The 56,075-nt window shown below is 65.3% G+C and carries 57 protein-coding genes (1 of these 57 only partly in view); 22 read left to right on the forward strand and 35 right to left on the reverse strand.

The window, feature by feature from the left end:
- Together LJ760_RS01250 and LJ760_RS01255 are read left to right on the forward strand one after the other, a co-directional pair.
- Window positions 1-200 carry the 3' portion of a DUF3107 domain-containing protein gene (locus LJ760_RS01250; RefSeq protein WP_227918419.1) on the forward strand. It extends 25 nt beyond the left edge of the window, so the window shows 200 of its 225 coding nt (coding positions 26-225); its start codon lies beyond the left edge, outside the window; it ends in the stop codon at window positions 198-200.
- Window positions 201-212: 12 nt separating this feature from the next.
- Window positions 213-512: a hypothetical protein gene (locus LJ760_RS01255; RefSeq protein WP_227918420.1), complete on the forward strand. Its 300-nt coding sequence runs from the start codon at window positions 213-215 to the stop codon at window positions 510-512.
- 114 nt (window positions 513-626) lie between these two features.
- On the opposite strand, the gene LJ760_RS01260 is transcribed toward LJ760_RS01255, so the two are convergent.
- Complete coding sequence (locus LJ760_RS01260) at window positions 627-1,340, reverse strand: ferritin-like fold-containing protein (RefSeq protein ID WP_227918421.1); 714 nt, start codon at window positions 1,338-1,340, stop codon at window positions 627-629.
- Window positions 1,341-1,751: 411 nt separating this feature from the next.
- On the opposite strand from LJ760_RS01260, the gene LJ760_RS01265 reads away from it, so the two are divergent.
- Both LJ760_RS01265 and LJ760_RS01270 read left to right on the forward strand, forming a co-directional pair.
- Complete coding sequence (locus tag LJ760_RS01265) at window positions 1,752-3,434, forward strand: DEAD/DEAH box helicase (RefSeq protein WP_442860625.1); 1,683 nt, start codon at window positions 1,752-1,754, stop codon at window positions 3,432-3,434.
- A gap of 17 nt (window positions 3,435-3,451) precedes the next feature.
- Window positions 3,452-4,348 carry a DNA-methyltransferase gene (locus LJ760_RS01270; RefSeq protein ID WP_227918422.1) on the forward strand — a complete coding sequence of 299 codons (897 nt, stop codon included), beginning with the start codon at window positions 3,452-3,454 and terminating at the stop codon, window positions 4,346-4,348.
- 101 nt (window positions 4,349-4,449) lie between these two features.
- Here LJ760_RS01270 and LJ760_RS01275 read toward each other — a convergent pair whose 3' ends face one another.
- Window positions 4,450-5,307, reverse strand: a complete 858-nt coding sequence (locus LJ760_RS01275; protein ID WP_227918423.1) for a PHP domain-containing protein — start codon at window positions 5,305-5,307, stop codon at window positions 4,450-4,452.
- Between the two features lie 113 nt (window positions 5,308-5,420).
- On the opposite strand from LJ760_RS01275, the gene LJ760_RS01280 reads away from it, so the two are divergent.
- Window positions 5,421-7,004, forward strand: a complete 1,584-nt coding sequence (locus tag LJ760_RS01280) for an aminopeptidase P family protein (protein ID WP_227918424.1) — start codon at window positions 5,421-5,423, stop codon at window positions 7,002-7,004.
- Between the two features lie 352 nt (window positions 7,005-7,356).
- On the opposite strand, the gene LJ760_RS01285 is transcribed toward LJ760_RS01280, so the two are convergent.
- Window positions 7,357-8,286 (reverse strand): general stress protein, encoded by a 930-nt coding sequence (locus LJ760_RS01285; RefSeq protein ID WP_227918425.1) that lies wholly within the window; start codon window positions 8,284-8,286, stop codon window positions 7,357-7,359.
- Between the two features lie 119 nt (window positions 8,287-8,405).
- Between LJ760_RS01285 and LJ760_RS01290 the strand changes: the two genes are divergently transcribed.
- From LJ760_RS01290 to LJ760_RS01300, 3 genes are read left to right on the forward strand one after another with little or no spacing between them, the layout of a single operon-like run.
- The gene (locus LJ760_RS01290) at window positions 8,406-9,692 is read left to right on the forward strand and encodes a magnesium transporter (RefSeq protein WP_227918426.1); all 1,287 of its coding nucleotides are present in this window, start codon (window positions 8,406-8,408) and stop codon (window positions 9,690-9,692) included.
- On the forward strand, window positions 9,685-10,275 hold the full coding sequence (locus LJ760_RS01295) for a DUF1003 domain-containing protein (RefSeq protein ID WP_227918428.1): 591 nt from the start codon (window positions 9,685-9,687) through the stop codon (window positions 10,273-10,275). The genes LJ760_RS01290 and LJ760_RS01295 overlap by 8 nt, the downstream gene beginning before the upstream one ends.
- A gap of 4 nt (window positions 10,276-10,279) precedes the next feature.
- Window positions 10,280-11,497, forward strand: a complete 1,218-nt coding sequence (locus LJ760_RS01300) for an Mrp/NBP35 family ATP-binding protein (protein WP_227918431.1) — start codon at window positions 10,280-10,282, stop codon at window positions 11,495-11,497.
- 28 nt (window positions 11,498-11,525) lie between these two features.
- Here the strand turns inward: LJ760_RS01300 and LJ760_RS01305 are convergent, their stop codons facing one another.
- Genes LJ760_RS01305 through sigE form a run of 3 tightly spaced genes read right to left on the reverse strand, consistent with a single transcriptional unit; the run spans window position 11,526 to window position 13,574 of the window.
- Window positions 11,526-11,984: a Sec-independent protein translocase TatB gene (locus tag LJ760_RS01305; RefSeq protein ID WP_227918433.1), complete on the reverse strand. Its 459-nt coding sequence runs from the start codon at window positions 11,982-11,984 to the stop codon at window positions 11,526-11,528.
- A 48-nt stretch (window positions 11,985-12,032) separates the two neighbouring features.
- Window positions 12,033-12,962 (reverse strand): anti-sigma factor family protein, encoded by a 930-nt coding sequence (locus tag LJ760_RS01310; RefSeq protein WP_227918435.1) that lies wholly within the window; start codon window positions 12,960-12,962, stop codon window positions 12,033-12,035.
- Between the two features lie 3 nt (window positions 12,963-12,965).
- The gene (gene sigE, locus LJ760_RS01315; RefSeq protein WP_227918437.1) at window positions 12,966-13,574 is read right to left on the reverse strand and encodes an RNA polymerase sigma factor SigE; all 609 of its coding nucleotides are present in this window, start codon (window positions 13,572-13,574) and stop codon (window positions 12,966-12,968) included.
- 288 nt (window positions 13,575-13,862) lie between these two features.
- Here sigE and LJ760_RS01320 point away from each other — a divergent pair, with 288 nt between their 5' ends.
- On the forward strand, window positions 13,863-14,498 hold the full coding sequence (locus LJ760_RS01320) for an O-methyltransferase (protein ID WP_227918438.1): 636 nt from the start codon (window positions 13,863-13,865) through the stop codon (window positions 14,496-14,498).
- Window positions 14,499-14,548: 50 nt separating this feature from the next.
- The gene (map, locus tag LJ760_RS01325; RefSeq protein ID WP_227918439.1) at window positions 14,549-15,319 is read left to right on the forward strand and encodes a type I methionyl aminopeptidase; all 771 of its coding nucleotides are present in this window, start codon (window positions 14,549-14,551) and stop codon (window positions 15,317-15,319) included.
- 65 nt (window positions 15,320-15,384) lie between these two features.
- Here the strand turns inward: map and LJ760_RS01330 are convergent, their stop codons facing one another.
- From LJ760_RS01330 to LJ760_RS01355, 6 genes are all read right to left on the reverse strand, one after another.
- The gene (locus LJ760_RS01330; RefSeq protein ID WP_227918440.1) at window positions 15,385-17,022 is read right to left on the reverse strand and encodes a leucyl aminopeptidase family protein; all 1,638 of its coding nucleotides are present in this window, start codon (window positions 17,020-17,022) and stop codon (window positions 15,385-15,387) included.
- A gap of 10 nt (window positions 17,023-17,032) precedes the next feature.
- A complete protein-coding gene (locus tag LJ760_RS01335; RefSeq protein WP_146361313.1) occupies window positions 17,033-17,200 on the reverse strand; it encodes a DUF3117 domain-containing protein in 168 nt (55 codons plus the stop codon).
- A 146-nt stretch (window positions 17,201-17,346) separates the two neighbouring features.
- A complete protein-coding gene (locus LJ760_RS01340) occupies window positions 17,347-18,549 on the reverse strand; it encodes a hypothetical protein (protein WP_227918442.1) in 1,203 nt (400 codons plus the stop codon).
- A 19-nt stretch (window positions 18,550-18,568) separates the two neighbouring features.
- On the reverse strand, window positions 18,569-19,138 hold the full coding sequence (locus LJ760_RS01345) for a DNA-3-methyladenine glycosylase I (RefSeq protein WP_227918557.1): 570 nt from the start codon (window positions 19,136-19,138) through the stop codon (window positions 18,569-18,571).
- Window positions 19,139-19,143: 5 nt separating this feature from the next.
- Window positions 19,144-19,482: a DivIVA domain-containing protein gene (locus LJ760_RS01350; protein WP_227918444.1), complete on the reverse strand. Its 339-nt coding sequence runs from the start codon at window positions 19,480-19,482 to the stop codon at window positions 19,144-19,146.
- Between the two features lie 48 nt (window positions 19,483-19,530).
- Complete coding sequence (locus LJ760_RS01355; RefSeq protein ID WP_227918447.1) at window positions 19,531-20,298, reverse strand: TIGR00730 family Rossman fold protein; 768 nt, start codon at window positions 20,296-20,298, stop codon at window positions 19,531-19,533.
- 209 nt (window positions 20,299-20,507) lie between these two features.
- On the opposite strand from LJ760_RS01355, the gene LJ760_RS01360 reads away from it, so the two are divergent.
- The 4 genes from LJ760_RS01360 (at window position 20,508) to LJ760_RS01375 (ending at window position 23,873) form a co-directional block, all read left to right on the forward strand.
- Window positions 20,508-21,227 (forward strand): amino acid ABC transporter ATP-binding protein, encoded by a 720-nt coding sequence (locus tag LJ760_RS01360; RefSeq protein WP_231711751.1) that lies wholly within the window; start codon window positions 20,508-20,510, stop codon window positions 21,225-21,227.
- Between the two features lie 120 nt (window positions 21,228-21,347).
- On the forward strand, window positions 21,348-22,205 hold the full coding sequence (locus LJ760_RS01365) for a glutamate ABC transporter substrate-binding protein (RefSeq protein WP_227918452.1): 858 nt from the start codon (window positions 21,348-21,350) through the stop codon (window positions 22,203-22,205).
- Between the two features lie 88 nt (window positions 22,206-22,293).
- A complete protein-coding gene (locus tag LJ760_RS01370) occupies window positions 22,294-22,971 on the forward strand; it encodes an amino acid ABC transporter permease (RefSeq protein WP_227918455.1) in 678 nt (225 codons plus the stop codon).
- Window positions 22,968-23,873, forward strand: a complete 906-nt coding sequence (locus tag LJ760_RS01375; protein WP_227918457.1) for an amino acid ABC transporter permease — start codon at window positions 22,968-22,970, stop codon at window positions 23,871-23,873. The genes LJ760_RS01370 and LJ760_RS01375 overlap by 4 nt, the downstream gene beginning before the upstream one ends.
- Before the next feature lie 115 nt (window positions 23,874-23,988).
- Here LJ760_RS01375 and dapE read toward each other — a convergent pair whose 3' ends face one another.
- Entirely contained in the window at window positions 23,989-25,080 is a 1,092-nt protein-coding gene (gene dapE / locus LJ760_RS01380; protein WP_227918459.1) for a succinyl-diaminopimelate desuccinylase, read from the reverse strand.
- Between the two features lie 33 nt (window positions 25,081-25,113).
- Between dapE and dapD the strand changes: the two genes are divergently transcribed.
- From dapD to galE, 3 genes are all read left to right on the forward strand, one after another.
- On the forward strand, window positions 25,114-26,091 hold the full coding sequence (gene dapD, locus LJ760_RS01385; RefSeq protein WP_227918462.1) for a 2,3,4,5-tetrahydropyridine-2,6-dicarboxylate N-succinyltransferase: 978 nt from the start codon (window positions 25,114-25,116) through the stop codon (window positions 26,089-26,091).
- Between the two features lie 12 nt (window positions 26,092-26,103).
- Window positions 26,104-26,973 carry a hypothetical protein gene (locus tag LJ760_RS01390; protein WP_227918465.1) on the forward strand — a complete coding sequence of 290 codons (870 nt, stop codon included), beginning with the start codon at window positions 26,104-26,106 and terminating at the stop codon, window positions 26,971-26,973.
- A 61-nt stretch (window positions 26,974-27,034) separates the two neighbouring features.
- The gene (gene galE / locus LJ760_RS01395; protein ID WP_227918467.1) at window positions 27,035-28,051 is read left to right on the forward strand and encodes a UDP-glucose 4-epimerase GalE; all 1,017 of its coding nucleotides are present in this window, start codon (window positions 27,035-27,037) and stop codon (window positions 28,049-28,051) included.
- A gap of 138 nt (window positions 28,052-28,189) precedes the next feature.
- Here galE and LJ760_RS01400 read toward each other — a convergent pair whose 3' ends face one another.
- From LJ760_RS01400 to fdxA, 3 genes are all read right to left on the reverse strand, one after another.
- Window positions 28,190-29,482 carry a citrate synthase gene (locus LJ760_RS01400; RefSeq protein ID WP_227918469.1) on the reverse strand — a complete coding sequence of 431 codons (1,293 nt, stop codon included), beginning with the start codon at window positions 29,480-29,482 and terminating at the stop codon, window positions 28,190-28,192.
- 235 nt (window positions 29,483-29,717) lie between these two features.
- On the reverse strand, window positions 29,718-30,893 hold the full coding sequence (dapC, locus tag LJ760_RS01405; protein WP_227918472.1) for a succinyldiaminopimelate transaminase: 1,176 nt from the start codon (window positions 30,891-30,893) through the stop codon (window positions 29,718-29,720).
- Entirely contained in the window at window positions 30,890-31,213 is a 324-nt protein-coding gene (gene fdxA / locus LJ760_RS01410) for a ferredoxin (RefSeq protein WP_227918473.1), read from the reverse strand. The genes dapC and fdxA overlap by 4 nt, the downstream gene beginning before the upstream one ends.
- A gap of 139 nt (window positions 31,214-31,352) precedes the next feature.
- Here fdxA and LJ760_RS01415 point away from each other — a divergent pair, with 139 nt between their 5' ends.
- On the forward strand, window positions 31,353-31,595 hold the full coding sequence (locus LJ760_RS01415; RefSeq protein ID WP_227918474.1) for a putative acetyltransferase: 243 nt from the start codon (window positions 31,353-31,355) through the stop codon (window positions 31,593-31,595).
- Window positions 31,596-31,675: 80 nt separating this feature from the next.
- On the opposite strand, the gene LJ760_RS01420 is transcribed toward LJ760_RS01415, so the two are convergent.
- The 7 genes from LJ760_RS01420 to LJ760_RS01450 form a co-directional block, all read right to left on the reverse strand.
- Window positions 31,676-32,065: a hypothetical protein gene (locus LJ760_RS01420; protein WP_227918475.1), complete on the reverse strand. Its 390-nt coding sequence runs from the start codon at window positions 32,063-32,065 to the stop codon at window positions 31,676-31,678.
- Between the two features lie 56 nt (window positions 32,066-32,121).
- Complete coding sequence (gene typA / locus LJ760_RS01425) at window positions 32,122-34,044, reverse strand: translational GTPase TypA (RefSeq protein WP_227918483.1); 1,923 nt, start codon at window positions 34,042-34,044, stop codon at window positions 32,122-32,124.
- Window positions 34,045-34,381: 337 nt separating this feature from the next.
- Window positions 34,382-36,076, reverse strand: a complete 1,695-nt coding sequence (locus LJ760_RS01430; RefSeq protein WP_227918486.1) for an ABC transporter ATP-binding protein — start codon at window positions 36,074-36,076, stop codon at window positions 34,382-34,384.
- Window positions 36,073-37,026 (reverse strand): ABC transporter permease, encoded by a 954-nt coding sequence (locus LJ760_RS01435; protein ID WP_227918488.1) that lies wholly within the window; start codon window positions 37,024-37,026, stop codon window positions 36,073-36,075. Before LJ760_RS01435 ends, LJ760_RS01430 begins: the two co-directional genes overlap by 4 nt.
- Window positions 37,019-37,945 carry an ABC transporter permease gene (locus LJ760_RS01440; RefSeq protein ID WP_227918490.1) on the reverse strand — a complete coding sequence of 309 codons (927 nt, stop codon included), beginning with the start codon at window positions 37,943-37,945 and terminating at the stop codon, window positions 37,019-37,021. Before LJ760_RS01440 ends, LJ760_RS01435 begins: the two co-directional genes overlap by 8 nt.
- A gap of 132 nt (window positions 37,946-38,077) precedes the next feature.
- Complete coding sequence (locus LJ760_RS01445; protein WP_227918493.1) at window positions 38,078-39,730, reverse strand: peptide ABC transporter substrate-binding protein; 1,653 nt, start codon at window positions 39,728-39,730, stop codon at window positions 38,078-38,080.
- A gap of 326 nt (window positions 39,731-40,056) precedes the next feature.
- A complete protein-coding gene (locus tag LJ760_RS01450; protein ID WP_227918495.1) occupies window positions 40,057-40,659 on the reverse strand; it encodes a hypothetical protein in 603 nt (200 codons plus the stop codon).
- A 112-nt stretch (window positions 40,660-40,771) separates the two neighbouring features.
- On the opposite strand from LJ760_RS01450, the gene LJ760_RS01455 reads away from it, so the two are divergent.
- Window positions 40,772-41,383 (forward strand): NAD(P)-dependent oxidoreductase, encoded by a 612-nt coding sequence (locus LJ760_RS01455; protein ID WP_227918497.1) that lies wholly within the window; start codon window positions 40,772-40,774, stop codon window positions 41,381-41,383.
- 83 nt (window positions 41,384-41,466) lie between these two features.
- On the opposite strand, the gene LJ760_RS01460 is transcribed toward LJ760_RS01455, so the two are convergent.
- The 4 genes from LJ760_RS01460 to LJ760_RS01475 form a co-directional block, all read right to left on the reverse strand.
- Window positions 41,467-42,474 carry an HNH endonuclease gene (locus tag LJ760_RS01460; protein ID WP_227918498.1) on the reverse strand — a complete coding sequence of 336 codons (1,008 nt, stop codon included), beginning with the start codon at window positions 42,472-42,474 and terminating at the stop codon, window positions 41,467-41,469.
- A gap of 93 nt (window positions 42,475-42,567) precedes the next feature.
- Window positions 42,568-43,098 carry a GNAT family N-acetyltransferase gene (locus tag LJ760_RS01465; protein WP_227918499.1) on the reverse strand — a complete coding sequence of 177 codons (531 nt, stop codon included), beginning with the start codon at window positions 43,096-43,098 and terminating at the stop codon, window positions 42,568-42,570.
- Window positions 43,091-43,621 (reverse strand): putative immunity protein, encoded by a 531-nt coding sequence (locus LJ760_RS01470; RefSeq protein WP_227918500.1) that lies wholly within the window; start codon window positions 43,619-43,621, stop codon window positions 43,091-43,093. Before LJ760_RS01470 ends, LJ760_RS01465 begins: the two co-directional genes overlap by 8 nt.
- Before the next feature lie 35 nt (window positions 43,622-43,656).
- The gene (locus tag LJ760_RS01475) at window positions 43,657-44,670 is read right to left on the reverse strand and encodes a hypothetical protein (protein ID WP_227918501.1); all 1,014 of its coding nucleotides are present in this window, start codon (window positions 44,668-44,670) and stop codon (window positions 43,657-43,659) included.
- An 88-nt stretch (window positions 44,671-44,758) separates the two neighbouring features.
- Here LJ760_RS01475 and LJ760_RS01480 point away from each other — a divergent pair, with 88 nt between their 5' ends.
- Window positions 44,759-45,325: a TetR/AcrR family transcriptional regulator gene (locus tag LJ760_RS01480; RefSeq protein WP_227918506.1), complete on the forward strand. Its 567-nt coding sequence runs from the start codon at window positions 44,759-44,761 to the stop codon at window positions 45,323-45,325.
- Between the two features lie 206 nt (window positions 45,326-45,531).
- On the opposite strand, the gene LJ760_RS01485 is transcribed toward LJ760_RS01480, so the two are convergent.
- The 7 genes from LJ760_RS01485 to LJ760_RS01515 all read right to left on the reverse strand — a co-directional run bounded on the left by LJ760_RS01485 (window position 45,532) and on the right by LJ760_RS01515 (window position 52,972).
- A complete protein-coding gene (locus LJ760_RS01485; RefSeq protein WP_227918508.1) occupies window positions 45,532-46,326 on the reverse strand; it encodes a hypothetical protein in 795 nt (264 codons plus the stop codon).
- 203 nt (window positions 46,327-46,529) lie between these two features.
- Window positions 46,530-47,081: a hypothetical protein gene (locus LJ760_RS01490; RefSeq protein ID WP_227918510.1), complete on the reverse strand. Its 552-nt coding sequence runs from the start codon at window positions 47,079-47,081 to the stop codon at window positions 46,530-46,532.
- Window positions 47,082-47,740: 659 nt separating this feature from the next.
- Complete coding sequence (locus tag LJ760_RS01495; RefSeq protein WP_227918512.1) at window positions 47,741-48,865, reverse strand: SPFH domain-containing protein; 1,125 nt, start codon at window positions 48,863-48,865, stop codon at window positions 47,741-47,743.
- 18 nt (window positions 48,866-48,883) lie between these two features.
- A complete protein-coding gene (locus LJ760_RS01500; protein WP_227918514.1) occupies window positions 48,884-49,360 on the reverse strand; it encodes a hypothetical protein in 477 nt (158 codons plus the stop codon).
- Between the two features lie 524 nt (window positions 49,361-49,884).
- Window positions 49,885-50,970, reverse strand: coding sequence for a redox-regulated ATPase YchF (gene ychF / locus LJ760_RS01505; RefSeq protein WP_227918517.1), 1,086 nt, complete (start codon window positions 50,968-50,970; stop codon window positions 49,885-49,887).
- A gap of 21 nt (window positions 50,971-50,991) precedes the next feature.
- The gene (locus LJ760_RS01510; RefSeq protein ID WP_227918520.1) at window positions 50,992-52,077 is read right to left on the reverse strand and encodes a 4-hydroxy-3-methylbut-2-enyl diphosphate reductase; all 1,086 of its coding nucleotides are present in this window, start codon (window positions 52,075-52,077) and stop codon (window positions 50,992-50,994) included.
- A gap of 67 nt (window positions 52,078-52,144) precedes the next feature.
- The gene (locus LJ760_RS01515; protein WP_227918523.1) at window positions 52,145-52,972 is read right to left on the reverse strand and encodes a hypothetical protein; all 828 of its coding nucleotides are present in this window, start codon (window positions 52,970-52,972) and stop codon (window positions 52,145-52,147) included.
- A 146-nt stretch (window positions 52,973-53,118) separates the two neighbouring features.
- On the opposite strand from LJ760_RS01515, the gene xseA reads away from it, so the two are divergent.
- A complete protein-coding gene (gene xseA / locus LJ760_RS01520) occupies window positions 53,119-54,387 on the forward strand; it encodes an exodeoxyribonuclease VII large subunit (RefSeq protein ID WP_227918524.1) in 1,269 nt (422 codons plus the stop codon).
- Between the two features lie 55 nt (window positions 54,388-54,442).
- Entirely contained in the window at window positions 54,443-54,679 is a 237-nt protein-coding gene (locus LJ760_RS01525; RefSeq protein ID WP_227918525.1) for an exodeoxyribonuclease VII small subunit, read from the forward strand.
- 101 nt (window positions 54,680-54,780) lie between these two features.
- Here LJ760_RS01525 and LJ760_RS01530 read toward each other — a convergent pair whose 3' ends face one another.
- Window positions 54,781-55,998, reverse strand: coding sequence for a pyridoxal phosphate-dependent aminotransferase (locus LJ760_RS01530; RefSeq protein ID WP_227918526.1), 1,218 nt, complete (start codon window positions 55,996-55,998; stop codon window positions 54,781-54,783).
- Between the last annotated feature and the right edge of the window lie 77 nt (window positions 55,999-56,075).

Below are 56,075 nucleotides of genomic sequence, written 5' to 3' on the forward strand. Positions count from 1 at the left end.
ATGTAGCCCGCGAAATTGTCTTCGAATCCAGCCAGAGCGCTGATGAGGTTGCCGACGCAGTGGAGCAGTCCCTCGCCAACGGCGCCCTGCTCCGGCTCAAGGACATCAAGGGCCGCCTGATCGTGGTTCCCGGTGCATCCATCGGCTACGTCGAGATCGGTGCCGAGGAAGTCCGCCGCGTCGGTTTCGGCGCCCTCTAACCCGCCGCTTCCATGCTTAGCCTGATCCTGGTCACGCTGACCGCAGTTGCCGCGGGGTTCGCAGTCTGGGCTGCGGACCGCCACCGTGCCCTCTACGGCGCGCTGCTGCTCCCGGGCATCTCCGTGAGTGCTGCGCTCATCACGTGGCTGGTGCTGCGCGCGGCCGGAGTTACTGCCTTCGAAGCGGACTGGATCGGCTGGGCCATCCCGGTGGCAGTGTCCATCCTGGCGCCGCTCGTGGCGGCCGTTCCGATCGGACGCAGCCGCGCCAAGGCGGACACAGCGGAGACGGAGCGCATCCTGCGCCTGTAGGTCCCGTTGGAAACCGTCGCCCGGCAGCGGGTGCTGGACATGGAAAAGGGGCGGTGCTTCGGCACCGCCCCTTTTCTCTGCCCGCACTGCCCCGGAGAAAGCCCCGGTGTACGGCTAAGCCGTCAGGCCGAGGAGACTCATGCGTTTTGAGTGGTTTCGGGTCAGCTGCGCCGTGAGCTTCTTGATTTCGGCGTCGACGGCGTCCTGGCCGCCGTCGTCGAACAGTCCGCCCAGGAAGGCCCGTTCAATCAGGACCCGCTGGGCCTGGGTCAGGGCTTCGCCGACCAGCCGCCGGCCCCAGAGTGCCAGCCTCGAGGCCAGCCGCGGGTCATCCGCGAGGGCCTCCCGCAACCTGCCGAGCAGGATTTCCCCGGGCTGCTCCGTGGCCTTGAGGCCCTGGAACAGGCTGTTCGTTTCGGCGTCCAGGCGGGACGCCACCGCGGAGTAGAAGTCGTCGGAAATGGCGTCCGTGACGTAGAACTTCATCAGCGACTCGTACCAGTCCGCCGGCCGGGTGCGGTCGTGGAACGCGTCCACGGAGGGCTGGAAGGGCCGCATGGCTTCTTCGGGGTCCGCGCCCATGGCACTGAGCCGGGCACAGATCAACTCGAAATGCGCGTATTCATGCACCGCCAGGCGTCCGAGCGTGGCACGGTCATGCAGGGTGGGGGAAAACCGGGCATCGGAAGACATCCGTTCAAACGCCGACAGCTCGCCGTAGGCGATAGCCCCGAAAAGATCCGTGAGGAACCGCTGATAGGTCTCGCCGATGTGCTGCGGGGCCGCCCCGGGAGCGGCCGGATGATCCGAATGGTGCCCGTTAGTCATACCCGCCAGCGTACCTGCAGGCGCGGCCCGGGACCGCGCCGGGACCGCGCCGGGACCGCGCCGGGACCGCGCCGGGACCGCGCCGGGCCACCGGATGCGCGGCGATCAGCGGCTGGCAGGTAGACTGGGAACGTAGAAACTGGATGCCCGGTCGTCTGTCGTATGAATTGTCACCTGAAGTGGCATGAGAAGTGTCATTTTGCTGCTGTATTGACCAGACCCGCAAACCCTACGCGATCTTGAATTTTCGGCCGCCGCCGTGGCCAATGGAGCACAGGCGGCCCGCAGTTGTTAGCCCGCGATCGGCTTCCGCTGGACGCACCGCGTGCGTGCCATCCGCTCCGTAATGGGCTGTAACAGCCACTCGTCGAGCCTGGCGCCCCCGCGCTGCCTAAACTGAACGGTATTTAATTGAACACTGAACTTTCCCAGGTTGATGACGATCGTCACCTCACTGCCGATGACAGCACCGAAGAACTGACAGTTGCGGATACCCTGGCCGTCAAGGCCGAGGCCGCGGAAATCCCCGAACTGACGTTCGCCGATTTCGGTGTCCGGTCGGACATCGTCGAGTCCCTCGCCGACGCCGGCATCACGCACCCCTTCCCCATCCAGTCGATGACCCTGCCCGTTGCCCTCAGCGGCCACGACATCATCGGCCAGGCCAAGACCGGCACCGGCAAGACGCTCGGCTTCGGCATCCCGGCACTGCAGCGGGTGGTGGGCCCGGAAGACAAGGGCTACGCCGAACTCGCCGTCCCCGGCGCACCGCAGGCCCTGATCGTGGTGCCCACCCGTGAACTGGCCGTCCAGGTGGCGGGCGACCTCACCACCGCCGCCCGCCGACGCGGCGCCCGCATCGTCACCATCTACGGCGGCCGTGCCTACGAGCCGCAGACGGAGGCCCTGGCCGCCGGCGTCGAGATCGTGGTCGGCACCCCGGGCCGCCTGATCGACCTCTACAACAAGAAGCACCTCTCGCTGAAGAACGTGCGGCTGGTGGTCCTTGACGAGGCCGACGAGATGCTGGACCTCGGCTTCCTGCCCGACGTCGAAACGCTGATGGCTGCCACGCCCGCCGTGCGCCAGACCCTGCTGTTCTCGGCCACCATGCCCGGCGCCGTCGTGTCCATGGCCCGCCGCTACATGACCAAGCCCACCCACATCCGGGCTGCGGATCCCGACGATGAAGGCCTGACCAAGAAGGACATCCGCCAGGTGGTCTACCGGGCCCACAACCTCGATAAGAGCGAAGTGGTTTCCCGCATCCTGCAGGCACGCGGGCGCGGCCGCACCATCATCTTCACCAAGACCAAGCGCACGGCCGCCAAGCTGTCCGAAGAACTCGTGGACCGCGGCTTCGCCGTCGCCGCCATGCACGGCGACCTGGGCCAGGGCGCCCGCGAGCAGGCCATGCGTGCTTTCCGCAATGAAAAGGTGGACGTGCTGGTAGCGACCGACGTCGCCGCGCGCGGCATCGACGTCGACGACGTCACCCACGTGATCAACTACCAGTGCCCCGAAGACGAGAAGACCTACCTGCACCGCGTTGGCCGTACCGGCCGCGCCGGCAACAAGGGCACTGCGGTGACGTTCGTGGACTGGGACGATGTCCCCCGCTGGGGCCTGATCAACAAGGCCCTGGGCATGGACCAGGCGGAGCCGGTGGAAACCTATTCCTCCTCCCCGCACCTGTACACCGATCTGGATATCCCCGAAGGCACCAAGGGACGCCTGCCGCGTAACAAGCGCACCCATGCGGGCATCGATGCCGAAAAGATCGAGGACCTCGGCGAGACCGGCAAATCCGGCGGCCGCAGCAACTCCTCGAGCCGCGAAGGCAGCCGTTCCGGTTCCGGCCGGGATGCCGGATCCCGCAGCGGCAACTCCCGCGGCGGAGCACGGGACGGATCGCGGCGCAGCAGCGCCCGCTCCGGCGAGGCCCGGACCGCGGAATCCCGCCCGGCTGAAACCCGGACCGCTGAAGCCCGGACCGCGGCACCCGCAGCGGACGGAGCAGACCGTCCGCGCCGGAGCCGGACCCGCCGCCGCAACGGCGAGGTTGTTCCCAAGACCAGCCCGGCCGCCGAATAGCGCCGACGTAGGCCTGCATGAGCACCCCTTTGTGGACGTCTGACGGCGGGTCGCTGGTGGTACACGCGGATAACGCGGAGTTCCTCCCGACCCTGCCGGACGGCTCCTTCACCATGATTTACGTGGACCCGCCCTTCAACACCGGGCGGTCCCAGCGACGGCAGCAGACCACCATGGTCCGCAGCGCCGACGGCAGCGGCGACCGGATCGGCTTCAAGGGCCGCAGCTACAGCACGGTCAAGGGCCTGCTCTCCAGCTACGACGACGCCTTCGAGGATTACTGGGCGTTCCTGGAACCCCGGCTCGCGCAGGCCTGGCGCCTGCTGGCCGACGACGGCACCCTGTACGTGCACCTGGATTACCGCGAGGTGCACTACGCGAAGGTTATGCTGGACGCCCTGTTCGGCCGGGACTGCTTCCTGAACGAAATCATCTGGGCCTACGACTACGGCGGCCGGGCAAAGAACCGGTGGCCGGCCAAGCATGACAACATCCTGGTCTACGTAAAGAACCCGGATGCGTACCATTTCGACAACGCGGAAGTGGACCGGGAACCGTACATGGCTCCCGGCCTGGTGACGCCCGAAAAGGTGGCCCTGGGCAAGCTGCCCACCGACGTCTGGTGGCACACGATCGTTTCCCCCACCGGCCGGGAAAAGACCGGCTATCCCACCCAGAAACCCGAGGGCCTGCTTCGGCGTGCCGTCGCGGCCAGCAGCCGCGAGGGCGACTGGGTCCTGGATTTCTTTGCCGGGTCCGGAACGCTGGGCGCCGTTGCGGCCAAGCTGGGCCGGAAATTTGTCTGCGTGGATGCCAATCCGCAGGCGATCGAGGTTATGGCCCGGCGGCTGGGTTCCGCGGCCACCGTGGTCTCCGCCGAAACGGGTTCACCGCTTCCCGCTGCCGGCACCTAGGCCCCGCTCTCTGAGCGGGCCGTCCCCGTGCCGCCTGCGGGTCGGCGCGCGGTGCGGGTCAGCGGCCGTGCGGGTCCGCCGCCTCGCGCGGCGGACCGCCCCTACCGCGGCAGGGGCCCGACGACGGCGGCACCGGTCCCGAGCTCGGCGATGCGTTCCAGCACTGCCGGCTCCGTGGTGAACTCGCCCAGGAGGTTCGGTTTCCCGGTCCCGTGGTAGTCGCTGGAGCCGGTGACCAGCAGGTCATTGTCCTTCGCCAGCCTGCGCAGCCATTCCCTGCCCTGCTCGGGATTGTCCCGGTGGTTGACTTCCACGCCCAGCAGCCCGGCGTCGATCATTTCGGTGAAGGTCTCCTCCCCCACCACCCGGCCGCGGGAGGACGCCACCGGGTGCGCGAAGACGGGGACTCCGCCGGCCTGCCGGACCAGTTCCACTGCCCGTGCCGGGTCCGGCGCGTAATGCGCCACGAAGTACGGCGACCGCGCGGTCAGGATGCCGCTGAAGGCCGCCGACCGGTTCGGGACCACACCGGCAGCTACCAGTGCATCGGCAATGTGCGGCCGTCCGATGGTTGCTCCCGGGGCCACCTGCTCCTGCACCGAGTCCCAGTCGATGGGGAAATCCTCCGCCAACCGCTGGACCATCAGTTCTGCCCGCGTAACCCGGGCTGCGCGGGACCGGGCGATCTCCTCGAGCAGTCCCGGATGGGCCGGATCGTGCAGATAGGACAGCACGTGGACGCTGATCCCCTCGCTGCTGCGGCAGGACACCTCCATGCCCGGAACGAAGGTGATGCCGCGCTCCTGCGCGGCAGCGGCGGCGTCGGCCCAGCCCGCCGTCGTATCGTGATCGGTCAGTGCAATGGCGTCCAGCCCGGCCCTCGCAGCGGAGGCGATAACATCTGCCGGCTGCTCGGTGCCGTCGGAGACGCAGGAGTGGGTGTGCAGGTCAATTCTCACGCTTTCAATCTACGCCCCCGGGCGGCGTATGCCCGTCCGGTGGGGCCGGAGGGGAAAGGCCAAGTATCGGCGGGGTGTTTTGCCCCTTCCGGCCGCAGTGAGACGATGGAGTGGTGACTACTGAAGCGAATTCGACGACATCCCTGCCCGAGCCCTCCGAAGGCCAGCCGCTCGAAGACCGGGTCAACAACCGGTCCCAGCGGCCCTCCTCGGAAGCCTTCAAGAAGTTCATGACCTCCGGCTGGGCCGCGGAATCCAGCGAACTGCCCGAACCCGACGCCGTGGCACCGTTCGCCGCGCGCCGCCGCCGAGCCCTCTCCGAGCGCTTCCCCGGGGAACGGCTGGTTATCCCGGCCGGCCCGCTGAAGGTCCGCTCGAACGACACCGATTACCGTTTCCGTCCGCACTCCGGCTTTGCGCACCTGACCGGCCTCGGCGTGGACCGCGAACCGGATGCCGTGCTCGTGATGGAGCCCACCGAACCCGGTGCGGGAGACGACGGCGGCAACCACACCGCCGTACTGTATTTCCGCCCGCTCGCCGGCACGGACAGCGACGAGTTCTACTCCAACGCACGCTACGGCTCCTTCTGGATCGGTGACCGCCTCGGCCTGGCGGAAATCAGCGCGCTGATCGGCCTGCCCACCCGGCACCTCGACGAGGCGGAAACCGCCATCACCAACAACGTCGGAGACCCGCAGTTCGGCGGCATCTCGGTGCGGCTGCTGCGCAGTGTCGACGAAATGGTCGATGCGCTGGTGGATACCGTCCGCTACAACACCGCCCTGGACCCGGAAAACGCCGACCTCAGCGCGCTCGACGCACTCGACGGCGAACTGACCGAAGCCCTGTCCGAACTCCGCCTGGTCAAGGATGAGTGGGAGATCGAGCAGATGAAGGCAGCCGTCGCCGCCACGGTCAACGGTTTCACCGAAGTGGTTAAGGAACTGCCCCGCGCCATCTCCCACCCCCGCGGCGAACGCGTCGTCGAAGGCGCTTTCTTTGCCCGGGCACGGGAAGAGGGCAATGACCTGGGTTACGACACCATTGCCGCCTCCGGCAACAACGCCACGGTCCTGCACTGGATCCGCAACAACGGCGCCGTCCATGCCGGGGACCTGCTGCTGCTGGACGGCGGCGTGGAAGCCGAAAGCCTGTACACCGCCGATATCACCCGCACCCTGCCCGTCAACGGAACCTACACCGAGGTCCAGCGCCGGGTGTACCAGGCAGTGCTCGACGCCGCCGACGCCGGATTCGAAGCCGCCAAGCCGGGCGCCAAGTTCCGCGACGTCCACGCTGCGGCCGTAAAGGTCCTGGCCGAACGCCTGGACAGCTGGGGCCTGCTGCCCGTGCCGCTCGAGGAAGCGCTGTCCCCCGAGGGCCAGCAGCACCGCCGGTGGATGCCGCACGGCGTCAGCCACCACCTCGGAATGGACGTGCACGACTGCGCCCAGGCCCGCGCCGAGCTGTACCTGGACGGCACCATCACCGAGGGCATGGTCTTCACCATCGAACCGGGCCTCTACTTCAAGGACACCGACCTCTCGGTGCCCGAGGAATACCGCGGCATCGGCGTACGGCTTGAGGACGACGTCCTCATCACCGCCGACGGACCCGTGAACCTCAGCGACGCCCTGCCGCGTAACCCGGACGACGTCGAGGACTGGATGGCCGGTATCTACGCTGCTGAGTAACCTCCGGTTTCCGGTTTAGGTCAAAAGGTCCGCATCCTCGAAAAGGATGCGGACCTTTTTGCGTACCGGGAGGACGCCCCGCAGGTTCCCCGGATCCCTGCGGTTTGTCCGGATCCCTGCGGTTTGTCCGGAGATCCCTGCGGTTTGTCCGGACCCCTGCGGTTTGTCCGGACCCCTGCGGTTTGTCCGGATCCCTGCGGTTTGTCCGGAGATCCCTGCGGTTTGTCGGGATTCCTGCGCCGCGGCACCGACGGTACCCGACAAAACGAGGGGCTCTAACGCTAGCCGAGAGCATGCACGAAAAAGGCCCGCACCCCTGGGGGTGCGGGCCTCATGCGATGGGCCGGGAGACCTACTGGCGGGGCTGCTCCTGCTGGTCTGAACCCTGCCGAGAACCCGGATCCTGTTCGGGTGCGGCGGGCTGCGGTGCGGCCGGCTGCTGGGAGGCCTGTTCCGGTGCGGCCGGTGCGGCCGGCTGCGGGGAAGCCTGTTGCGGTGCGGCAGGCTCTACGGCAGGCTGCGCCGGACGGCGGACACCGTACTGCGGGCGGCCGTCCGGAAGGTCGGGGAACTGGCCGCGCGGCGTTGCGGGTTTGGCTGCGGGGTCTGCCCCTGCGGGTGCCTGCCTGCCGGCATCGGCCGGGGCCTGCCCTGCGGGATCGGAGTCCGGAGCGGGCTGGCCGTACGGGTTGGCCCAGCCGGAAGGCCGTTCCGGTGCCTGCGGTCCGCCTGCGGGCGGACGCATCGGCTCATGGCGCTGGGCAGCGGGTGCCTGCGGGTGCCCTGCCTGGCCGACCATCGGCAGCCGGTGCAGCAATTGCCGGGCGTCGTTGGCCGCCTCGGGGGCAACAATAACGTCGTAGCTGGTGGCAATCACCTGGCTGGTGGAGGTGAAGTCCCTGCGCCCGCGCTGCAGTGCATAGGCGAGAACCCCGAAGAGGACCCAGAAGACGGCGCCCAGGGCCATGGACGGAACCAGCGAAATGGCTGCTGCGCTGCCTCCGAAGAGCATCAGGGCAAGCCCGACGAAGAGGCCGAACCAGGCACCGGTGGCTGCACTGGAGAGCGCCACCCGCGGGTAGGTCAGGCGTCCGGTCACGCGTTCAACGGACTTGAGCTCGTTGCCGACAATCGAGACCAGCTGGACCGGGAACTTGCTGTCGGCAAGGTAGTCCACGGCTTTCTGGGCGTCGAGGTAGGCCGTGTACCGGCCTACCGTTTCACCCTTGGGCAGGCTGCGGCCCGCATCACGCGGAGGGGTGGCACCAAATAGGTTCGACATTGCTCCATTCTCGCGCATACCTGCCCCGGACGGTGAACGTATCGCTCGCAGTGAACGGACTCACCTCCCTCATGCCCCGTGATACCGCGTTACCGGCGGGCACAAAGTAGCCTTATAAGGTGAGTACAAATCCAACCCGAGTCTTTATTGCGCGCCTGCTCGGCCTTGACGTCTTCGACCCGCTGGGTGACCGTCTCGGCCGGCTGCGCGATGCGGTCGTGCTGGACCGCGGGCCGGGCCTCCCGCCCCAGGCCGTGGGCATCGTGGTGGAGGTTCCCGGCAAGAAGCGGGTGTTCGTCCCCCTCACCCGCATCACGTCCATGGACCCCGGGCAGATAATCTGCACCGGCCTGGTCAACCTGCGCCGCTTCGAACAGCGCGGAGCAGAGATGCTGGTGGTCGCCGAACTCTTCGATCGCCGGGTACAGATGCGCGACGGCAGCGGCGAAGCCACCATCGAAGACATCGCCATTGAGCAGAACCGCGCCGGCGACTGGTACGTCTCCAACCTCTTCGTCCGCCGCGGCGGTTCGGCCTCCCGGCTGCGGTCCCTGCGCCGGCGCGGAGAACAGATAATCCTGGACTGGAAGGACATTGCCCACTGGGACGCCACCGGCCCGCAGGCCGCCACGTCCTTCGTCGCCCAGAACGACGACCTCAAGGCAGCCGACTTTGCCGACGCCCTGCATGAGATGAGCGGCAAACGCCGGATTGAAGTGGCCAGCGAACTGCAGGACGAACGGCTCGCAGACGTCCTGCAGGAACTTCCCGACGACGACCAGGTCCAGATCCTGCAGTCCCTGGACGTGGAGCGCGCCGCAGACGTGCTGGAGGAAATGGACCCCGACGACGCCGCGGACCTCCTTAACGAACTGCCCGAAGAGCAGAAGGAAGAACTCCTCGCCCTGATGGAGCCCGAGGACGCCCGCGACGTCCGACGCCTGCTGAACTACGAGGAAGACACCGCCGGGTCGCTGATGACTCCCGTGCCGGTCATCCTTCCGCCCGAGGCCACCGTGGCGGAGGCGCTGGCACATGTGCGCCGCGAAGAGCTCACCCCCGCCCTTGCCTCTTCCATCTACGTCTGCCGGCCGCCGCTGGAAACACCCACCGGAAAGTACCTCGGTGTTGTGCACATCCAGCAGCTGCTGCGCTCGGCACCGCCCGAGGCTCTGGGCAACATCCTGGATACGGACCTGGAACCGGTCCGCGACTACGCCACCATCAGCGAAGTATCGCGGATGCTGGCCACCTATAACTTGAACTCACTGCCGGTAATCAATGACGCCGGACGCCTGGTGGGTGCGGTCACGGTGGACGATGTGTTGGACCACCTGCTGCCGGACGACTGGCGCATCTCCGACGAAACCGGCCCCATAACGCAGCAGGGAAGGACAAATGGCTGAAAAGATCAAGTCAACAACCACCGGCCTCGACACTCCCCGCTCCGCACGGACCCGATGGCTGCCGCGGCTCTCCCCGAACCCCGACGCCTTCGGCCATGCCACGGAGAATTTCGCCCGGTTCATGGGCACCCCGCAGTTCCTGGTCTATATGACGGTCTTTTGCCTCGTCTGGCTGGCCTGGAACACCTGGGGACCGGAATCGGCCCGCTTTGACAGTGCCGCCCTGGGCTTCACCGTCCTGACGCTTATGCTCTCGCTGCAGGCCTCCTACGCCGCTCCCCTGCTGCTGCTGGCACAGAACCGGCAGGATGACCGGGACCGCGTCTCCGTCCGCCAGGACCGCGAACGCGCCGAGCGCAACCTGATGGATACCGAATACCTCACCCGGGAAATCGCCGAACTGCGGATTGCCCTGCGTGAGGTTGCCACCCGTGACTATGTCCGCTCCGAAATCCGCGGACTGCTGGAGGAACTCCTCGAGGCCAACGACGACCGTGAGGACGGCGGGACGCGCCGCCGCCGCCGCAGTGCGGACGGCACCGACAGCATGCCGAAATTGAATCCCGGCGGGAGGGAACGCTAAGGCCGTGCCAGTATCCGAACCAGCTTCCGCATTGGAAGCGCAGATACTCCGCGCCCTGGACACCGTCCAGGACCCGGAACTGCGTCGGCCCATCACAGAACTCGGGATGCTCAAGGACGTGCGGCTCGGTGCCGAGGGCGCAGTGGCAGTCGACGTGCTGCTGACGATTGCCGGCTGCCCGCTGCGGGACACCATCACTGCCGACGTCGAACGCGCGCTTGCCGCGGTCCCCGGAGTGAACACTGTGGACGTGTTCCTGGACGTTATGACTCCGGAGCAGCGCAACGCACTCAAGGACCGGCTGCGCGGCGGCGACCCGGTGCGGACCATCCCCTTCAACCGCCCCGATTCACTGACCCGCGTGTATGCCGTGGCCAGCGGCAAGGGCGGCGTGGGCAAGTCCAGCGTCACCGTCAACCTCGCGGCGGCCATGGCCTCGCTCGGCTTGCGGGTAGGCATTGTCGACGCCGATGTCCATGGGTTCTCCGTACCCGGCCTCCTCGGAATCACCCGGCCGCCCACCCGGGTGGACGAGATGATCCTGCCCCCGGTGGCCTACGGCATCAAGACCATCTCGATCGGCATGTTCGTGGACGGCAACCAGCCGGTGGCCTGGCGCGGACCCATGCTGCACCGTGCCCTGGAGCAGTTCCTGACCGACGTGTACTTCGGGGACCTGGATGTCCTCTTCCTGGACCTGCCTCCCGGAACCGGGGACATCGCCATTTCCGTGGGGCAGCTCCTGCCGGGGTCGGAGATCCTGCTGGTCACCACACCGCAGAGCGCCGCGGCTGACGTCGCCGAACGCGCCGGCAGCGTTGCGCGGCAGACCGGGCAGAAGGTCACCGGCGTGATCGAGAATATGTCCTGGCTTGCACTGCCCGGCGGCGAACGCCTGGAGGTCTTCGGCTCCGGCGGAGGTGCGGCGGTTTCCGGGCGGCTGGGCGACACCCTGGGCTATCCGGTTCCGCTGCTGGGCAGCATCCCGCTCGACGTTGCCCTCCGCGAGGGCGGCGACGGCGGCCTCCCGGTGGTGCTGGCCGACGCTGCCGCCACGGTGGCGGATACAGGTGCGGCAACTGCTGACGGCGCTGTCGACGCTGAGGGAAATCCCCTGGAGGGCGGAGAGACGGCCGCGGCCGAACTGCGGCGGATTGCCCGGGAGCTGGCACACCGGCCGCGCGGTCTGGCCGGCCGCAGCCTCGGGGTCAGCCCGGTCTAGGCAGCGGGGAACGGTCCGGCGGCAGCGCTTACGTTGCTTCGATGTCGAACGGCGCGGGCTGGTCCGCGGCAAGGCGTTCCAGCGGTTTCACCGCAGGCGGCCGGCTCGCTGCTGCGGGCGCGGCAGCAGCTGCCGGGGAAGCTGAGGCGGAAGCGGCCGCAGGTTGGGCGGCGGAAACCGGAGGGGCGGGCGCTGCGGACGGCCGTCCGCTCACCGCTTTGGCGGCGTCGTCGAAATCATCCAGCAACGCTTCCTTGATGATGCGCCGCGGGTCGTACTGCCGTGGATCCAGCTTCCGCCAGTCCACTTCGTCAATCTCGGGGCCCACTTCTTCGCGCAGTTGTTCACGGGCACCGGATGCCATCCGCCGCACTTCCCGCACCAGCCGGGCCAACTGCGAGGCGTATTCGGGCAGGCGTTCAGGACCCAGTATCACCACGGCGATTATTGCCAGAAGGATGAACTCGTAACCGTTGATTCCTACCACTCTTGAAGACTACCTTTTCCCGGGAGCGCGGAGCTACTCGCCGCTCCCCTAGAGGCTCCAGCCCGTACGCGTGAACATGGCAAGGCCCCGCACAATGCGCTCCATCGGCTCGGAATCGTCGCCGGTGCGGGCGAGGCGGGCGGATTCGAGCAGGGACAGCTCCTCCACCGCCCGGGGCAGCGATTTCTCCGGCTGGCTGGACTCGAAGGTGTAGGTGACGCTGCCGGCGGCCACGACCTTCTGGCCGGGATGCTCCGCCGAACCGAAGACTGCCGGGCCGGTCTGCGAACCCGCAACCGAGAACCCGTCTTCGGACACGGTCCGGCCGGTCATGGCGTTGATTACGGGTTGGCGATCCTCCCCCGGCAGCGGATGCTGTTCCACGAGCCTGAGTTGCTCTCCGTCAGCTGCGAAGGTCATTTCAACGGCGGGACGCCCCTGGACCCGGAGGGAGCGGGCGGACTCGAGTTTCAATCCCAGATCCGCCAGTTCCGGGCAGGTCCAGCCATGTGCACGGAGCAGCTGCAGCTGCTCGGCTTCGAGGTTCCCGCTTTGGGCCACTTCCTCCCAGCCGGCGGCCATGGCGGCCCGCGCACCGGTCTGCGCCGGAACCTCGAGGATGCTGCCCGCAAAATACGCGCCGCCAAGCAGCACCGCCCCGGCAGCTGCTACCGCCCCGGCTGCGGCCACGGCGTGGCTGCGCCGGTCAAGCGCCTTGGCCGGCGCCCCGGACTGACCCGCTTCGGATTCCGGACAGCCGGACTGCAATGCCGTCACGCGTCCTGCGATCCGGGCGGAAAGTTCCGGACCGGCCTCGGGTACTCGGAAGGAGCGCAGGCGGCTGCGCAGCCGGCGCTCCTCAGCGACGGCGGCACGGCACGAGGCACAGCGGGACAGGTGTGCGTCAATGGCCTGCTCGCGCTGCGGGGTTGTTTCGCCGTCGATGTAGTTCCGTAAATGCCGTTTGGGGTGTCGCACTATTCAGCTGGCTCCCGCGACTCGGGGCAGGTTGAGCAGTGGCCGGGTAACCGGCGGTACCTGCGGGTTCCGGTGTGCAAGCTTTTCCTTCAGCATCGCCCGGCCGCGGTGGATCCTGGACCGGACGGTGCCCAGTTTGACGTCCAATACGCGGGCAACTTCGTCGTAGGAAAGCCCCTCCAGATCACACAGGACAACCGCGGCGCGGAAGTCGGGCGGCAGCTCCTCCAGGGCGCGGGCAATGTCCACGTCAAGGTTATTGAATTCGAAGCTTCGCTCCGGGCCAGGGCCGTTGCTGGGCAGCCTGCTGGAGGTTTCCTCCGTCATGCCGTCAAAACGGATCCGGCTGCGCCGCCGGGCCTGGTCAAGGAAGAGGTTGGTGGTAATGCGGTGCAGCCAGCCATCGAGGGTGCCGGGCTGGAAGTTGGCCAGCGAGCGGAAAACCCGGACGAAGACTTCCTGGGTCAGGTCCTCGGCATCATGCTTGTTTCCGGTCAGCCGATAGGCCAGCCGGTATACCTTCGCCGAGTGCGCCTGGACCACTTCCTCCCAAGTGGGACGTACCCACTCCGCAGCCATGTCCGCGGCTGCTGTGTCCGGCGTCGTTGCCATAGTCTTCCTCCTTCCTTCCAACCTGCGTGCCGCCAGTTCAGTCCAGGGGTGCCGTCCCGGCGTGCCCGGGCAGTTCCCGTCGGGTCCAAGGAATCCGGGTGGGCCCAGGGTCGGCTGGAGGGCCGTTTATCACTGGTTAACAATGTTTACGCATCAATCTGGGAGTTGGCTGTTAGCACGCCTTTAGTACCGGGACAAGGCGGGCGCGGCAGTGCGTACCCGGTTCTGCCTCCGTTGGCCTTAAGCTTGTCTGAGCAGGAATTCCTCCGGACCGAAAGTGAAAAACCCATGCGCGCCGACAAGCAGACCAGTTGGTCCTACACGGAGGCCCTGCCTACCGAGGATGAGGTCCTGATCCGTGCGCGCGAACGGTCCTACGAGCTGGGCGTGAGCGCCGTTTCCAGTGGCGTGGGTGCGGCGTTGACCGTACTGGCCGCTGCCAGCAAGGCCACCACGGTAGTGGAAGTCGGCACCGGAGCCGGCGTTTCGGGTGTCTGCCTGCTGCGTGGCCTGGGCCGCAACGCGGTGCTGACCACCATAGATTCCGACGTCGACCACCTCCGTGCGGCCCGCGAGGCCTATGCGGAGGCCGGCATCCCGGGCAACCGGACCCGCACCATCTCCGGCCGGGCCGCCGAGGTGCTCCCCCGCCTCACGGACGCCGCATACGACATGGTGTTCATCGACGCAGACAAGCCCTCCTTCCCGCTCTACGTGAACCAGGCGGTGCGGCTGCTCAAGCGCGGCGGCCTGCTGGTGGTCAATGACGCACTGGACCACGGCAAGGTCGCGGATCCGGCTGTCCGCGAAGCCACCACCAACACCATGCGCAAGGTAGGCAAGGCCATCCGCGAGAACGAAGACCTCGCCTCCGCCCTGCTGCCCACCGGTGACGGCCTCCTGCTGGCCGTGAAAACCGCTTAGCCAACCTCACCAAAGCGGCCCGCACGCAGGGCTCCCAGGAAAGGTGCCACATGATCGAGATCCTTAACCCTGACGAGTTGTCCCGGGCAAAGCAGACGGGCGCCCTGGTTGCAGACATCCTGCAGTCGATCAAGGCCCGCAGCACGGTGGGAACCAACCTGTTGGACATCGACCGGTGGGCCAGGACCATGATCATCGAGGCCGGCGCCAAGTCCTGTTACGTCGACTACGCGCCGTCCTTCGGACGCGGGCCGTTTGGCCACTACATCTGCACGTCCGTCAACGATGCCGTGCTGCACGGACTTCCGCACGACTACGTCCTGGCCGACGGCGACCTGCTGACACTCGACCTGGCGGTCTCACTCAGGGGAATCGTTGCGGACTCGGCCATCAGTTTCATCATCGGCAACGCTCCCTCCCCGGAGAGCGCCGCGATGATCGCCGTGACCGAACGGGCACTTGCCGCAGGAATAGCGGCGGCCCGTCCCGGCGCCCGTATCGGGGATATTTCCTTTGCCATTGGAACGGTCCTCACTGATGCGGGATATCCGGTCAACACCGAATTCGGCGGGCACGGCGTCGGTTCCACGATGCACCAGGACCCGCACATCGCGAACTCCGGGCGGCCGGGCCGAGGCTACAAGCTGCGCCCCGGACTGCTGCTGGCCCTGGAACCGTGGGTCATGGCGGACACCGCGCAATTGGTGACCGACCCCGACGGCTGGACCCTGCGCAGTGCAACAGGCTGCCGGACGGCGCACAGCGAGCACACGATCGCCATCACCGGCGACGGGGCCGAGATCCTCACACTGCCGAAGTAGCGCACTGCCGATGTAGCGCACTGCCGATGTAGCGCACTGCCGAAGCAGCGGCGAAACCGCTCCTGTCAGGCGGTCCGGCCCAAGCCGGCAAGATAGGACAGCAGCAGACGCACGCCGAAGCCTGTCGCTCCCTTGGTGTGTTCCCGGCTGTCCTTATTGGCACGTGCCGGTCCGGCGATATCGATATGTGCCCACGGGACGCCGCCGGTGAATTTCTCGAGGAACAGGGCGGCAACAATCGCCCCGGCACCGAATTTCGCCTGCACCGGCGCTATGTGCGAAATGTCGGCGATGGCGGAGTCCAGCACAAAACCGTATTCCGCTACCAGCGGCAGCTGCCACACGGCGTCGCCGGAGGCCGTCCCGGCCGCCTCCAGCCGGGCCAGCAGCCCCGGTGCGTTGCCGAACAGCGCAGCGTGGTGCATGCCAAGCCCCAGGGCCGCCGCGCCGGTGAGGGTGGCGACGTCCACCAGCACGTCCGGGGCCAGCTCGGCCGCGGCGTAGGCCATCGCGTCGGCCAGGACCATCCGGCCCTCGGCATCGGTGTTGCCCACTTCGACGGTGGTCCCGTTGTAGGTGGTCACGACGTCGGCCGGCCGGTAGGAGGCTGCACCGATGGCGTTCTCAGCCAAAGCCAGCACCGCGGTGACCTTTACGGGAAGCTTCAACGCGGCTGCAGCCTCGGCCACGGCCAGGACTGCCGCCGCACCGGCCATGTCCGTCTTCATGGTCATCATGGCGTCCCGCGGCTTAAGCGAGATGCCGCCGGAATCGAAGGTAATGCCCTTGCCCACGAGGACAACGTGCGGCAGGTCCCCGCCGTCGGGCTGGTAACTGGCCTCGACCAGCCGCGGCGGATGCTCGGATCCGCCGCCCACGGCCAGCAGCCCGCCGAATCCATCGGCGCGCAGCTCGTTCTCGTCGCGGACCCGCACCAACAGCCCGCTGCGGCCGGCAATCACCCGTGCCTGTGCCGCCATCCAGTCCGGCGTGGCCGTCTCGGCAGGCGTGTTGGTCAGGTCGCGGGCCGTCCATACTGCCCGTGCGGTGACCGCGGCACGTTCGGCTGCCGCAGCATCGAGCCCGGTCAGTTCCAGGTGTGCCGCAATCGGTGCCGGAGGTTCGGTGATACCCGCACGCGGCGGCCGGTAGCCTCCGAGCAGGAAGCCCTCAAGGAAAGCTTCCTGGGCGGACGGTTCCAGCCCGTCCACCACGCTTCCGCGTACCCGCTTGGCGCCCATCGTGGCACGGGCCAGCGCGGCACCGGCACGCCGAAGCGCGGGCCCGGACTCGTCGCCGGCACCCACGTAGATCAGTTTTCCGGGCAGGTCCGGAGCATCGCGGGGCGGCTCGATCACAAGGATCTCCCCCGCCTTGCCCGTCACTTTGGCGCTGCGGGCCCGGACAGCGACGTCGGCGCCGTACCGAAGCGCCGCTTCGACGGCACCGCGCCGCGGCTGGGGAACCGGGTTTGCTGCCTCGTCGGCGTCTTCCCGACCGGAGCCGGCCGGCGCCGGCGTCATGGCCACGGCCAGGACATCCACGCCTTCATCCGGGACCGGATGCAGTCCGGTTCCGGACTCCGCTTCTCCAGTCCGTGCGTTCAACGCAGCCAGGGCAGTGACTCCCGGCAGCGATGCGGTGACATAGGGCGACGCCGGAACGGATCCGGTCCGGTCTGTTGGCTTCGGAGGCAGCTGCATAAATTAAAGGCTAGCCCGTAACGCCCAGAAGACAGTCTTTCAGCTTGCCTGCTTCTTCTACATTCAGCTCAACCACCAGGCGCCCGCCGCCGTCTATCGGCACCCGCAAAATGAGGCTGCGCCCCTCCTTTGTAACCTCCATGGGCCCGTCGCCCGTCCTTGGTTTCATCGCAGCCATTTCGAGATTCCCCTTTCACAGCGCCCGGTTTACCCGGATCACCTGTAATCCGCTGCCGATGGAAGTAAAATATCCGCCCGGCAATTGCTGTCATTATTCCGCACAAGTACCGGGCAAACGAAATTTCGTGTGTCGCGTGCCACAAATCAGGGTGGATAGTCCCCGCCGCCGGGCAACTGCGTCCACCGCCACAGCCATACCACCCAGACAATCTGCAGGACCGCGAAGGCGACAGCGACGGTCCCCCGGTAGGCCCTGGACCGGCTAAGCCAGGCTGTGGCAAGCGCCAGCGGAAACAGCGGCAGCAGAAGGCGGAACGTGCTGGTCTGCGGGTTCAGGAACACCAGCAGGTAAAGCAGATAGCTTGCACACCACAGCTGCAGCTCCAGCCCCAGCCTTCGGACCGGCGGAGACATCAGGTAGAGCGCGGCGCCCGCAACCAGTACCACCAGCGCCACGGGGCCGAACAGCGGCCCCAAAAGGTGCTGGGACATGGTGAGCCAGGGTTTGAAGGGAACGAGGTCACCGAAGCGCCAGGCACTCTCCGTATCCGTGTAGGCACGGATATCCCCGGTGGACACCCAGGCGATGACCGGCCAGGCCAGCGCGGAGAAGCCTGCTCCCGCAGCCAGGGCGGTGAGCCGCCACGCATCACCGGCAGGGAACGGCACCCGCCCGCGTCGCAGGAACCGCACAACGAGCACCAACCCGACCGCGAGCGCGAAGGGAACGCCCACCGGCCGGGAGAGGCACATCAGGGCCACCACCGGGATGGCGGTGAGGTAGCGACCGGCCAGGAAGAGGTACAGGGCTCCGGAAAGAAGCAGCAGGTTCAGTGACTCGGCGTAGGGGATCTGCAGGATCGGGGACACAGGGAAGACCGCCACGAAGAGCACTCCCCACATGGCGGTGCCTTTCCCGGCCCGCAGCCGGAAGAGCCGGTAAATGACGAGTGCTGCCGCAAAGCCCGCCACCGTGGCGGCCACGGGGGCCAGGACGTTCCAGCCCAGGCCGGTCACGGCGTCGAGCCCCCGCACCAGCAGCGGGAAAAGAGCGTAGAAGGCCCACTCGTTCTCCACGGCATTGCCCGCCGCATCCCGCGGCACGCTGTCCGGATAGCCGTCGGAGAAAATCCGGAAATACCACTCGGCGTCCCAGATGTTGATGAAGTCCCAGTACGACGGCGATGCGTCCCACCACGGACCTGCCGGCTGGAACCGGGCGGTGGCGGCGAGCACGGCATAGGAAAAGAGGCGGGCCGCCAGCCACAAGGCAAGGACCTGGAGGTACCACGGCCACCGCTGGACGGCGGCAGCGGCACGGCTCGGCACCGTCTTTGCCCGTTTCACGGAGGACCTTTGAGCTGGTTCAGTTTCCATGACGCACCCAGCAGGTTCCGAGGTGGTCATTGACGTAGCCGGTGGCCTGCATCATCGCGTAGGCGGTGATCGGTCCGACAAACCGGAAACCCCGTTTTTTCAGGTCCTTGGCCAGCGCCGCGGACTCCGCCGTGGCGGACGGGACGTCGGCCAGTGTCTGCGGCGCGGGCCGGTCGACCGGAGCACGGTACCGGTCCAGCAGGGTGCCGAGGCTTTCATGCTCCGGCAGCTTCATCAGTGCACGGGCGTTGTTGATCACGGCATCGATTTTGGCGGCGTTGCGCACGATGCCCGCATCGGACAGCAGCCGTGCCCGGTCGGCGTCGTCAAAGGCCGCCACGGCCTGCGGGTCGAAACCGGCGAACGCGGCGCGGAAGGCCTCGCGCTTGCGCAGGATGGTGATCCAACTGAGGCCGGATTGGAAGGCTTCCAGGCTCAGGCGCTCGAAGAGGGCAGCCTCGCCCTCCACGGCACGCCCCCATTCCGTGTCGTGATAGTGCTGGTAGTCCTCGCTGGCCAGTGCCCAGCCGCAGCGCAGCCGCCCGTCCGCACCCGGCACGGCAGTCAATTCCCTTCTCCGTCAGGGAGGTTGCTCCGGTCCGCTGCTTCGAGCGTGCGGATCCGGGCATCGCGTTCTTCGAGTGCTTCGGCGAACCGGTCCAGGACCGTATCCACCTGGTCCATGCGGTAGCCGCGCAGGGCCACGGAGAACCGCACCCGGGAAACGTCGCCGGCAACAGGGTGCTCAGGCAGCAACACGGGCGGCAGCCGGGGATCCGGCTCCGGCAGGCCCCCTGCGGCCGCCGGCATGCTGTTGGCGGATCCCGGGCGCAGCCGGCCGATGCCGAATACGGTGGCCAGGCCCAGCACGGCGATGGCGAGGAAGACCAAGAGGAATGTCACAGGACCATGGTGCCAGATGGTGCGCGTCCCGGGCGGGGGCCCGACCGGCTAGGGGGAAACGTGTCCTGCACTGTCCGCGATCATCAGCCGTACCGCTTCCGCCGGGTCATCCACTACGTGCAGGAGCTTGAGGTCTCCCTCTGAGACCATGCCCTCCGCCAGCAGCGTTTCCCGGATCCAGCCGAGCAGCGGATTCCAGAACTCCGTGCCGATCAGCACGATCGGGAAGGAAGTCACCTTCTGCGTCTGGACCAGGGTCATGGCCTCGAAAAGCTCATCCAGGGTGCCGAACCCGCCCGGCAGGACAATGAAGCCCTGCGCGTACTTGACGAACATCGTCTTGCGCACGAAGAAGTACCGGAAGTTGACCCCCAGATCCACCCACTCGTTCAGGCCGGTCTCGAAGGGAAGTTCTATCCCGAGGCCTACGGACAGGCCATCCGCCCCCACGGCCCCCTTGTTGGCGGCTTCCATGGAGCCGGGCCCTCCCCCGGTGATCACCGCGAGGCCCGCTTCAGCCAGCAGCCTGCCAACCTCTTCACCAAGCTTGTAATAGCGCGATCCCGGAACGCTGCGGGCAGAACCGAACACGCTCACGGCAGGCCCCAGCTCGGACAGCGTGCCGAAGCCCTCCACGAATTCGCTCTGGATCCGCAGCACCCGCCAGGGGTCGGTATGCGTGAAATGGGTGGCGTCCGCCGAATCCAGCAGGAAACGGTCCGACTGCGGGGTCAGGGCAGCGCCCCGGCGCAGCTCCACCGGGCCCCGCTTGCGCGGACGCTCGGACATGGGACGTGAGGCATCGCTGATAGGCATGCCTCTAGGCTAACGGTGATGGCGCCGCTGGCAACGCGGCCGGCTCCATCGACAACGGTTAGCTCCGGGCAGGTTGCGCTTACGTCACAATTACGTGCCCGGGTGGCCCGTGACACACGCCGGCAATAATCAATGGTTAGATTTTCCTTATGACCAGTGACACATCCCCAGGTAGCTCCGTGCCTGAATCCGCTGCACCGCTCGTTTCGCTGAAGAACGTGAACAAGCATTTCGGGGACCTCCACGTCCTGCAGAACATCAATCTCGACATTGCCCGCGGCGAGGTCGTGGTGGTGATCGGCCCCTCCGGGTCCGGCAAGTCAACGCTGTGCCGTGCCATCAACCGCCTCGAAACCATTGACGACGGCGAAATCACCGTTGACGGAGCCGTCCTGCCGTCCGAAGGCAGGGCTCTTGCCAAGCTGCGCGCCGACGTCGGCATGGTCTTCCAGTCGTTCAACCTTTTCGCGCATAAGTCCATCGTGGACAACGTTTCCCTCGGACCGGTCAAGGTCCGCAAGGCCAAGCCCGCCGAGGCCAAGAAACTGGCCATGGAACTGCTGGAGCGTGTGGGCGTCGCGAACCAGGCCAACAAGCTTCCGGCGCAGCTCTCCGGCGGCCAGCAGCAGCGCGTAGCCATTGCCCGCGCACTGGCCATGAAGCCGAAGGTCATGCTCTTCGATGAGCCCACGTCCGCCCTCGATCCGGAAATGATCAATGAGGTGCTGGACACCATGGTGGGCCTGGCGAAGGACGGCATGACCATGGTGGTCGTCACGCACGAAATGGGCTTTGCCCGCAAGGCTGCGGACCGGGTGATCTTTATGGCCGACGGACAGATTGTCGAAGAAGCCACTCCCCAGGAGTTCTTCACGAACCCCAAGAGCGACCGCGCCAAAGACTTCCTGGGCAAGATCCTCTCCCACTAGAACCGTTCCAAGCACTACACGCTCCACCAGCAGTACCGGGGTTTCACCAGTAGGCAGCAACCCTTATGAGGCTAGGTCCACCGCTTTTTGCGCGGAGGACCGCAATGCAAGGAGAAAAACATGCGCAAGACCCGTTACGCCGCAGCGGCCATCGCCGCCGTGGCAGCACTGACCCTGTCCGCCTGCGGCGGCGATTCCGGTTCTGAATCCGGCAGCAGCGAAGGCGCCACCGAAGGCTCCGGCGAGCAGATCCGTATCGGCATCAAGTTCGACCAGCCGGGCCTGGGCTTCGATGAGGGCGGCAACTACGCCGGCTTCGACGTCGACGTCGCCAAGTACGTCGCCAACGAGCTGGGCTACCCCGAGGACCAGATCGAGTTCATTTCCAGCCCCTCCGCCCAGCGCGAGAACATGCTGGAAAATGACCAGCTGGACATGATCTTCGCAACCTACTCCATCACCGATGCCCGCAAGGAAAAGGTTGCTTTCGCAGGACCGTACTTCGTGGCCGGCCAGGACCTGCTGGTTCCCACCGACAGCGACATCAGCGGTCCCGAGGACCTGGACGGCAAGAACCTCTGCTCCGTCACCGGCTCCACCTCCGCCCAGAAGATCAAGGACAACTACGCCGCCGGCGTGAACCTGCTGGAGCAGCCGAGCTACGCCGAGTGCGTGACCGCCATGCAGGGCGGCTCCATTGACGCCGTCACCACTGACGACATCATCCTTGCCGGCCTGGCCTCCACAGACGCCAACAAGGGCCAGTTCAAGGTTGTCGGCAACACCTTCTCGGAGGAGAAGTACGGTGTCGGCCTGCCGAAGGAAGGCGGCATCGTCAAGTGCGAGGACATCAACGCGGCCATCACCAAGATGGTCCAGGACGGTGCGTGGGAGGAAGCCATCAAGAAGAACACCGAAGGCGCCGACTACGCCTTCAATGAAGACCTGAACCCGCCGACGCCTGACGCCTGCGCCTAGTTCCTGCACGTTCCACCCCCGCGGGGAAGCCGGCGATAATCTCCGGCTTCCCCGTTGCGGGTTTTCTTCCACCGTAAAGAGGTGAAACATGGAGGGTTTTACTGCCCTCTTCGAGCAGTACGACGTCCTCGGCGCTTTCTGGGTTAATATCCAGCTTGCCTTCTGGGCGGCACTCTGGTCGCTGATACTCGGTACCGTCCTGGCACTGATGCGGATCTCGCCGATCCCCAGCCTGCAGTGGTTCGGTGCCGCCTACGTCAACATTTTCCGCAACACCCCGCTGACCATCATCATGGTGTTCGGCTCGCTGGCGCTGTGGTCGCAGCTGAATGTCAGCCTGTCCAGCGACTTCACCACCAACTTCTTCCGCCTGGCCGTGCTGTCGCTGACTGTCTACCACGCGGCGTTCTTCTGCGAAGCCATCCGCAGCGGCGTCAACACGGTTCCGCTGGGACAGGCCGAGGCCGCCCGGGCCATCGGCCTGGGCTTCCTGGAAGCAGCCCGGCTGGTCATTATGCCGCAGGCCTTCCGCGGCGCCATCGCCCCGATGGGCAACGTGCTGATCGCCCTGGTGAAGAACACCACCGTGGCCGCCACGGCCGGCGTCGCCCTGGAGACCTCCAGCATGATGAAGACCATGATCGAGTTCAATCCGAACCTGATGACGCAGATCTTCCTGACCTTTGCCATCGGCTACGTCATCATCGTTATCCCCATCGGCCTGCTTACCACCTGGGCCTCGAAGAAACTGGCGGTCGCACGATGAGCGCACAGAATGTCCTGTTTGATGCCCCCGGGCCCAAGGCCCGCCGCAACATCATGGTCGGCAACATCCTGGGCGTGCTGCTGATCGCAGCGCTGCTCTGGGTGGCGATCTCCGGGCTGGCGGACAAGGGCCAGTTCGACGCCGCCAAATGGACGCCCTTCCTGGAGTGGCGGACCTGGGAGTTCTTCATGCTCCCGGGACTGCTCTCCACGCTGAAGGCTGCCGCCGTGGCCGTGGTGACGTCGATTGTCTTCGGCCTGCTCTTCGGCATCGGGCGCCTTTCGCCTTTCAAGCCGATCAGCTGGGCCTGCGGGCTCGTGGTGGAGTTCTTCCGAGCGGTTCCCGTGCTGCTGATGATGGTGTTCTTCTACCAGTTCCTCTCCAAGTCCACTTCGGTGGAGCCGTCGCAGGTCCCCTTCTTCGCCGTTGTCATTGCCCTCACCCTTTACAACGGTTCGGTCATTGCGGAGCTGGTCCGCTCCGGCGTCTTCGGTCTGCCGAAGGGCCAGCGCGAGGCCGGACTGGCCATCGGCCTGACGCCGGGACAGTCGCTGCGCAGCATCGAGATGCCGCAGGCCCTCGTGGCCATGCTGCCGGCACTGCTGAGCCAGTTCGTGGTCATCCTGAAGGACTCCGCGCTGGGTACCTTCATCGGCTACACCGAGCTGCTGGACTACGCGCGCCGCCTGGCTGCGGGCGAAGGCAACATCCTGCCCGCGCTGCTGGTCACCGCCGCGATCTTCATTGCCCTCAACTGGATGCTCACGTTTGCCGCCCAGCGCCTCTCCCGGCGCCTGGGTGCACGTGCCGGCAAGGTGCTGAAGATCGAAGACACGATCGAGCCCGAGGGCGTCGAAGCTCCCGTACCGGCCGCTGCACCGGCGAAGGGCGCGGGAAAGTAACCGCACTCGGAACCACACAGCCAACGAAAAGAGGAGAGGACCGGCGCCATGCCGGTCCTCTCCTCTTTTGCTGCCTAAGCCCTAAACCGACGGGGACGGAACCCCGCGGCCGGTGCTAGCTCAGCCAGGACCTCAGTGCCGCCAGGCACTCCCTCACGGCGCCGGCATGCACGTGTTCGTTATCGGTGTGCGCCAGCAGGGCGTCCCCGGGACCGAAGTTCACGGCGGGAATGCCCAGCGCGCTGAACCGGGCGACGTCGGTCCAGCCGTATTTCGGTTTCGGTTCGGCGCCCACGGCGGCCACGAAGGATGCCGCCGCCGGCAGGGTCAGCCCCGGCCGGGCGCCGGCCGCCGCGTCGGTGCGGACGACGTCGAACCCTGAAAGCAGCTCCCGGACGTAGGCTTCGGCTTCCTCAATGCCCTTGTCCGGGGCAAAGCGGTAGTTGATTTCGACGGTGGCCGCATCCGGAATCACATTGCCCGCCGTCCCGCCCCAGATCCGGACGGCGTTCAGGGACTCACGGAAGTCCAGGCCCTCGACGTTCACCGTGGCCGGGGAGTGGTCGCGCAGCCGCACCAGGATGTCCGCCGCGGCGTGGATGGCGTTCTCCCCCATCCAGGCCCGCGCCGAGTGCGCGGCACGGCCCGTGGTGGTGGCGTGGAAGCGCATGGTGCCGTTGCAGCCGCCCTCCACGGTCCCGTTGGTCGGCTCCAGGAGGACGGCGAAGTCCGCCTTCAGCCAGTCCGGATGGCTGCGCTCCAACCGGCCGAGTCCGCTGAGGGAAGCCTCGACTTCTTCGTGGTCGTAAAACACGTACGTGATGTCCCTGGCGGGCTCGGTGAGGGCGGCTGCCAGGGCCAGCTGGACCGCCACGCCGCCCTTCATGTCGGTGGCGCCGCGGCCGTAGAGGACGTCCCCGTCCCACGTCGACGGTACGGTTCCGCGCGAGCCCGGCACCGTCGGCAGCGGCACGGTGTCCAGGTGGCCGGCAAGGATGATCCGCTCCGCCCGGCCGAGCCGGGTCCGGGCCACCACGGAGTCCCCGTCCCGGGACACTTCGAGGTGGGGGCAGGTACGGAGAGCGGTCTCGACGGCATCCGCCAGGGCGGTCTCGTTACCGGAAACGCTCTCGAAGTCCATCAGGGCCGCGGTCAGGTCCGCGACGTCGCCGAAAAGATCCAAGGAGGGCACAGATGCATCAGTCACCCTCCCACAGTACCGCTCGGTAGACTGGGAACCATGACTGTAAGCGCTGCCCCCACACCCGCTGAAACCCCCGATACCCGTACTGCGTCAGGCCTCGGCCTGGCCACCGTAACGTCCGACGGCGTCGTGCTCGATGTCTGGTTCCCCCGCCCCCTGCTGGGTGATGCCGCTTTCGACGGCGCCCTGAAAGACGATCTCGATGCCGCAGCCGCTGCCATGGCCGACGGTATCCGCGGCACCCACGGCGAAGTACTGGAAACCCGGATCGATCTCGACGCCGCCCCCGCCGACACAGCCGACGCCTACCTCCGCCTGCACCTGCTTTCCGCCCGCCTGGTCCAGCCGAACACCATCAACCTTGACGGCATCTTCGCTGCCCTGCCCAACGTGGTCTGGACCAACCACGGTCCGTGCGCGGTGGCCGACTTCGAGGCGGTCCGCCTGCGGCTGCGCAGCCGCGGCACCGTGACGGTCTACGGTGTGGACAAGTTCCCCCGCATGGCCGACTACGTACTGCCCTCCGGCGTCCGCATTGCCGACGCCGGCCGGGTCCGCCTCGGCGCCCACCTCGCCGAAGGCACCACCGTGATGCACGAAGGCTTCGTCAACTTCAACGCCGGCACCCTCGGCACGTCGATGGTCGAAGGCCGCATCTCCGCCGGAGTAGTGGTGGGCGACGGGACCGACGTAGGCGGCGGCGCCTCCATCATGGGCACCCTCTCCGGCGGCGGCAAGGAAAAGATCACCCTGGGCGAACGTGTCCTCCTGGGCGCGAACTCCGGCGTCGGCATCAGCATCGGTGACGACAGCGTGGTTGAGGCCGGGCTGTACGTGACGGCCGGGACCCGGGTCAGCGTCCTCGACGGCGGCGAGCCCCGCCTGGTGAAGGCCGCTGAACTCTCGGGCGTGCCCAACCTCCTGTTCCGCCGCAATTCCGCCACCGGTGCCGTGGAAGCACTGCCCCGCAACGGACGCACCGTGGAACTCAACTCCGCGCTGCACGCGAACTAGCGGCCGGACGCCATGCAACTGCTCCAGCAGCATGAAACCCGTTCCTTCCGGGTGCTGGTCCTGCTGCTGGTGCTGTGCGTGGCGGCGTTCGCCGCCTTGTTCGCTGTCTCCGCGCTCTCGGGAAAGAAGCAGGCACCGGTGATCACTGAACGCTGCGTGGCCGTCGTGGGCGGCGCGGAATACTGGCTGACGCTGGAACAGGCGGCGAACGCCTCGATCATCTCCGGGGTGGCGGTGGCCCGCGGGCTGCCGCCGCGCGCCGTCTCCATTGCCCTGGCCACTGCCCTGCAGGAATCGGGGCTGCGCAACGTGGATTACGGCGACGACGCCGGCCCGGACTCCCGGGGGCTCTTCCAGCAGCGCCCGTCGCAGGGTTGGGGCAGCGAGGCACAGGTCATGGACCCCGCCTACGCCGCCACCGCCTTCTACAACGGCCTGGAGCAGGTCCCGGGGTACTTGGAGCTCCCGATCACGGAAGCGGCCCAGGCGGTCCAGCGCAGCGCCTTCCCGGACGCGTACGCCAAGCATGAGGGCCCTGCCCGGGCCTTCGCTTCCGCCCTCACCGGGCAGACCCCCACCGCCCTCTCCTGCACCCTGCGGGCGCCGGTCGAATCCGCCGATCCCGCGGTGAGCGCTGCCGCCGTCGAGGAAATCTACGGACCGCTCAACGGATCCGTGCTGGGCCCGCTCTATCTGGCCGACGTCGAGGGTGCCTACGGCTGGTCCGTGGCCCAGTGGTTTGTCGCCAATGCCAAGACGCTGGGGATCGAGTCCGTGGCCTACGACGGCCGGACCTGGCATCGGGGTACGGCCGTCTGGACGGAATCGGACGCCGTACCCGGCCAGGTGGCCGTCACCGCGTTCAGTCTCCCCGCCGAATAAACGGTCCCGCCGGGGCACCACCGCCGCGGATACGGACGAGGAAGCGTTTAGGCTTAGAACCATGCGCATTCTAGTCACCGGTGGCACCGGCTATATCGGATCCCACACCACTCTCGCCCTCCTCGAAGCGGGCCACGATGTGGTGGTCCTGGACAACCTCCAGAATTCAAACGAGGAATCGCTGCGGCGGGTCCAGGAATTGACCGGCCGCAAGGCGGAATTCATCAAGGCAGACCTGCTGGATGAAGCTGCGCTCGAAGCGGCATTCGACGGCCGCTCCATCGACGCGGTCATCCACTTCGCCGGGCTGAAGGCAGTGGGCGAATCGGTGGCCAAGCCGCTTTACTACTACACCAACAATGTGGTCGGCACCATCAACCTGCTGCATGCCATGGACCGGCATGACGTGCGGACCATCGTCTTCAGCTCCTCCGCCACCGTCTACGGCGCATCCGAAGAGGTTCCCCTCACCGAGGACTCCCCCATGGATGCCGTGAACCCCTACGGGCGCACCAAGGAGCAGATCGAGGACATCCTCAGCGACCTCGGTGCCGCCGATGAACGCTGGAGCGTCGCCCTGCTGCGGTACTTCAATCCTGCCGGGGCCCACGAGTCCGGCCTGATCGGCGAGGATCCCACCGGAGTCCCGAACAACCTGCTGCCGTTCGTGGCGCAGGTTGCCGTCGGCCGCCGTGAAAAGGTCATGGTCTTCGGCAACGACTACCCCACACCGGACGGCACCGGCGTCCGTGACTACATCCATGTAGTGGACCTGGCCGCAGGCCACCTCGCCGCCCTCAACTACCTGGCCGAGGCCCCCGGCGTGCACCGCTGGAACCTGGGCACGGGCAACGGCTCTTCCGTCCTGGAAGTCCTCTCCGCCTTCTCCGCCGCCGCAGGCAAGGAAATCCCGTACGAGTTCGCCGAGCGCCGCCCGGGTGATGCCGCCGTCAGCTACGCCGACCCTGCCGCAGCGCACGCCGACCTCGGCTGGCGGGCCGAACGCACGCTGGAAAGCATGTGCGAGGACCACTGGCGCTGGCAGAAGAACAACCCCGAAGGCTACACCGCCCCGTAGGGCTTCCAGCCCCGTCAGCACCGCTGCCCGGCCTGGCCGCCGGAAAACCGGGCTGCGGATATAAGCGTTCAACAGAAAAAGGGAAGGTCCCCGGAATTTTCCGGGGACCTTCCCTTTTTCGTGTGTCTTACAAAGCGATCAGCGCTGCGGGTAGTTACGCTCCGGGGCGCCCGTGTAGAGCTGGCGCGGACGGCCGATCTTCGTCTGCGGGTCCTGCATCATTTCACGCCACTGGGCAATCCAGCCCGGCAGGCGGCCAATGGCGAACAGGACCGTGAACATCTTCTCCGGGAAGCCCATGGCCTTGTAGATCAGGCCCGTGTAGAAGTCCACGTTCGGGTACAGCTTGCGCTCGATGAAGTAGTCGTCGGCCAGGGCCTTCTCTTCCAGGCGCATGGCGATGTCCAGCAGCTCGTCGTTGCCGCCGAGCTTGGCGAGGATGTCGTGGGCGGTGGCCTTGACGATCTTGGCACGCGGGTCGTAGTTCTTGTAGACGCGGTGCCCGAAGCCCATGAGCTTCACGCCGTCTTCCTTGTTCTTGACCTTTTCCATGAAGGTCTCCGGCTGCATGCCGGTGGCCTGGATGTCGCGCAGCATGTTCAGCACTGCCTCGTTGGCCCCGCCGTGCAGCGGGCCGAAGAGGGCGCTGATGCCGGCCGAAACCGAAGCGAACATGTTGGCGTTGGAGCTGCCCACCAGGCGGACCGTGGAGGTGGAGCAGTTCTGCTCGTGGTCGGCGTGCAGGATCAGCAGCAGGTCCAGGGCCTTGACCAGGTCCGGATCGATTTCGTACGGCTCTGCCGGCAGGCCGAAGGACAGCCGCATGAAGTTCTCTACGAGGTTCATGGAGTTGTCCGGGTAGAGCATCGGCTGGCCGATGGACTTCTTGTGCGCGTAGGCCGCGATCACGGGCAGCTTTGCCATCAGGCGGACTGTGGAGAGCTCCACCTGTTCTTCGTCGAACGGGTCCAGGGAGTCCTGGTAGAAGGTGGACAGCGCGCTGACCGCCGAGGACAGGACCGGCATCGGGTGCGCGTCGCGCGGGAATCCGCCGAAGAAGCCCTTGAGGTCCTCATGGAGCAGGGTATGGCGACGGATCCGCTGGTCGAAGTTCTCCAGTTCGGTGGGCGTCGGCAGTTCCCCGTAAATCAGCAGGTACGAGGTCTCGAGGAAGCTCGAGTGCTTTGCCAGCTGCTCAATGGGGTATCCGCGGTAGCGCAGGATGCCCTGGTCGCCGTCGATGTAGGTGATCGCGGAGGTGGTGGCCGCCGTGTTCATGAAGCCGGGGTCAAAAGTGACGGTGCCGGTCTGCTTCAGCAGCTTGGAAACGTCGTAGCCGTTGTTTCCTTCAGCTGCGGCAACGCGGGGCAGTACAAGCTCGTCTTCCGGGTTTGGCCCGTACTGGAGCTTGGCACTTGGTTGCTCAGTCATTAATTCTCCTTTAGGAGTTTTCGAAACCGCCGCTATGTACATCCGCTTCCGGCGGACATAGTGCATTCCACTAAACTATTTCGCTAAAACGCTACCGGTTTCAGTGCCCTTACCACTAATCGAGGCGGGCACTGTTGTACAAGCGCAACATGGCTGGGCGCAGTATTACGGTGCAGTGCCCAATACTATTCCTCCACAGCACCTCCGCTGTCAGGCGGTTGTCCGGGCGCCGGGGCTATCCGCGCCGCAGGCCGTCCGGCACGGACCCCGCGTGCAGGCGCTCTGCGGCTGCACGGATGCCCTCGTCCGTGCCGGTGAGGGCAATCCGGACGTAGCCGGCACCGGCGTCGCCGTAGAAAACGCCGGGGCCCACGACTATTCCCAGTTCCGCGAAACGGGCCACGGTGGTCCAGGTGTCCTCGCCCGCACTCGCCCACAGGTACAACCCGGCTTCCGAGTGCTCGATCTTCAGGCCGAACGCCTCGAGTGCCGGGACGAGCAGGTTGCGGCGGGAGCGGTAGAGGTCCTTCTGGGCCGCCACGTGCGCCTCATCGCGCAGCGCTGCGGCCATGGCGGCCTGCACCGGCGCGGGGACGATCATTCCGGCGTGCTTGCGGCTGTTGACCAGGTTGGCGATCAGCGCCGGATCTCCGGCCGTGAACGCAGCCCGGTAACCGGCCATGTTGGACTGCTTGCTCAGGGAGTACACGGCGAGCAGGTTCTCGGTGCTTCCGCCGCTGATCCGCGGATCCAGGATGCTGGGGACGGGTTCGCCGCCTTCAGCAGGATCCCACTGTCCCCAGCCGAGTTCGGCATAGCATTCGTCCGAGGCAACCACTGCGCCCAGGGCACGGGCTTCTTCGACGAGGGTGCGCAGCGACTGGGCGGAGCGCACAATGCCGGTGGGGTTGCCCGGGGAGTTCACCCAGACCAGCCGTACGCGGGAACGCGTCTGCTCGTCCAGATCCGAGAGGTGGTCCGCGGCTACCGCCGTCGCACCGGCAAAGACAGCACCCATATCGTAGGTGGGGTAAGCCACCACGGGGCGGACAACGACGTCGCCCTCCCCCAGACCGAGCAGCAGCGGCAGCCAGGCCACGAGTTCCTTCGAACCCACGGTGGGGAGCACGGCGGCCGGATCCAGCCCGGACACGTTCCGGCGGCGGGCAAACCAGTCGACGACGGCGGCGCGCAGGTCCGCGGTGCCGTGCGTAGTGGGATAGCCCGGGGCATCCGAAGCCGCTGCCAGCGCGTCACGGACGACGGCGGGCGTCGGGTCCACGGGGGTGCCGATGGACAGGTTCACCGCTCCGTCAGGGTGCTCAGCTGCCCGGCGCTGGTAGGGCGCCATGGCGTCCCAGGGGTATTCCGGCAGGTCCAGCCCGAAGGCCCGGGACGCCGCGGCGCTCATGCCTGGTTCTGCGGCGGCAGGGCCGCGATGATCGGGTGGTCCGTGTGCGTGTTGCCTACCTTGGCAGCACCGCCGGGCGAGCCCAGGACGTCGAAGAACTCGACATTGGCCTTGTAGTACTCGGCCCATTCCTCGGGAGTGTCGTCTTCGTAGTAGATGGCCTCCACCGGGCAGACAGGTTCGCAGGCCCCGCAGTCAACACATTCGTCCGGGTGGATGTAGAGGGAGCGTTCGCCTTCATAGATGCAGTCCACGGGGCATTCTTCGATACATGCCTTGTCTTTTACATCCACGCACGGCTGCGCAATTACGTACGTCACGTCCCTTGCCTTCCTGATCTGCGGACCGTCGCCTCAAGGGACGGCGGGTCGCTGGGTGTTGGTTCCACGTTAGTAGCCTTGTCCATTATCTCCCAGCCGGAGCGTCCCGGTGACGCCGGCCCCGCCGTAGGATGGAGGGATGACGCCCGAAGACCCTGCCGCGCTGCTGCGCGCCCTGCAGCCCGGGGTGCGCGTGGTGGTCCGCTACCGGATCGACGGCGGCTTCACGGACGCACTGGGCACCCTGAGCGACGTCGGGACGGACGCCTGTACGGTCTCCACCCGCCGCGGCGAGGTCCTTATCGCGTATTCGCTGGTCACGGCGGCCAAAACCGTCCCGCCCGCTCCCCCGCGCCGGGCTGCGCGGATGCGTCCGCTCTAGCCCCATGAAATCGCATGCAAAAAGGCCGCCGGAACTTTTGTTCCAGCGGCCTTTTTGCGTACTTGAGTTCTGCGGATACCTTAGGCGGCGGTCCCGGCGGTCCGGTCCCGGCCGAGCACGCGTGCGCAGACCAGCACGGCTGCGACGGTGGCCAAGGCCTGTCCGAAGAGCCAGACCAGCCCGGCGGTCACTACCGGCGGCTGCTCCGGAGCGGAGGAGCCGGTCACGATCAGCGGCACCTCACTGACGAGGTCCAGGGAAAAGAGCCCCAGCACCACGTAGGTGATCACGCCGGTGACGGCGCTCAGCAGCGCACTGCGCTGCCAGAGGCCTACCAGCAAGGCGACGGCACCGCTGAACACTACGGCCAGCAGCGCACCGACGGGCAGTCCGTCGTCGCCCGCATACACCACGTGGCCGTGCAGGGACGTGCCCAGCAGGGCGGCCAGGATCCCGCCGGCAACGGCCACAAGAGGCCCCCGCCAGCGCGGGGACCTCTTGCCGGTTTCAGCCGTGGTGGAAATGACTAGGCCTTGGCGCGGGCGCGGTTGGCCTTGGCACGGTCGTTCGCGTTCAGGACCAGCTTGCGGATGCGGATGGACTCCGGAGTGACCTCCACGCATTCGTCCTCACGGGCGAATTCGAGCGACTCTTCCAAGGTGAGCTTCCGCGGCGGGGTCAGGTTCTCGAAGGTATCCGAGGAAGCGGCACGCATGTTGGTGAGCTGCTTTTCCTTGGTGATGTTCACGTCCATGTCATCGGCGCGGGAGTTCTCGCCGACGATCATGCCCTCGTAAACCTCGGAGGTGGGCTCCACGAAGAAGGAGCCGCGTTCCTGCAGCTTGATCATCGCGAACGGGGTGACGACGCCGGAGCGGTCGGAGATCAGCGAACCGTTGGTGCGGTACTCGATCGGACCGGCCCAGGGCTCGTAGCCCTCGGCGATGGACGAGGAGATGCCTGCACCGTGGGTTTCCGTGAGGAACTTGGTGCGGAAGCCGATCAGGCCACGGGCGGGAACGATGAATTCCATGCGGACCCAGCCGGTGCCGTGGTTGGACATGTTGACCATCCGGCCCTTGCGGGCGGCCATCAGCTGCGTGACGGCGCCCAGGTATTCCTCGGGTACGTCGATGGTCATGTGTTCCATCGGCTCGTTGACCTTGCCGTCGACAATCTTGGTGACTACCTGCGGCTTGCCGACGGTCAGCTCGAAGCCTTCGCGGCGCATCTGCTCCACCAGGATGGCCAGGGCGAGCTCGCCGCGGCCCTGGACTTCCCAGGCATCCGGACGCTCGGTCGGAAGGACCTTCAGCGACACGTTGCCGATCAGTTCCTTGTCGAGGCGGTCCTTGACCTGGCGGGCCGTAACCTTGGCGCCCTTGACCCGGCCGGCCAGCGGCGAGGTGTTGATACCGATGGTCATGGAGATCGCGGGATCATCCACGGTGATCAGCGGCAGCGGCTTGGGGTTGTCGACGTCGGTCAGGGTCTCACCGATGGTGATGTCCTCGATACCGGCGACAGCAACGATCTCGCCCGGTCCGGCGGATTCGGTCGGAACCCGGTCCAGTGCCTTGGTGGCCAGCAGTTCGGTGATCTTGACGGTCTTCATGGTGCCGTCCTGGCGCGCCCAGGCAACGGTCTGGCCCTTGCGCAGGGTGCCGTTGAAGATGCGCAGCAGGGCCAGGCGGCCGAGGAACGGGGAGGCGTCCAGGTTGGTGACGTGCGCCTGGAGGACACCCTCGGGGTCGTACGTGGGAGCCGGGATGTGGTCGATGATCGTCTGGAAGAGCGGTTCCAGGTTGTCATTCGCAGGGGCTGAGCCGTCGGCCGGCTGCTCCAGGGAAGCTGCACCGACGCGGGCGGCGGCGTAGACAACGGGGACGTTCAGGACCAGGTCAAGGTCAAGGTCCGGAACTTCGTCGGCGAGGTCGGAGGCCAGGCCGAGCAGCAGGTCCATGGACTCGCTGACGACTTCGTCGATCCGGGCATCGGGACGGTCGGTCTTGTTGACCAGGAGGACTACCGGCAGCTTCGCGGCCAGCGCCTTGCGCAGCACGAAGCGGGTCTGGGGCAGCGGGCCTTCGGAAGCGTCAACAAGCAGCACAACGCCGTCGACCATGGACAGGCCGCGCTCGACCTCGCCGCCGAAGTCGGCGTGGCCGGGGGTGTCGATGACGTTGATGGTGATGGTTTCGCCCTTGGCGGCCGGACCGTTGTAGAACACGGTGGTGTTCTTGGCCAGGATGGTGATGCCCTTTTCGCGCTCCAGGTCACCGGAGTCCATCACGCGGTCTTCCACGTCTCCGTGGGCGGCAAACGAGTTCGTCTGCTTCAGCATGGCGTCGACGAGAGTCGTCTTACCGTGGTCAACGTGGGCCACAATCGCAACGTTGCGGAGATCGCTTCGTACTGCGGTATTTACAGCCGTGTTGGTTTCTGACATGCGTGAGGACTCAATTCATAGGAGATCAGTTCGGGGTGTATCTTTTTCGGCCGGATGGGTACCGGCGTTTCCGGCTGTTCTGTACGAATGCTGATTCAATCGCTTGCTCAATCACCAGTCAGAATCCACCGAAGGCCCCGCCGTCAGCGGGCACGCTAACATTCTAGTCGCAATACCATACGATCCCTAATGCGTGCCTTTGAGGGGCGGACCGGACAGCGCGGCTTCGGGGCGCGGGCAGGGCCTGGGGCAGGCGCAGAACCGGGGCCGTGCCGGACACACTGAAGGCGGGGAACCTGTCCGGTTCCCCGCCTTCAGTGCATGTGCTGCCAGGCCGCTAGGCGACTTCGGGCGGCAGTTCCAGGCGTGAGCCCGGGATGGCCGCCAGCAGTGCCTGCGTGTAGGCCTGCTGCGGGGCGTCAAACACGTCGTCCGTGGTGCCGGTCTCCACGAGCTTGCCCTTTTCCATCACGCAGACGAAGTCCGCGATCTGCCGGACCACCGCGAGGTCATGCGTGATGAACAGGTAGCTCAGTCCCAGCTCCGACTGCAGGTCCGCCAGCAGGTTCAGGATCTGGGCCTGGACCAGGACGTCCAGCGCCGAAACCGCTTCGTCGCAGATGACCACCTCGGGATCCAGCGCCAGGGCCCGCGCAATGGCCACGCGCTGGCGCTGGCCGCCGGAGAGCTCGTTCGGGAAGCGGCGCATCACCGACGACGGCAGGGCCACCTGGTCAAGGAGCTCGCGCACCTTGGCCTCGCGGCTCTTGGACGTGCCGATCTTGTGCACCCGAAGCGGCTCTTCGATGGTGCGGAAGATGTTGTACATCGGGTCCAGGGAACCGTACGGATCCTGGAAGATCGGCTGTACCCGGCGGCGGAACTCGAACATCCGCTTGCTGTTCAGCGTGGTCATATCCACCCCGTTGAACAGGATGGAGCCGCTGGTGGGCGTCTCCAGGTTCAGCACCATGCGGGCCACTGTGGACTTGCCCGAGCCGGACTCGCCCACGACGGCGGTGGTGGTGCCGCGCTTGATATCGAAGGAGACGTTATCCACGGCGGTGAAATCCGTCGACTTGCCGAGCCCGCTGCGGAGCTTGAAGACCTTCGTCAGGTCCTTCACCTCAATGACGTTATCCGCAGCCTTCAGCTTGGCATCGTCTTCGGAGGTGAGCAGGTCTGCGCTCTCCAGGCCGCGGCTCTTCGCAGAGTCGATGCGCTTGGAGGCCAGCGAGGGCGCCGATTCCACGAGCTTACGCGTGTAGGGGTGGCGGGGGTTGGTAAGGATTTCCAGGGCCGGCCCGGATTCCACCACGCGTCCCTTGTACATCACAACGACCTTCTGGGCGCGTTCCGCGGCCAGGCCGAGGTCGTGCGTGATCAGCAGCACCGCGGTGCCCAGTTCCTCCGTGAGGGTGCCCAGGTGGTCCAGGATCTGGCGCTGGACGGTGACATCCAGCGCCGACGTCGGCTCATCGGCGATGAGCAGTCGGGGCCGGCAGGACAGGCCAATGGCAATCAGTGCACGCTGGCGCATGCCGCCGGAGAACTCGTGCGGGTATTGCTTGGCGCGGCTTGCCGCATCCGGCAGGCCGGCCTGCTCCAGGACCTTGGCGATGTCCGCCGAGGAGTGGGGCAGCCCGTTGGCGCGCAGGGTTTCCTTGACCTGGAAACCGATCTTCCACACGGGGTTCAGGTTGGACATCGGATCCTGCGGAACCATGCCGATCGAGTTGCCGCGCAGCTCCTGGATCCGCTTGGCGCTGGCATTGGAAATGTCCTCGCCGTCAAAGAGGATCTGGCCTGCGCTGACCCTGCCGTTGCCGGGCAGCAGGCCAATGGCCGCCAGCGCCGTCGTCGACTTGCCGGAGCCGGACTCGCCCACGATGGCCACGGTTTCGCCGGGCATGATCGTCAGGTGTGCGTCACGGACTGCTTCGACGTCGCCGTTTGCGGTGGCAAAGGTGATTGCCAGGTCGCGGACTTCCAGCAGGGGCTTCACAGCCTCGTTTTGTGTATTGATGGTCATCGTTTGCGCGCCTTCGGATCAAGAGCATCACGGACCGCGTCGCCGAGCATGATGAAGCTCAGCACGGTGATGGAGAGGGCGGCCGCAGGCCAGAGCAGCGTTGAGGGGTTGGACCGCAACGAAGACTGGGCGGCCGAGATGTCATTGCCCCAGGACATGATGCCCGGCGGGAGCCCGATGCCCAGGAAGGACAGCGTGGCTTCCGCAACGATGAACGTGCCCAGCGAGATGGTGGCGATCACGATCACGGGAGCAGTGGAGTTGGGAATAACGTGCTTCACCAGTGCCGAGAACCGCGAAACGCCGAGGGAGCGGGACGCCACCACGAAGTCCGCGTTGCGGACCGAGATCACGGCGCTGCGGGTGATGCGGGCTACCTGGGGCCATCCGAAGATCAGCAGCGTGAAGACCACCGTCATGACCGTGCGGTTCTCGCGGAAGGTCGGCAGCTGCATGATGATGATGGCGCCGAGGATCAGCGGCAGGGCGAAGAAGATATCGCCGACCCGGGCGAGGATGGCATCGAGCCATCCGCCGTAGTAGCCGGCCAGTGCTCCCGCGATGCCGCCGATGATCACGACTGCCAGTGTGGTCAGCACTCCCACCATCAGGGACGCGCGTGTGCCGTAGATAACGCGGGCGTAAACGTCGCAGCCCTGGAAGGTGAAGCCCAGCGGGTGCCCCGCCGAGGGCGCACCGTTGGAGTTGGCCAGCAGGCAGTTTTCATCCGGTGACGCATTCGTGAACAGGCCCGGGAAAGCCGCGACCGTCAGGATCAGCAGGATAAGCAGTGCGGAAATGATGAACAGCGGCTGGGTGCGCAGGTTGCGCCAGGCCTCCCCCCAGAGGCTCAGCGGCTGGACGTCGTCCTTGACGCTGTCGGTCGCGGCCAGAGGGGTTTCCTCCAGCGGAGCGACGTAGTGCTCGATGTTTGTGGTGTCTTTATGCATAACGGATCCTCGGATCAAGCCAGGCGTACAGGAGGTCTACCAGGAGGTTGGCGATGACGTAGACGAAGACGAGGACACTCACGATCGACACGATCGTCGGTCCCTCTCCCCTGATGACTGACTGGTAAAGTCGCTGTCCCACTCCGGGGACGTTAAAGATGCCTTCGGTGACGATGGCGCCGCCCATCAGTGCGCCCAGGTCCGCCCCGAGGAAGGTCACCACGGGAATCAGGGAGTTGCGCAGGATGTGCACGGTGACCACGCGCGGCCGGGAAAGCCCCTTGGCGGTGGCGGTGCGGACGTAGTCGGCGTTCATGTTCTCGATGACCGAGGTGCGCGTCAGGCGCAGGACGTAGGCGAAGGATGCCAGGCCCAGCACCACTGCCGGCAGTATCAGGTCCGCCCAGCTGGCGTCGCCGCCAACTGTTGGGCTGGTCCATTGGAGCTTGACGCCCACCAGGAACTGCAGCAGGAAGCCGAGCACGAACACCGGGATCGCGATCACGATCAGGGAGACAACCAGGACGGTGCTGTCGAAGATCTTGCCCTTCTTCAGGCCGGCCATGAGGCCGAACGCAATACCGAAGACCGCTTCGAAAAGCAGGGCCAGCACGGCGAGGCGCATGGTCACCGGGAAGGCTTGAGCCAAGACGGCCGAAACCTCGCGGCCGGAGAAGTCGACCCCCAGGTTAAAAGTGACCAGGTTCTTCAGGTACAGCAGGTACTGGACGATGAAGGGCTGGTCCAGGTTGTACTGGCTGCGCAGCTGGGCGGCAACGGCCTCATTGACCGGCTTGTCGCCGAACAGCGCGGCGATGGGGTCTCCCGGCAGGGAGAACACCAGGAAGTAAACGAGGAAGGTTGCCCCGAAGAAAACGGGGATCATTTGGAGGAAGCGTCGAATGACGTAGCCGGCCATTAGGGGTGTCCTCCTGGCTGCTGTGGGGGAATGAAGTTCCGCATTTTTTCGTATGCCTGTTCTTGATAGAACCCGAATACAAACCGGGGCCCGGCCTTCTGGCCGGGCCCCGATCGGTCGGTCTAGATACTGCTACTTGGCCGTGACGTTGTAGTACACAGGGACGCCGTTCCAGCCGGTTTCAACGTTGTCCACGTTTTCACTCCAGCCGGACTGTGCAACCTGGTACCACAGCGGGATGACGGGGAGGTCCTTCAGCAGGACTTCCTGGGCCTGGTTGAAGATTTCGGCTCCGTCTTCCGGGGTGGAAGCGGCAAGGCCTTCGCCCAGGAGCTTGTCGAACTCTTCACTCGAGTATTCGCCGTCGTTGGAACCTGCCCCGGTGCCGTACAGCGGGCCGAGGAAGTTGTTCAGGGACGGGTAGTCAGCCTGCCAGCCGGTGCGGATGGCACCGGACAAGGTCTTGGCGGTAGCGTCTGCGCGCAGTTCCTTGAACGTTGCGTAGGGCTTGCCTTCGGCCTGGATACCAAGGTTGTTCTTGAGACCGTTGGCTACGGCGTCAACCCATTCCTTGTGGTTGGCGTCGGCGTTGTAGCCGATGGTGAAGGCCTGGTCGGCGGGCCAGGGTGAAACCTTCTCGGCTTCTTCCCAGAGTTCCTTGGCCTTCTTGGGGTCGAACTCGAGCACCTCGTTGCCGGGGATGCTGTCGTTGTAGCCCTCGATCACCGGAGCGGTGAATTCAGTGGCCGGTTCACGGGATCCCGAGAAGACAACCTCGGTGATTTCGTCCCGGTCGATGGCCATGGAGATGGCCTGGCGGCGCAGCTCTCCGGCTTCGCCCGAGAACTCCGGCAGGTAGCCGGGGATCGTGATGGTCTGGTTGCCTGCATACGCCTTTTCGGAGAAGCGGCCCTCGCCCAGATCGGTCTTGAACGTCTTCAACGCCATGTTGGGAATGGTGTCGAGGATGTCCAGCTCGTTCGACTGCAGGTCTGCGTAGGCTGCGTCGAAGGAGGAGTAGAACTTGAAGGTTACTCCGCCGTTCTGCGGTACGCGGGTTCCGGTGTAATCCGGGTTGGCGACCAGGTCGATCTGGATCTCATGCTGCCAGGCGTCGTCGCCGGCCAGCTTGTACGGTCCGTTGCCGACCGGATTCTCGCCGAACGCGGCGGGATCTTCCAGTGCACCGGCGGGCAGCGGGAAGAAGGCGGTGTAGCCAAGTCGCTGCGGGAAGTCGGATTCCGGCTGGCTGAGCTTGACGGTGAACGTGGTGTCATCCACCACGGCCAGTCCGCTCATGGTGTCGGCCGTGGCACCTTCTGCACTGACTTCGTCGTAGCCTTCGATGCTCTCGAAGAAGTACGAGTTCAGCTGGGCATTCTTGGCGGCTGCACCGAAGTTCCAGGCGTCAACGAAGGACTTGGCCGTGATGGCCTCGCCGTTGGTGAACTTCTGGTCCGCCTTCACCTTGATGGTGTAGGTCTGGGAATCTTCGGTCTCGATGGACTCGGCGAGTTCGTTGACCGTATTGCCGTCAGCGTCGTAGCTGACCAGGCCTTCGAAGAGCAGGTCCATGATGCGTCCGCCGCCAACTTCGTTGGTGTTGACCGGCATCAGCGGGTTCTGCGGTTCGGTGCCGTTAGCGGTGATGATCACGGCGTTGTTGCTGCCTTCGGTCTCACCCGAGCCTTCGGCCGATTCGTCGGATCCCCCACCGCAGGCGCTCAGCGTAAGTGCGGCAAGTGCCGCTACGCTCAGCATTTTGGAAGTGCGTGTGACGCGCATTCCGCCTCCTAGTTCTATTCGGTGCCGGCGATGATGACGCCGGCGTTGCGGCTCTGCCAAATGGTGAACCGACTCACAAAGCCAAAAGCATAAGCCCACTTTGTTGCCGTCAGGTAACCAAGTCCGGCATGTGGCGCCCGCGTGGACACCGTGGCGTGGATCACGCTGCAGCAAAGGCCCTGATGACAAGGGAAAAGACCGGCCCACACCGTCTGGTAACGATTTGGCATACGGAGGCTGTATTACATGCAATGACATGTCACATTGCCTGTTCGGCGGCGAAAATCCCGTGCGCCCCACTTAGGCCGGGCACGCCGGTCGCGACGCTATTGAGGCTGGCGCGCATCCCGTCCGGCCAGCATCTCCGGCAGCCCGTCCACCTGGGCCAGGGCCTGCTCCCGGTTGCCAAGCGCAACGCTGACGTGATGGCCGATGTAACCGCGGACTTCGGCGGAGAACTCGTGCCTGGCCGCGGATGCGACGGCGGCGTTTGCCTGGTTCCGCAGAGTGATGAGAACTGGTTTGTTCTGCAGTGTGCGGTCAACCCACTCCGGATGGCCGAAGACGCGGCCCATCTGGATAGTCCCGTCGTCGAGATATCCAGCTGCATAGACCGCCGCGGCACCGAAGGCTGCCTGCTTGCCCAGATCACTCCCGAGCTCGGTCGCGTAATAGGAGCGGATCTCCCTGGCGAGGTACTGGACCACCGGGCGCATGGCCTCGACGTCGGGCTCGCTGACGGCTTTGGTCTCGCTGGCACGTTGGATGGCCTCGCCGACCAGATCGAGCTGCGTGGTGAGCTCTGTGCGCAGGTCAGGGTCCAGCTCCTTGCCTTGGCTCATTGCGACTGCGTTATGGAAAACCATCAGGCGCTGGAGGTTGGCGAACATGAGGGCAAGGGCGTTGAAGCGGTGTTCTTCCGGAGTCATCGGGCCAATGTAGCGGGGCCGTTTGCTGGGGGTTCCACGGCGCGCCGAACCGTTTCCACCCTGCCGCTGATGCGGGCGAAGGGCAGCTCACCCGCGGGGTAAATTGGGCTGTATGAGAATCACCATTATCGGCGGGTCCCAAGGCACCGGCGCGCAGCTGGCTTCCCTCGCCCAGGCGGCCGGACATGAGGTCACGGTGCTCTCGCGCAGCGGTACCGCGCCCGAAGGTGTCCGGAACGTCACTGGAAACGCAACTGACCCGGATGCAGCGGCCCGCGCAGTTGCGGGGGCCGACGCCGTCGTAGTGACCGTGGGAGGGGCAAAGGGCGTCCATCATCAGCGCGACGCCGTTACCCGGACCGTTATCGGCGCGATGCGAGCAGAAGGCGTACGACGGCTTGTGGTGCAGTCTTCGCTGGGCGCAGGAGACTCGGCGTCCCAGCTTCCCGGGCCGCTGGGACTGATTACCCGGATCGTGCTTGCAAAAGCCTTGGCGGATCACGATGCCCAGGAGTTCGCCGTCTCGAGCTCCGGCCTGGATTGGACCATCCTCCGACCCACCGGCCTGACGGGCAAGGAACCGTCCGGCACCTGGCAGATACTCGAGACGACGGACAACGGCAAACTCAAGGGCTCCATTCCACGGGCCGACCTTGCCGCCTGCATGCTCGGCCTCCTCACGGACGATTCCACTGTCGGCAAGGCCCTGGGCGTCAGCAGCTAGGGCACCGGAGCCAGGCGTTTAACGCCGCCCACCTTTCTTGGGGTCCGTACACCGGGCCCATTCGCATGCCTGTACCCGCCCCCCTATAAGACAGGTAGGACCTTGTTCGATTTGGTCCGGTTGCATCGCCAGCACAGAGTCTGGAGATTCTCCGGTGCCGACAGCCCGCCTTTGGAGACTGGTATGACGTGATCCACCTCGAGAAGGAGATGGGGCTCCGCGTCGATCGAGACTGAACAATACTGACAAGTGTGCTTGTCTCGCTCCTTGATGAAGTTCCGGAGCTTCGCCGTCATAAGGGCGCGTTGTCCGGCAGCACTTTTAGCGAATCGGATCCTTTGTGAAAGCGTCTCTACGAGCGTGTCAATCGTCTTGGAATCCAATGTGACGGTTGCTCTCTGTGAGCTGTTCCCACCAGCACTGACGTACTCGAAGGCATACACAGGATACGGAACGCTGATCGGTGAGAGTTCGATTCCTACGTGCTCCATGAATTCGGCCGCGTAGTGCTGCAAGATAAACGCAGGCGGGGCGAATGATTCAGTGATGCTCACTTCGCGCTGCTGAAGGTTATTCACTGCATTTTCGAGTCGGGCAATCTCGTCACCGAGTGTCTCCACATCAACAAGATTCGTCTCGTTCGCTTTGATGTTGAAGTACTTCATCAAGTATTTGATGGGCTCAACGCTAGCGTTACGGACGACTTGCAGCGAGCAGTTGTGCACATTTGGCGCTTGGTAGGCGGCTACATTGCGGTCCCTGCGATAGTTGTGATTGCTCGTGTTCTCAAATGATGCAAGATGTGCATGGGCACCCGTAGATGAGACACCGAGCTGGAACGCGCCACGACCGCGAATCTCGGCGGTGTACGCCGCGATTTCGTTGTGCTCGGTGACCAGTGACGCAATCTCAGATTTGCGTGCCAGAAACTCCTCGCTCGAAAAGTAGCGATTTTTGCGGATATGGCGAATTACTCGCGGTGCAATCGCACAAGCCGAAACAGCTAGCACAATCGGCAGGATGACGTACCAATACTCCAGTACGAACGCCAGAACGAGAATTACGGCTACGATCGCGGCAATCTGCGGCAACGGCGTTCTCCCTTCAATGAGTCGAGTCGAGAATAACCGTTAATGCCACCGATTACACGTTGCCGTCACCTGATTCTTCCGGCTTCTAACCAATTACATGCCCGACAGCGGCTTCACCATGATCAGGCACGGCGTGGCTTCTCCCCAGAGATCCGTCTCCTCCAGGGGCAGGAATCCCCACTTCTCATAGAAGTGTCGAGTTCGCGCGTAGCCTGCATCCGGATGGGACGGACCGAGCGTCTTCACCTCAAGGAGGCGCACCCCGCGGAGAATCGCGTCGGCCTCGATCGCAGCCAGCATTGCGGTCCCTGCGCCGGAGCCGTGAGCCGCGCGGTCGACCACTGTCAGGTGAATCTCGGCCACATGCGGAAAGTGCCGGTCGACCAGGGTGACTCCGACGACGGAACCGCCGGCGTCGCGCACGGTCCAGGTTTCCTTGGTTCGGGCAGCGTCGATGTACTCGGCATTCGAGTCCGGCTGCCCGAACCATTCGGGCACGGTGGCGAGCAGGCGGGCGACGTCGTCGGGAACGGGGTGGTCCCGGGCTGCAGTCCAGGACGTGGCTCGAACTTCTCCCTGTGCTGTGGAGCCGGCACCGCCACCCTGACGATCGTGGCTAGGCAATTTCGGCCTGAATCTCGCGGATCGTCGCTCCCAGAATGCCGCGGAACAGCAGCCCCTCGCCCAGTGGACCGTGGGCGTCAGTACCTACGGGCGGCAGCAACCGCAGCACGGCTCGCTCGCCGTCGCTCAGGTTGGCCAGCTGCCACCGGATCTCCTGCCGGACCGCCTCCGGCTCATCCGGATTCGAGAGCGAGACTGCCTTCGCCGCGTAGGCGGCCGCGCCCAAAGCATGGGCGCCCATGTGGGCGACCGCGGCTGCCTGGGCGACGGCGCGGGCTGCTGCAGCGCCGGCCGGCGTCGTCGCGGCATTCGCGGTTTTTACGACGATGAGCCGCTTGCTGATTTCCTCTGCGGCGGTGCCTGATCCTGCGCTGTAGGCGCGGGTGCGGGCGAGAGCATCCCGGGCTGTTCCTTCCGCGGTTTCGTCTGCTTTGTAGAGCGGCAGGACACGCTCAGCACATGCTGCCGCCCAGCGCGCGATGACGCGCCGGTTCGGATCGCTGAGGGTCTGGGGTGAGGCCATCTGAAAGATGATGCCACACCGGCTTGCGGACCGACTCAGGCCGTCGGGAGCGCTGCCTCTTTCTGAGCCTTGGCGGCCGCGATGCGGGGGCCGCTAAACCACAGCACGATCCCCGCCAAGACCCAAACGCCCAGGGTCAGGGCCGCAGCGCCTCCGCCGGCGCCGTCGAAATAGGCCACGGCGCGGACGAGGGTGCCGGCAGCCCCGGGAGGAAGGAGCTGGCCGATCATCGCAACCCCGCCGGGAAGCCACTGGGCGCTGGTGGAGATGCCGGCAAAGGGATTGCCCACAAACATCATGGACATGGCGGCGATGGTGAAGCCCTTCGTGCCAAAACACTCATTGAGGCCGGCCAGGGGCAGGGCCAGTGCTGCAATGCCCAGCGCAACACTGGCCGCAACCGGGACCAGCGGACCCTCGATACTGCCGAACAGGTACTTCAGGACGACGGCGACGACGAACCCTCCGGCGACCGAAAAACCGGTGAGCCCGGCGAAGATCCACCAGCGTTTCCCGGACAGCATGGAGCGGAACGCCACGGCGGGCACAATACCGCCGAAGACCAGGGGGAAGGCCAGACCTCCAATGCCCACGCCCGTCGGGTCGCCGGCGGGAAGCGGAACCACGTCCACAATCTCGGCGGTCTGCCCCGTGCTGCCCGCCATCGTGGCGCCGACGTTGCTGACGGTCCCGGACACTGCGGTTGAGCCGGCGCTCGCTACGTACACCTGCATGTCTTGCGGATCGGAGAAGTCGAAGCCGCCGACGATGTCCCGGTCCCGGATTCCCTGCTCCAGGTCGTCGGCACTTTCATAGGCCTGGACAACGAAGGCGCCCGGTGACTGGGACTCCAGGGTTTCCGAGACCGTCTCGGCCTTCTCCTGCGCCCCGACTACGCCCAGGCCCAGGTCCCGCGGTCCGGAAAGGAGCGAGGGTGAGATGAAGAGCATCAGAAGGGCCAGCAGAATGACCGAGAGACCGACGGTCAGGCCCGCCCAGATGGCGGCGTGCTTTCGATGGGAGCCGGTTGCCGGCGCTTGAGCTGTCATGGATCCTTCGTTTGCGGAGGCACTTCCTCCGCTTCTACGGATGATATTCCTCCGGTTTAGACTGAAGGTCAATTTGAAGGGAGCCGGGATGAGGGCTGACGCTGCGCGGCGAAGAGAAGCAATCATCAACCATGCCAGGCACCTTTTTGCCGAGCGGGGCGGCGACGTTGCCCTGGAGGCCGTAGCTGCGGCGAGCGGAGTGGGCATCGCAACCTTGTACCGCAATTTCCCCTCCCGCGAAGATCTGGTCCGGGCCGTGGTTCAGGACACTGTCGAGGGCATCCTGGAAGCGGCAAACACGGCCCGGGCCGGGCTTGAAACGAATGCTGCAGCGTCATGGGAGCGGCTTTTATCGCAGCTGATGTCCATGGAGCTGGGTGCGCTGACCGACGGCCTTGCGCTCCAGGCTGGTGCTGCCAGCGATTTGAACGCCACTCCCCTGGCTCTGGTGCAACGCCCGGCCGTTGACGCCCTTGACGAGGTGCTCGCCGAGCTCAAGCGGCGCGGTGCGGTACGGCAGGAGCTCACCGCGCTGGACGTGATCGTTGCGGTGGCGACGATCACGCGGCCGCAGATCTCTCCCATCCGTGAGGCGGCGCCGGAGGTGCAGGCGCAGCTGGCCCATGCGTACCTGCTGTGGAGCCGGGCTTCGTAGGGTGGCCTGAAAACAAAAAGCGCTTCCCGAATCGAAATCCGGGAAGCGCTTTTTCGGAGCACGACTAGAAGTTAAACCTAAAGTCCACCACGTTCCGTAGTCGAATAACCTTACGACCAGACAACCGGTCATATCCAGTGAGGACGTACTGATCGTGCCCGCTTGGTGCAGCCGTTGCGGCTATTCTCGCGTGCGCACGTCTGGATTCAGCCCTGGGATTCGCTGCCCCAGAGAATCTCACTATCCAGCCCGTCCAACTCCGTAGGGTAACCATCCGGAAAACTCGGCGGGTCCTGTACCTTCGGCCCTCCGAGTTCCTCGGGGCCCAGTTCATCGTGCAGTGCCACGATGCCCGGAAGAGTCCATTCCCTGGCCACAAACAGCTGTCCCTCACCGAACGGGATCACGTACTCACCCGAGACAGCGGGAACCTGCTCGTGGGCCTTCGCTGAGGTCCAGGCCAGATAGGCCGCATGCGAAACGTACCCCTTACCCATACTCGCCCGGATGGCCGATACGGTCATGAAGCTTGCTGAGTCAGGCTGCCAGATCCGCACCAGGTCCAGGAACAGGCGGGCAGCGGCCGACGGCGGGCCCAGTGGAAAATCTTCCGGAAGGTCGACTGTGACCTCGTTATCCCTCGTAAATCCCGCAGCTACGCTGATACTCGCCAACGGGTTCATCCGCTGCGCTGGATCCTCGTACAGGAAGAGGTAGGTACTCGGGCGGGCGAAATCGCCCCCCGACGTACTTGTGAATGTCTCTTCAACGACACTTTCCAAGGACCCCGGATCCTCCGGGACAGGAATCGATCCCCTGCCATTCTCGTCCGTGGGCAGATACCAGTCCACAGATCCTGCGGGGTATCCGTCGGAGATGAGAGACATGGTTGGGGCCAGCCGGCGGGAAACCTCCAGCGCAGATTCCTTCCGGCCTTCCCAGACCAGAGAGATAAACGGTTTGCGGCACTCCGGTCCCAGGACCTCGCGGACAGTTCTCATACCCCCAATGTAATAGTCGGCCTCTACTAGCCAACGATTAGACCGCGTTCCGTAGCCGAATAAAGTCTGCGCAGCAGTCGGCAAGTCCAGTGCCCACACAACCGCTACTCACTGGGGAATGGTTATTGGGAAAACACCCAATGAGAACTGTCCGACGGACGGCCAGCGCTCAGCGCCGGGCAGGCTGGGATTGCTTCGTGGAGTCACTGCGGAGGCTGTCCCTGAAGCACGAGGCCTTCGTCTCCGGGGAGGACTTTGCCTTGATCCCGCTCGGCACTGTCCTCCTCATTCAAGGTCCAAGCGTCGCCCGGCGAGCAGGGGGCAATAGCGCTAATACTGTACGACTCGTCCGCTGCATAGGTATTGAATACAGCCCTAAGGACGGGACCGCCCTCGGCGAAGACAGTCGGGTGCGTTGTCGGATTTACCGTGCGTACGCTCATGCCAAGGGACTCCCAATACTCGGCGACGCGCTTGGCATCCCCAATATGGTCAGTTCCACGGGGGGCCCAGCGGTCATAGCTGTAACTGGCAGTGGCGTCCTCCCGTCCATGGCTGCTTTCAGGGGTGCATTCCTGCGCCCCCGCTGACCCGTTGCGGGGCCACCACCCGGTGACGTCCAACTGTTCGGCGGTATTGAACACGAGTTCCACCACCCGGTCCCGCCCTTCCCTGGCACTGATCTCCGGCGTCGTCTTCTCCTCAGCGCATCCGGTCATTGTCATTCCCATCAGGAGCACAGCAGCCGCGGCCATGAACATCCTCATATGTGTCCTAAAGGCGGGCACTGTTCATTCCTTCCAGTAAGGCCTTCTGCCGCTCAGCCGGCCCCAACTGGGCATACTCGGTGATCTTCTCCGGTAGTCCCATGATCGCCCAGGCTGTGTCTTTCAGGGATTCTGTTCTCTTGTCCAAGTATCCGGCCTGCCCAACGCACTTCTGGACCAAGGAGTTCTGCCCGGATAGGTCAGCGTAAACCTATCGACCCCGGTTACAAAAAATGCCGCCCTCAGCGTTTCCGGCGAGGGCGGCATTCTTATTGTTTCAGACGAAAAACCTATACATTAAACCGGAACTCCACCACGTTCCGAAGCCGAATAACCTCACAACCAGGAGTATCAGAGATATGATCGAGGCTAGCCTCACGGCCCGATCACAGCACGTTCCCAGACCTCTCCCCCGCGCAGGTCGTCGCGCTACAGGACGCCTAGCTCACTAATTCCGACAGGCTGCTGCGGGCAGCGCTGGCAATACTAGAGAACGACAACGTGCCGCTCGCGCGACCCTGACTGCCGGCGCTTGACAACGTGCGACAGAAATATCTGGGTCTGCTGCAGGAACCATCGTCGGCGTCTCAAATCGCTGACATCCGCGCCTCTGCCTAAGCGGAACCGCAGTCGTCGGACGAGGCGGGCTACAGCCCCATGATCTCCCGCTTTTTTGCTGCGAACTCCCCCTCCGAGAGAAGCCCTGCGTCCATCAGCTCTTTCATCTTCTTCACAGCCTCGATCTGCTCATCGAAGGACAGCATGGTTGTCTGACTTGCCTGTGCCCCTGTCTGAGTGTTCATGCCATGTGCGAGGTTCATGCCAAAAATCGTCCCGCCGCCATCGCCGAGTCCGTGTGCTAGCACACCCTGAGCAATCTTCTGCTGTGCAGAAATGTTCGAGGACTGCTGTGAGACCTTTTCGTAGGCCTTGAGGTTCATCACGTTCGTCGAGTACTGCTTGACCAGGGCCCGCGCTTCGGGAGTGAAGTCGATGTTCTCGATGCCCACATTGACTACTTCGATGCCGAAGCGCTCAGCCCAGCTCCGTGCACCAAGGCTGCCAGCCGAGACTTGGGCGGCGATCGTGTGAGCCTGAGAGGGTAGCTGTGAAATGCGGAACGTCGATGACAGCGAGTTCAGCGCTACCGTGAAGGACTGGATGAACTCAGAGACGAGCTGCTGACGGGCCTCCGGGGTGTTGAAGCTGTAGTGGAAAACGTTGGCAGGCACGAAGCTCCTGATGAACGTTTCCACGTTGACGATCCGCAGTGAGAAGGTGCCGAATGCCGTGATCTCCAAATCCGTGCCATAGAACAGGTCGTTATAAACGAGCGGTCCTCGAGTGCCGAACTTGATACCTCGAATCTCCCGAAGGTTAACGAAGGCAATATGCTTCTGATCTGAAGCCTGTCCTCCGAAGCCAACGCGGCCGGCTATCTGGCTAACAAACGACTCCATGACACCTTCGCCGTTAAAGACGCTGCTCTGGCCGTTCTGGTACTCGTAGCCACCGCTCTGAGTAATAATGGCCTCGATGCCGGCCTGACTGAAAATGAAGGCGGCAGTATTTTCGGGAACGAATATTTTGGAACCGTTGGAGATGACCCCCATTGACCCCTTGTAATTCGTACCTCGACCGTTGTTTGTCTGCTTAAGGACGCCCGGAACTATTGCCGTACGCTCGTCGAAGTGGCCAGCGGTGATGATGTCCTTCCACTGGTCAGCGAAGGTGCCAGTTAGTGCGCCTGTAAATGCTTGAATGATGCTCATTGCAGTGTCACCTTCGGTTCAGAGTCGGATAGCAGTGTCGCAATAGCTACAGACGATGGCTTGCCCCCGGACGCCTGAGACTGGTGCGCCGCAGGAACCGCAATCACCCGCGACAGGCACAGCTGCGGCAGCGGCGGCGATCTCACCCTTGGACTTGAATCCAAAGGCATCCTTGAAGGCGTCCACCGTGTCTTTCATGACCCCTGCAACCTTCTCCGCTCCCGAAGAGTTGAGCGAGGCAGCCGGGGCGCCAGTAATAACCTCGTTGATCTTCTTCGACCAGAAGGTGGCTTCTTTCTTGTTCGGGAAGCCGAAGTGTTCCGTGCCATTGTGGAAATACACGTCTAAGGCTGGCGAGCCGTTCCGCTTGCCGAGAAGCGCCTGAGCTTGACCTTGGAAAATCTTGATCTCGCGGAGTGGGAAGACCTTAAATCCCTTTTTGTTGCCGAAAGTGCCCTTCTTGATGAGCACAAGGTTCTGACTGGTGAGGATCAACTCGTCAGTGTAAACCGCCAAGAATCCACCGTGGAGCACCCCCTCATACCTATGCACAAACGACTCGTTGGGCTGAAGATTGTATCCCGCCACTGATCTCTCCTGTATGGGCCGTAAACAATGATGCTGTTGGCCCACCCTGGCAAGCTGGCAGTCCTCCACCCCAGCATAGAGTCACCCGAGGGGCAGTTCGTGCATTACCTCTTTCTGCTTCATCGCACTATCACCAACCGGGAGGCCGCCGGACGGCGGGCTCATCCCCCGGGACCTCTTTCGGTACGTTGCCTCCTCTGAAATGTCGTCCTCGACTCGCTCATCGCCGGACCAATTCCCTGGCTTGGGGCGCCAGCCATCCTCGATGCCCCGGCTCCCCAAGCCAGACGCGGACGCCTCAACAATAGAGTGCACTGCTCCCGTTCTGCTCCAAAGGGTCATATGGCTATATAGCTATCGATTCGGGTACAAGAAAAGCCGCCCTCGACGTTTCCGTGAGGGCGGCTTTCTCAATGCTTTAGGCGAAGAATTTATACATTAAACCTAAACTCCACCACGTCGCCGTCGACCATAACGTAGTCCTTGCCTTCGATGCGGACCTTGCCGCGGGACTTGGCCTCGGCCATGGAGCCGGCGTCGACCAGGTCGTCGAAGGACACAACTTCGGCCTTGATGAAGCCGCGCTGGAAATCGGAGTGGATGACGCCGGCAGCCTGCGGGGCGGTGTCGCCCTTGCGGATGGTCCAGGCGCGGGTTTCCTTGGGGCCGGCAGTCAGGTAGGTCTGCAGGCCGAGGGTGTGGAAGCCGACGCGTGCGAGCTGGTCCAGGCCGGATTCTTCCTGGCCGTTCATTTCCAGCATTTCGCGGGCTTCTTCTTCGTCCAGCTCCACCAGGTCGGCTTCGAGCTTGGCGTCGAGGAAGATTGCGTCTGCCGGTGCCACCAGTTCGCGCAGCTCAGCTTGGCGGTCCGGGTTGCCCAGCACGGCGTCGTCGACGTTGAACACGTAGATGAACGGCTTGGCGGTGAGCAGGCTCAGCTCGCGCAGGTGCTCCATGTCCAGCTTGTCGCTGGCCACGGAGGAGAAGATCGTGTCGCCGCGTTCCAGCACAGCCTGGGCTGCCTGCATGGCGGCCAGCTGCGCGGCGTCGCGCTTCTTGATCTTGACTTCCTTCTCCACTCGCGGAATCGCCTTTTCCAGCGTCTGCAGGTCAGCCAGGATCAGTTCGGTGTTGATGGTTTCCATGTCCGAACGCGGGTCCACCTTGCCGTCCACGTGGATGACGTCGGGGTCATCGAACACGCGGATAACCTGGGCAATGGCTTCGGCTTCGCGGATGTTGGCGAGGAACTGGTTGCCCAGCCCTTCACCCTCGGAAGCGCCCTTGACGATCCCGGCGATGTCCACGAAGGACACCGTTGCCGGAAGGATGCGCGCCGAACCGTGGATTTCGGCCAGCTTGGCCAGCCGCGGATCGGGAAGGGACACGACGCCGACGTTCGGTTCGATGGTGGCGAACGGATAGTTCGCCGCCAGCACGTTGTTGCGGGTCAGCGCATTGAACAGGGTTGATTTGCCGACGTTGGGCAGGCCGACGATGCCAATAGTAAGAGCCACGTTAGTAAATGATACCGGGCGCTAGGACTCGTCCGCACGACGGCGGCCGCCCAGGCCGTGCGAGGAGTCCCCCATGGCCTTCAGGGTGGCGCGGATTTCCTTCGGCAGGGAGAAGATGATGTCCTCTTCGGCCGTCACTACCTCTTCGACGTCGCCGTAGCCGTACTGGGACAGCAGGTGCAGCACGTCCTGGACCAGGTTTTCGGGAACGGAGGCACCGGACGTGACGCCGACCGTGGCCACGCCCTCGAACCAGCTTTCATCCACCTCGTTGGCAAAGTCCACGCGGTAGGAGGCCTTGGCGCCGTACTCCAGCGCCACCTCCACCAGCCGGACGGAGTTGGAGGAGTTCGCCGAACCCACCACCAGCACCAGGTCCGCTTCCGGCGCGATCTTCTTGATGGCTGCCTGGCGGTTGGAGGTTGCGTAGCAAATGTCGTCGCTGGGCGGGTCCTGCAGGGAGGGGAAGCGTTCGCGCAGCAGGTTGACGGTGTGCATGGCTTCATCCACGCTCAGCGTGGTCTGGGAGAGCCAGATGACCTTGTCCGGGTCCCGGACGGTGACCTTGTCCACGTCTTCGGGACCGTTGACGATCTGCATGTGTTCCGGCGCTTCGCCGTAGGTGCCCTCGACCTCTTCGTGGCCTTCGTGGCCGATCAGCAGGATGTCGAAGTCATCGCGGGCAAACCGGACGGCTTCGCGGTGCACCTTGGTGACCAGCGGGCAGGTGGCGTCGATGGTCTGCAGGTTCCGGTCCTTGGCGGACTGGACGACGGCGGGTGAGACGCCGTGCGCGGAGAAGATCAGCCGCGCGCCTTCCGGGACCTCGTCGGTCTCATCCACGAAGATCGCACCCTTTTCCTCCAAAGTGGTGACCACGTGGAGGTTGTGGACAATCTGCTTCCGGACGTACACCGGCGGCCCGTAGGCTTCCAGCGCCTTTTCGACGGCGATGACAGCCCGGTCCACTCCCGCGCAGTAGCCCCGCGGTGCAGCCAGCAGCACGCGTCGCGGACCGAAAACGGGAGCCGCAGCTGCCACTTCCTCGGGGGTGCGGCGCCGCCGGGGCACGGTGGGCATAGGCACGGAGATAACTGTGCTGGTCATGCACCCATGCTATCGGGTGGGCTATGGGTTCCCGTCCCCGCAGACCGTGGGTACGCTCACAGCGGAGCTACCGCCGGGAGCCCCTCAGTGCCCGTGCCAGCATCCCGGCCACGAACGCGGCGGCTCCGGCCAGCATCAGGCCGATGGTCCACGTGTGCAGGCTTGCCGCTGCCTCCCCGGCAAAGGCCTCGGCAAACGCGGACGCCACGGGACTGCTGAGCTGCTGGGCGGAGACCTGGCCCGGCAGCCTCCCCGCTCCCAGCCACAGCACTCCCCCGGCGAGCGCCACACCCAGGCCGATCAGAGCAAAGGTGGTGGACCGGCGTCGTGCGGCGAGCAGCGCCAGGAGACCGGCGACGGCGGCGGCGAGCGCCAGCACGGGCCAGGCCTCGCCTGCCCGCTCGGCGTTTCGCATCAGCTCCGCGTGCCCGGCGCCGCCGATTTCCACGGGTACCTGCTCCACGGCCGGGACATCCACGGACAGCTCGTTTCCCACGCTGCCCGTGACTAGCGAGACCAGGGGTGCGACGTCGAGCGTCAGCGCCGCTCCCGTCCCCTCCGCGGCGTCCCCGAAGGTGAGCGCATGCGAGCGGCGCAGCGTTTCGCTCCACGCCTCGGGGTATTCCGGCAGTGTCTGGACCTGTTCCACGGCCGAGGTGATCAGCGGCTCCACCACAGAGGCCAGCGGAGCAGGCACGTCCACCGCCCCGACGGCCTCCGCGGACAGAGCCGTAGCGAGTTCGCGCTGGAAGGCCTCGTCCCGGGCCAGCGGTTCGCCGAGGGCGGCAAAGCCGTTTTCCGAGACCACGTTCGTATTCAGCCACGCCCCGCAGAAGGCCGCCGCTGTAAGCAGGACGGCGAGCAGGCCGAAGACGGCCGAGACGAATGTGCGCATAAAGAAATTCCTTGTCCGTTGGGATCCGCGGGCGTTGAGGACGGCCGGCGGAACCGGACCGGGGGAAGCACCTGATAGACATTAAGCCTGGGCCGGTTCCTCCGCCGGCCCGAGAGCCAGTTCCAATCCACCGCGGGAGCATCTTCATGCAAGACGACAGCGGACCGTTGAGTCCCGAGAATACCCCGGAGCAGTCCACGCTGCCCGCCACTGCCGCGCAGACGACCCCGGAGAACCCCTGGCCGCTGGCACTGCTCTCGAAGAACCTCAAGAGCTACATTGACCGCGCCCCCGCCACCTGGGTGGAGGGCCAGGTGATCGAGTTGAACCGCCGGGCCAACGCCTCCTACATCACCCTGCGCGACGTCGACGCCGAGGTGTCGCTCTCCCTGACCGCGTGGAGCACGGTCATGAACCGGCTGGAGCTGCCGCTGGAGCGCGGTGCGCGGGTGGTGGCCCTGGTGAAGCCGGACTTCTGGGTCAAGACCGGACGGCTGTCCATGCAGACCCGCGACATCCGGCCGGTGGGGCTGGGCGACCTCCTGGCACGGATTGAACGGCTGCGGCATGCCCTGGCCGCGGAAGGCCTCTTCCGGGAGGACCGCAAGCTGCCCCTGCCGCTGCTGCCTGGCCGGATCGGCCTGATCACCGGACGGAACTCCGATGCCATGAAGGACGTGATGCGCAACGCCGCACTGCGCTGGCCAGCCGTCGAGTTCGAGGTTCGCGAGGTGGCGGTCCAGGGCGTGAACGCCGTGGCCGAAGTGAGCCGCGCGCTCGCCGAACTCGACGCCATGCCCGAAGTGGATGTCATCATCATTGCCCGCGGCGGCGGCTCGCTGGAAGACCTGCTGGCCTTCAGCCATGAGGACCTGGTCCGCGCGGTATCGGCAGCATCCACTCCGGTGGTCAGCGCCATCGGCCATGAAGCGGACCGTCCCCTGCTCGACGACGTGGCCGACCTGCGCGCCTCCACGCCCACCGACGCCGCGAAGCGGGTGGTACCGGATGTCGGCGAGGAGCTGGCTCGGATCCGCCAGTCCCGTCAACAGCTGCGCCGGGTCCTCAACACCCTGGTGGGCAGGGAAACGGACCGGTTGAACCACATCCGGTCCCGTCCCGCCCTGGCCGCGCCGCAGTCCATGGTGGAGCGGCGCCAGGAAGAGATCTCCCGGCTGCGCTCCCGGGCCATGTCCGCCGTCACCGCGGAGGTCCGCCGGGACGCGGACCGGATCGGGCACCTGCGCGCCCAGGTCCGCGCGCTTTCCCCGCAGAACACCCTGGACCGCGGTTACGCGGTGGTCCAGTTGCAGGACGGCTCCGTAGTGCGCGACGCCGGCACGGTGCCGGCAGCCGCACAGCTGCGGATCCGCGTTGCCGTCGGTGAACTGACCGCCACCGAAGGAACCCGGTAGCCAGCGTCCCCGCTGCCCCCATTTACCAACCCAGCAAGCCCGTAAAGGACAAGACATGAGTGAAACACCGGCAGTACCCGCAGTACCCGCAGACATCGAGGCCATGAGCTACGAGCAGGCCCGCGACGAGCTCCTGACCGTTGTGGGACGACTCGAAACCGGCGGCGCCAGCCTGGAGGAATCCCTGGCCCTGTGGGAGCGCGGCGAGCACCTGGCCAACCGCTGCGAATCCTGGCTCGAGGGCGCCCGCCAGCGCCTGGACGCGGCCCGCAGCCAGGCAACCGGCGAGTAAGGCGGGCGGGGCTGGGACATCCCGCCCTACCCCCATCGCCGAGCGAGGAACGACCGAGGAAGCAGCAGCGGGCTGTCCCAGCCCTGCCCCGGCCCCGGCCCCTACGGCTTGTAGCTGCTCAGGAACTCGCCCAGCCGCGTCATGGCGTCTTCGATGTCCTCGACGTTGGGCAGGGTCACCATCCGGAAATGGTCCGGCCGCACCCAGTTGAACGCCGTGCCCACGGACACCAGGATCTTCTGCTGCTTCAGCAGGTCCAGGGCGAACTGTTCGTCGTCCTTGATCGGATAAACCTCCGGGTCAAGGCGCGGGAACAGGTACAGGGCGCCCTGCGCCAGCTCACAGGTGACGCCGGGGATGTCGTTGAGCATCTGGTGCGCCTTGTCGCGCTGGGCGCGCAGCCGTCCGCCGGGGAGGATCAGGTCGTTGATGCTCTGGTACCCGCCGAGCGCGGTCTGGATGGCGTGCTGTGCCGGAACATTCGCGCACAGGCGCATGTTCGCCAGGAGGTTGATGCCTTCGATGTAGTCCGCCGCGTCCTGCTTCGGACCGGAGATGGCCATCCAGCCGCTGCGGTAGCCGGCTATCCGGTAGGCCTTGGACAGGCCACTGAACGTCAGGCAGAGGACGTCGTCGCCGGTGACCGTCGCCGAGTTCACGTGCACGGCGTCGTCGTACAGGATCTTTTCGTAGATTTCGTCCGAGAAGATGATCAGGCCGTGCTTGCGGGCCAGGTCCACGATCGACTTCACCACATGCTCCGGGTACACGGCGCCGGTGGGGTTGTTGGGGTTGATCAGGACAATGCCCTTGGTCCGGTCGGTGATCTTGGAGGCAAGGTCCTCCACGTCCGGCCACCAGTGCTCGGATTCGTCGCACAGGTAGTGCACCGCCGTGCCGCCGGCCAGCGAGACCGAAGCGGTCCACAGCGGATAGTCCGGGGCGGGGACAAGGATCTCGTCGCCGTTGTTCAGCAGCGCCTGCATCGAGAGCGTGATCAGTTCGCTGACCCCGTTGCCCAGGTACACGTCGTCGACGTCGATGTTGTTGATCCCGCGGCCCTGGTAGTACTGCACCACTGCGGTGCGGGCGGAGAAAATGCCGCGGGAATCGCTGTAGCCCTGGGCCTTGGGCAGGTGCCGCATCATGTCGACCAGGATCGCTTCCGGCGCTTCGAAGCCGAACGGCGCGGGATTGCCGATGTTCAGCTTGAGGATCCGGTGGCCTGCTGCTTCCATCCGCTGCGCGTGCTCGAGCAACGGTCCACGGATGTCATACAGGACGTTGTGGAGTTTATGCGACTGCTTGAATTCTGCCATTTCTTTAGGATGCCACAGGCGGGGGGGGGGGGGGGGGGTGTGTGGAGTGGCGCCCCCCGCCCCCCCGGGCCCGGGCC

Source organism: Arthrobacter sp. zg-Y895, from assembly GCF_020731025.1.
Taxonomy (GTDB): Bacteria; Actinomycetota; Actinomycetes; order Actinomycetales; family Micrococcaceae; genus Arthrobacter_B.

Coding starts and splice junctions, on each gene's coding strand:
- LJ760_RS01255 (WP_227918420.1), top strand. CDS start 213: ATGCTTAGCCTGATCCTGGTCACGCTGACCGCAGTTGCCGCGGGGTTC.
- LJ760_RS01260 (WP_227918421.1), bottom strand. CDS start 1,340: ATGACTAACGGGCACCATTCGGATCATCCGGCCGCTCCCGGGGCGGCC.
- LJ760_RS01270 (WP_227918422.1), top strand. CDS start 3,452: ATGAGCACCCCTTTGTGGACGTCTGACGGCGGGTCGCTGGTGGTACAC.
- LJ760_RS01285 (WP_227918425.1), bottom strand. CDS start 8,286: ATGTCGAACCTATTTGGTGCCACCCCTCCGCGTGATGCGGGCCGCAGC.
- LJ760_RS01295 (WP_227918428.1), top strand. CDS start 9,685: ATGGCTGAAAAGATCAAGTCAACAACCACCGGCCTCGACACTCCCCGC.
- sigE (WP_227918437.1), bottom strand. CDS start 13,574: ATGGCAACGACGCCGGACACAGCAGCCGCGGACATGGCTGCGGAGTGG.
- LJ760_RS01320 (WP_227918438.1), top strand. CDS start 13,863: ATGCGCGCCGACAAGCAGACCAGTTGGTCCTACACGGAGGCCCTGCCT.
- map (WP_227918439.1), top strand. CDS start 14,549: ATGATCGAGATCCTTAACCCTGACGAGTTGTCCCGGGCAAAGCAGACG.
- LJ760_RS01330 (WP_227918440.1), bottom strand. CDS start 17,022: ATGCAGCTGCCTCCGAAGCCAACAGACCGGACCGGATCCGTTCCGGCG.
- LJ760_RS01335 (WP_146361313.1), bottom strand. CDS start 17,200: ATGGCTGCGATGAAACCAAGGACGGGCGACGGGCCCATGGAGGTTACA.
- LJ760_RS01355 (WP_227918447.1), bottom strand. CDS start 20,298: ATGCCTATCAGCGATGCCTCACGTCCCATGTCCGAGCGTCCGCGCAAG.
- LJ760_RS01365 (WP_227918452.1), top strand. CDS start 21,348: ATGCGCAAGACCCGTTACGCCGCAGCGGCCATCGCCGCCGTGGCAGCA.
- LJ760_RS01370 (WP_227918455.1), top strand. CDS start 22,294: ATGGAGGGTTTTACTGCCCTCTTCGAGCAGTACGACGTCCTCGGCGCT.
- LJ760_RS01375 (WP_227918457.1), top strand. CDS start 22,968: ATGAGCGCACAGAATGTCCTGTTTGATGCCCCCGGGCCCAAGGCCCGC.
- dapD (WP_227918462.1), top strand. CDS start 25,114: ATGACTGTAAGCGCTGCCCCCACACCCGCTGAAACCCCCGATACCCGT.
- LJ760_RS01390 (WP_227918465.1), top strand. CDS start 26,104: ATGCAACTGCTCCAGCAGCATGAAACCCGTTCCTTCCGGGTGCTGGTC.
- galE (WP_227918467.1), top strand. CDS start 27,035: ATGCGCATTCTAGTCACCGGTGGCACCGGCTATATCGGATCCCACACC.
- LJ760_RS01400 (WP_227918469.1), bottom strand. CDS start 29,482: ATGACTGAGCAACCAAGTGCCAAGCTCCAGTACGGGCCAAACCCGGAA.
- dapC (WP_227918472.1), bottom strand. CDS start 30,893: ATGAGCGCCGCGGCGTCCCGGGCCTTCGGGCTGGACCTGCCGGAATAC.
- LJ760_RS01415 (WP_227918474.1), top strand. CDS start 31,353: ATGACGCCCGAAGACCCTGCCGCGCTGCTGCGCGCCCTGCAGCCCGGG.
- typA (WP_227918483.1), bottom strand. CDS start 34,044: ATGTCAGAAACCAACACGGCTGTAAATACCGCAGTACGAAGCGATCTC.
- LJ760_RS01430 (WP_227918486.1), bottom strand. CDS start 36,076: ATGACCATCAATACACAAAACGAGGCTGTGAAGCCCCTGCTGGAAGTC.
- LJ760_RS01435 (WP_227918488.1), bottom strand. CDS start 37,026: ATGCATAAAGACACCACAAACATCGAGCACTACGTCGCTCCGCTGGAG.
- LJ760_RS01440 (WP_227918490.1), bottom strand. CDS start 37,945: ATGGCCGGCTACGTCATTCGACGCTTCCTCCAAATGATCCCCGTTTTC.
- LJ760_RS01445 (WP_227918493.1), bottom strand. CDS start 39,730: ATGCGCGTCACACGCACTTCCAAAATGCTGAGCGTAGCGGCACTTGCC.
- LJ760_RS01450 (WP_227918495.1), bottom strand. CDS start 40,659: ATGACTCCGGAAGAACACCGCTTCAACGCCCTTGCCCTCATGTTCGCC.
- LJ760_RS01455 (WP_227918497.1), top strand. CDS start 40,772: ATGAGAATCACCATTATCGGCGGGTCCCAAGGCACCGGCGCGCAGCTG.
- LJ760_RS01470 (WP_227918500.1), bottom strand. CDS start 43,621: ATGGCCTCACCCCAGACCCTCAGCGATCCGAACCGGCGCGTCATCGCG.
- LJ760_RS01475 (WP_227918501.1), bottom strand. CDS start 44,670: ATGACAGCTCAAGCGCCGGCAACCGGCTCCCATCGAAAGCACGCCGCC.
- LJ760_RS01480 (WP_227918506.1), top strand. CDS start 44,759: ATGAGGGCTGACGCTGCGCGGCGAAGAGAAGCAATCATCAACCATGCC.
- LJ760_RS01485 (WP_227918508.1), bottom strand. CDS start 46,326: ATGAGAACTGTCCGCGAGGTCCTGGGACCGGAGTGCCGCAAACCGTTT.
- LJ760_RS01490 (WP_227918510.1), bottom strand. CDS start 47,081: ATGGCCGCGGCTGCTGTGCTCCTGATGGGAATGACAATGACCGGATGC.
- LJ760_RS01495 (WP_227918512.1), bottom strand. CDS start 48,865: ATGAGCATCATTCAAGCATTTACAGGCGCACTAACTGGCACCTTCGCT.
- LJ760_RS01510 (WP_227918520.1), bottom strand. CDS start 52,077: ATGACCAGCACAGTTATCTCCGTGCCTATGCCCACCGTGCCCCGGCGG.
- LJ760_RS01515 (WP_227918523.1), bottom strand. CDS start 52,972: ATGCGCACATTCGTCTCGGCCGTCTTCGGCCTGCTCGCCGTCCTGCTT.
- xseA (WP_227918524.1), top strand. CDS start 53,119: ATGCAAGACGACAGCGGACCGTTGAGTCCCGAGAATACCCCGGAGCAG.
- LJ760_RS01525 (WP_227918525.1), top strand. CDS start 54,443: ATGAGTGAAACACCGGCAGTACCCGCAGTACCCGCAGACATCGAGGCC.
- LJ760_RS01530 (WP_227918526.1), bottom strand. CDS start 55,998: ATGGCAGAATTCAAGCAGTCGCATAAACTCCACAACGTCCTGTATGAC.